This window comes from Pedobacter quisquiliarum, from assembly GCF_014642175.1.
GTDB lineage: Bacteria > Bacteroidota > Bacteroidia > Sphingobacteriales > Sphingobacteriaceae > Pedobacter > Pedobacter quisquiliarum.
In genome coordinates, this window is sequence record NZ_BMIL01000012.1 from 1 (window position 1) to 57,671 (window position 57,671).

At 44.7% G+C, this 57,671-nt stretch carries 47 protein-coding genes (1 of these 47 running past the window's edge); 16 read left to right on the plus strand and 31 right to left on the minus strand.

Annotated elements, in window-relative coordinates:
- The first annotated feature begins 99 nt into the window (after positions 1–99).
- Together IEW69_RS15435 and IEW69_RS15440 are read left to right on the plus strand one after the other, a co-directional pair.
- The gene (locus IEW69_RS15435) at positions 100–1,332 is read left to right on the plus strand and encodes a carboxypeptidase-like regulatory domain-containing protein (protein ID WP_229663651.1); all 1,233 of its coding nucleotides are present in this window, start codon (positions 100–102) and stop codon (positions 1,330–1,332) included.
- A gap of 261 nt (positions 1,333–1,593) precedes the next feature.
- Positions 1,594–2,667, plus strand: a complete 1,074-nt coding sequence (locus IEW69_RS15440) for a PA0069 family radical SAM protein (RefSeq protein WP_188627784.1) — start codon at positions 1,594–1,596, stop codon at positions 2,665–2,667.
- A gap of 254 nt (positions 2,668–2,921) precedes the next feature.
- Here the strand turns inward: IEW69_RS15440 and IEW69_RS15445 are convergent, their stop codons facing one another.
- On the minus strand, positions 2,922–5,456 hold the full coding sequence (locus IEW69_RS15445; RefSeq protein WP_188627785.1) for an ATP-dependent Clp protease ATP-binding subunit: 2,535 nt from the start codon (positions 5,454–5,456) through the stop codon (positions 2,922–2,924).
- A gap of 182 nt (positions 5,457–5,638) precedes the next feature.
- Between IEW69_RS15445 and ettA the strand changes: the two genes are divergently transcribed.
- The gene (gene ettA, locus IEW69_RS15450) at positions 5,639–7,318 is read left to right on the plus strand and encodes an energy-dependent translational throttle protein EttA (protein WP_188627786.1); all 1,680 of its coding nucleotides are present in this window, start codon (positions 5,639–5,641) and stop codon (positions 7,316–7,318) included.
- A 197-nt stretch (positions 7,319–7,515) separates the two neighbouring features.
- Here the strand turns inward: ettA and IEW69_RS15455 are convergent, their stop codons facing one another.
- From IEW69_RS15455 to IEW69_RS15470, 4 genes are all read right to left on the minus strand, one after another.
- The gene (locus tag IEW69_RS15455; RefSeq protein WP_188627787.1) at positions 7,516–10,149 is read right to left on the minus strand and encodes a TonB-dependent receptor; all 2,634 of its coding nucleotides are present in this window, start codon (positions 10,147–10,149) and stop codon (positions 7,516–7,518) included.
- A 70-nt stretch (positions 10,150–10,219) separates the two neighbouring features.
- A complete protein-coding gene (locus IEW69_RS15460) occupies positions 10,220–10,462 on the minus strand; it encodes a DUF1456 family protein (protein ID WP_188627788.1) in 243 nt (80 codons plus the stop codon).
- A gap of 1 nt (position 10,463) precedes the next feature.
- The gene (locus IEW69_RS15465; protein WP_188627789.1) at positions 10,464–11,771 is read right to left on the minus strand and encodes a DEAD/DEAH box helicase; all 1,308 of its coding nucleotides are present in this window, start codon (positions 11,769–11,771) and stop codon (positions 10,464–10,466) included.
- A gap of 45 nt (positions 11,772–11,816) precedes the next feature.
- Complete coding sequence (locus IEW69_RS15470; protein ID WP_188627790.1) at positions 11,817–12,044, minus strand: hypothetical protein; 228 nt, start codon at positions 12,042–12,044, stop codon at positions 11,817–11,819.
- A gap of 107 nt (positions 12,045–12,151) precedes the next feature.
- Between IEW69_RS15470 and IEW69_RS15475 the strand changes: the two genes are divergently transcribed.
- Complete coding sequence (locus IEW69_RS15475) at positions 12,152–13,933, plus strand: glycoside hydrolase family 15 protein (RefSeq protein ID WP_188627791.1); 1,782 nt, start codon at positions 12,152–12,154, stop codon at positions 13,931–13,933.
- Here the strand turns inward: IEW69_RS15475 and IEW69_RS15480 are convergent.
- Entirely contained in the window at positions 13,930–16,107 is a 2,178-nt protein-coding gene (locus tag IEW69_RS15480) for a bifunctional alpha,alpha-trehalose-phosphate synthase (UDP-forming)/trehalose-phosphatase (protein WP_188627792.1), read from the minus strand. The genes IEW69_RS15475 and IEW69_RS15480 overlap by 4 nt on opposite strands.
- Positions 16,108–16,296: 189 nt before the next feature.
- Between IEW69_RS15480 and IEW69_RS15485 the strand changes: the two genes are divergently transcribed.
- Positions 16,297–16,770, plus strand: coding sequence for a ribonuclease H-like YkuK family protein (locus tag IEW69_RS15485; RefSeq protein WP_188627793.1), 474 nt, complete (start codon positions 16,297–16,299; stop codon positions 16,768–16,770).
- A 6-nt stretch (positions 16,771–16,776) separates the two neighbouring features.
- On the opposite strand, the gene IEW69_RS15490 is transcribed toward IEW69_RS15485, so the two are convergent.
- Entirely contained in the window at positions 16,777–18,195 is a 1,419-nt protein-coding gene (locus IEW69_RS15490; RefSeq protein WP_188627794.1) for an ammonium transporter, read from the minus strand.
- 252 nt (positions 18,196–18,447) lie between these two features.
- On the opposite strand from IEW69_RS15490, the gene IEW69_RS15495 reads away from it, so the two are divergent.
- Positions 18,448–18,930: an SRPBCC family protein gene (locus IEW69_RS15495; RefSeq protein WP_188627795.1), complete on the plus strand. Its 483-nt coding sequence runs from the start codon at positions 18,448–18,450 to the stop codon at positions 18,928–18,930.
- Here the strand turns inward: IEW69_RS15495 and mnmL are convergent.
- The gene (gene mnmL / locus IEW69_RS15500; protein ID WP_188627796.1) at positions 18,909–19,865 is read right to left on the minus strand and encodes a tRNA modification radical SAM protein MnmL/YtqA; all 957 of its coding nucleotides are present in this window, start codon (positions 19,863–19,865) and stop codon (positions 18,909–18,911) included. The genes IEW69_RS15495 and mnmL overlap by 22 nt on opposite strands.
- Positions 19,866–19,953: 88 nt before the next feature.
- On the minus strand, positions 19,954–20,454 hold the full coding sequence (locus IEW69_RS15505; protein WP_188627797.1) for a DUF892 family protein: 501 nt from the start codon (positions 20,452–20,454) through the stop codon (positions 19,954–19,956).
- Between the two features lie 333 nt (positions 20,455–20,787).
- Here IEW69_RS15505 and IEW69_RS15510 point away from each other — a divergent pair, with 333 nt between their 5' ends.
- On the plus strand, positions 20,788–21,264 hold the full coding sequence (locus tag IEW69_RS15510) for a hypothetical protein (RefSeq protein WP_188627798.1): 477 nt from the start codon (positions 20,788–20,790) through the stop codon (positions 21,262–21,264).
- 79 nt (positions 21,265–21,343) lie between these two features.
- Here IEW69_RS15510 and IEW69_RS15515 read toward each other — a convergent pair whose 3' ends face one another.
- On the minus strand, positions 21,344–22,765 hold the full coding sequence (locus tag IEW69_RS15515) for an APC family permease (protein ID WP_188627799.1): 1,422 nt from the start codon (positions 22,763–22,765) through the stop codon (positions 21,344–21,346).
- Between the two features lie 160 nt (positions 22,766–22,925).
- Between IEW69_RS15515 and IEW69_RS15520 the strand changes: the two genes are divergently transcribed.
- The 3 genes from IEW69_RS15520 to IEW69_RS15530 all read left to right on the plus strand — a co-directional run bounded on the left by IEW69_RS15520 (position 22,926) and on the right by IEW69_RS15530 (position 27,482).
- Positions 22,926–25,160 carry a sodium-translocating pyrophosphatase gene (locus IEW69_RS15520; protein ID WP_188627800.1) on the plus strand — a complete coding sequence of 745 codons (2,235 nt, stop codon included), beginning with the start codon at positions 22,926–22,928 and terminating at the stop codon, positions 25,158–25,160.
- Positions 25,161–25,304: 144 nt separating this feature from the next.
- The gene (locus IEW69_RS15525; RefSeq protein ID WP_188627801.1) at positions 25,305–26,813 is read left to right on the plus strand and encodes an amino acid permease; all 1,509 of its coding nucleotides are present in this window, start codon (positions 25,305–25,307) and stop codon (positions 26,811–26,813) included.
- A 102-nt stretch (positions 26,814–26,915) separates the two neighbouring features.
- Positions 26,916–27,482 (plus strand): MarC family protein, encoded by a 567-nt coding sequence (locus IEW69_RS15530; protein WP_188627802.1) that lies wholly within the window; start codon positions 26,916–26,918, stop codon positions 27,480–27,482.
- 161 nt (positions 27,483–27,643) lie between these two features.
- Here IEW69_RS15530 and IEW69_RS15535 read toward each other — a convergent pair whose 3' ends face one another.
- The 5 genes from IEW69_RS15535 to IEW69_RS15555 are packed head-to-tail and all read right to left on the minus strand — an operon-like array spanning position 27,644 to position 33,606.
- The gene (locus IEW69_RS15535) at positions 27,644–28,807 is read right to left on the minus strand and encodes an RsmB/NOP family class I SAM-dependent RNA methyltransferase (protein WP_188627803.1); all 1,164 of its coding nucleotides are present in this window, start codon (positions 28,805–28,807) and stop codon (positions 27,644–27,646) included.
- On the minus strand, positions 28,804–30,045 hold the full coding sequence (locus IEW69_RS15540; protein WP_188627804.1) for an ABC transporter substrate-binding protein: 1,242 nt from the start codon (positions 30,043–30,045) through the stop codon (positions 28,804–28,806). Before IEW69_RS15540 ends, IEW69_RS15535 begins: the two co-directional genes overlap by 4 nt.
- Positions 30,002–31,531: a glutamine-hydrolyzing GMP synthase gene (guaA, locus tag IEW69_RS15545; protein WP_188627805.1), complete on the minus strand. Its 1,530-nt coding sequence runs from the start codon at positions 31,529–31,531 to the stop codon at positions 30,002–30,004. Before guaA ends, IEW69_RS15540 begins: the two co-directional genes overlap by 44 nt.
- 8 nt (positions 31,532–31,539) lie before the next feature.
- Entirely contained in the window at positions 31,540–31,959 is a 420-nt protein-coding gene (locus tag IEW69_RS15550; protein WP_188627806.1) for a deoxycytidylate deaminase, read from the minus strand.
- Positions 31,960–31,998: 39 nt separating this feature from the next.
- Positions 31,999–33,606 (minus strand): MFS transporter, encoded by a 1,608-nt coding sequence (locus IEW69_RS15555; protein ID WP_188627807.1) that lies wholly within the window; start codon positions 33,604–33,606, stop codon positions 31,999–32,001.
- 239 nt (positions 33,607–33,845) lie between these two features.
- Here IEW69_RS15555 and IEW69_RS15560 point away from each other — a divergent pair, with 239 nt between their 5' ends.
- The gene (locus IEW69_RS15560; RefSeq protein ID WP_188627808.1) at positions 33,846–34,463 is read left to right on the plus strand and encodes a LysE family translocator; all 618 of its coding nucleotides are present in this window, start codon (positions 33,846–33,848) and stop codon (positions 34,461–34,463) included.
- A 240-nt stretch (positions 34,464–34,703) separates the two neighbouring features.
- Here IEW69_RS15560 and IEW69_RS15565 read toward each other — a convergent pair whose 3' ends face one another.
- From IEW69_RS15565 to ubiE, 14 genes are all read right to left on the minus strand, one after another.
- Positions 34,704–36,605: an amidophosphoribosyltransferase gene (locus tag IEW69_RS15565; protein ID WP_188627809.1), complete on the minus strand. Its 1,902-nt coding sequence runs from the start codon at positions 36,603–36,605 to the stop codon at positions 34,704–34,706.
- 137 nt (positions 36,606–36,742) lie between these two features.
- Complete coding sequence (murI, locus tag IEW69_RS15570; RefSeq protein ID WP_188627810.1) at positions 36,743–37,573, minus strand: glutamate racemase; 831 nt, start codon at positions 37,571–37,573, stop codon at positions 36,743–36,745.
- A gap of 63 nt (positions 37,574–37,636) precedes the next feature.
- Entirely contained in the window at positions 37,637–38,224 is a 588-nt protein-coding gene (locus IEW69_RS15575) for an OmpH/Skp family outer membrane protein (protein WP_188627811.1), read from the minus strand.
- Positions 38,225–38,261: 37 nt separating this feature from the next.
- Positions 38,262–38,792 carry an OmpH/Skp family outer membrane protein gene (locus IEW69_RS15580; RefSeq protein ID WP_188627812.1) on the minus strand — a complete coding sequence of 177 codons (531 nt, stop codon included), beginning with the start codon at positions 38,790–38,792 and terminating at the stop codon, positions 38,262–38,264.
- Positions 38,793–38,849: 57 nt separating this feature from the next.
- Positions 38,850–41,393: an outer membrane protein assembly factor BamA gene (gene bamA / locus IEW69_RS15585; RefSeq protein ID WP_188627813.1), complete on the minus strand. Its 2,544-nt coding sequence runs from the start codon at positions 41,391–41,393 to the stop codon at positions 38,850–38,852.
- A gap of 62 nt (positions 41,394–41,455) precedes the next feature.
- Entirely contained in the window at positions 41,456–42,196 is a 741-nt protein-coding gene (gene uppS / locus IEW69_RS15590) for an undecaprenyl pyrophosphate synthase (protein ID WP_188627814.1), read from the minus strand.
- Positions 42,197–42,329: 133 nt separating this feature from the next.
- Entirely contained in the window at positions 42,330–43,151 is an 822-nt protein-coding gene (gene porG / locus IEW69_RS15595; RefSeq protein WP_188627815.1) for a type IX secretion system protein PorG, read from the minus strand.
- Position 43,152: 1 nt separating this feature from the next.
- Positions 43,153–44,034: an NAD kinase gene (locus IEW69_RS15600; protein WP_188627816.1), complete on the minus strand. Its 882-nt coding sequence runs from the start codon at positions 44,032–44,034 to the stop codon at positions 43,153–43,155.
- An 8-nt stretch (positions 44,035–44,042) separates the two neighbouring features.
- Entirely contained in the window at positions 44,043–44,705 is a 663-nt protein-coding gene (locus tag IEW69_RS15605; protein ID WP_188627817.1) for a CBS domain-containing protein, read from the minus strand.
- Positions 44,706–45,470, minus strand: coding sequence for an alpha/beta fold hydrolase (locus IEW69_RS15610; protein WP_188627818.1), 765 nt, complete (start codon positions 45,468–45,470; stop codon positions 44,706–44,708).
- A gap of 184 nt (positions 45,471–45,654) precedes the next feature.
- On the minus strand, positions 45,655–46,101 hold the full coding sequence (locus tag IEW69_RS15615; RefSeq protein ID WP_188627819.1) for a GatB/YqeY domain-containing protein: 447 nt from the start codon (positions 46,099–46,101) through the stop codon (positions 45,655–45,657).
- A 21-nt stretch (positions 46,102–46,122) separates the two neighbouring features.
- A complete protein-coding gene (locus IEW69_RS15620; protein WP_188627820.1) occupies positions 46,123–46,884 on the minus strand; it encodes an SDR family oxidoreductase in 762 nt (253 codons plus the stop codon).
- Between the two features lie 44 nt (positions 46,885–46,928).
- A complete protein-coding gene (gene porT, locus IEW69_RS15625; RefSeq protein WP_229663653.1) occupies positions 46,929–47,693 on the minus strand; it encodes a type IX secretion/gliding motility protein PorT/SprT in 765 nt (254 codons plus the stop codon).
- Positions 47,690–48,421: a bifunctional demethylmenaquinone methyltransferase/2-methoxy-6-polyprenyl-1,4-benzoquinol methylase UbiE gene (gene ubiE, locus IEW69_RS15630; RefSeq protein WP_188627821.1), complete on the minus strand. Its 732-nt coding sequence runs from the start codon at positions 48,419–48,421 to the stop codon at positions 47,690–47,692. The genes porT and ubiE overlap by 4 nt, the downstream gene beginning before the upstream one ends.
- A gap of 53 nt (positions 48,422–48,474) precedes the next feature.
- On the opposite strand from ubiE, the gene yihA reads away from it, so the two are divergent.
- The 5 genes from yihA to IEW69_RS15655 are packed head-to-tail and all read left to right on the plus strand — an operon-like array spanning position 48,475 to position 54,175.
- Positions 48,475–49,104, plus strand: coding sequence for a ribosome biogenesis GTP-binding protein YihA/YsxC (gene yihA / locus IEW69_RS15635; RefSeq protein ID WP_188627822.1), 630 nt, complete (start codon positions 48,475–48,477; stop codon positions 49,102–49,104).
- Between the two features lie 3 nt (positions 49,105–49,107).
- Positions 49,108–49,974, plus strand: coding sequence for a UbiA-like polyprenyltransferase (locus IEW69_RS15640; RefSeq protein ID WP_188627823.1), 867 nt, complete (start codon positions 49,108–49,110; stop codon positions 49,972–49,974).
- Between the two features lie 3 nt (positions 49,975–49,977).
- Entirely contained in the window at positions 49,978–51,693 is a 1,716-nt protein-coding gene (locus IEW69_RS15645; RefSeq protein ID WP_188627824.1) for a M3 family oligoendopeptidase, read from the plus strand.
- Positions 51,694–51,746: 53 nt separating this feature from the next.
- Complete coding sequence (locus tag IEW69_RS15650) at positions 51,747–53,693, plus strand: amino acid permease (protein ID WP_188627825.1); 1,947 nt, start codon at positions 51,747–51,749, stop codon at positions 53,691–53,693.
- 2 nt (positions 53,694–53,695) lie between these two features.
- Positions 53,696–54,175 carry a hypothetical protein gene (locus IEW69_RS15655; RefSeq protein ID WP_188627826.1) on the plus strand — a complete coding sequence of 160 codons (480 nt, stop codon included), beginning with the start codon at positions 53,696–53,698 and terminating at the stop codon, positions 54,173–54,175.
- 35 nt (positions 54,176–54,210) lie between these two features.
- Here the strand turns inward: IEW69_RS15655 and IEW69_RS15660 are convergent, their stop codons facing one another.
- Complete coding sequence (locus IEW69_RS15660) at positions 54,211–55,263, minus strand: TlpA family protein disulfide reductase (RefSeq protein WP_188627827.1); 1,053 nt, start codon at positions 55,261–55,263, stop codon at positions 54,211–54,213.
- Between the two features lie 470 nt (positions 55,264–55,733).
- Positions 55,734–57,671 carry the 3' portion of a KUP/HAK/KT family potassium transporter gene (locus IEW69_RS15665; RefSeq protein WP_188627828.1) on the minus strand. Its footprint extends 15 nt past the window's final position, so 1,938 of the gene's 1,953 nt are visible here — the last part of the coding sequence; the start codon falls outside the window, past its right edge; it ends in the stop codon at positions 55,734–55,736.

A 57,671-nucleotide genomic window follows, 5' to 3' on the forward strand; every position in this document is an offset into this window, starting at 1 on the left:
CTTCTTTGAAATACAAAAATACTTTTTTGTCTTAAATGTTTGGAATTTAAAACAGTACCTTTTTTATTGCCTTTAAAACTAATATATTAGTTGATAGATATGATGATGAGACACCTTACCCTTTGCTTTATTTTCCTGCTGCTTTCTAGTGGCCTTTATGCGCAGAACCTAGCCATCACTGGTGTGGTGAAAGATAAAAAAGGTGTTGAATTACCGGGTGCTGGTGTTTACCTGAGTAATTATAAGAATGCAACATCCACGAATGCGGAGGGCAAGTTTACGCTTGGGAACCTGAAGCCCGGTAATTACGATGTATTGGTGCAGATGATTGGCTACCTCCCCTACACAAAGAATGTGGTTCTGTCGGATAAATCGACAAGTATTCAGGTGATCTTACAGGAGAATCCGATTCAGCTGGATGAAGTGGTGATTCGCACTGATCCCAATCGGGAGAAATATTTGCAGGTATTTAAGGAGTTTTTCATCGGCAAGACGCCAAATGCAGAAAAGTGCAAGATCTTAAATCCTGCGGTTCTGCGCGTGGATTACGATAAAGAGCGAAAGATCTTGACGGTTAAATCTGACGACTTCCTGATCATAGAGAATAAAGCCCTGGGATATAAGCTCCGCTATATGCTACAGTTCTTCGAGTACAATTATAACACGCGCATTGTTTATTACAGTGGCTTGCCAAACTTTGAAGAGATGAAGGGTAGTAAGGGCACACGCAATCGTTGGGTTCAAAAACGCGAGACCGCGTATTATGGATCCACGCAGCACTTTTTCAAATCGCTGTATGCGGGTACAAGCAAGGGAGAAGGATTTATGCTGCACAAGCTGATTAAGATTCCAAATAGCCAGCGTCCTTCTGATGCTATAATTAATGCTGAGATTACGAAACTGACAAAGAACAGGAATGTAGTTATACGCATCAATACGCCTACAAACGACTCGCTCCGTTACTGGATGAAGATTCGGGAGATGCCCAAGGAAATTAGCACCCTTAATCGACAGGAGATACTGCTCGACACCTTAGTGAAGCAGCAATACCGTGACCTTAAGACTTTAAGGTTTAAAGATCAGCTCTACGTGATTTATACGAAGGAACGGGAAAGTACAGCGTATAGTAATATGTCTGGTCATGCGGTAAGCAGACCTCTGGATATCCCCAACTATCAGATTTCAATCGTGAACATGTTGCAATCTCCAGTTCACTTCTATGAACATGGGGGTGTGTACGAACCTAAATCGCTGCTGTTTGAAGGGTTCTGGGCCTTTGAGAAGATCGCAGACATGGTTCCAATGGACTATGTACCCTTGCCTAAGAAGTAACACGCTACTCTACTGCGTATTGTTCATTAGGCATTTGATAAAATTGCAGACATGGTTCTCATGGACTATATACCAGGGCCTAGGAAGTAACTTCCTGATTTAATGCGTATTGTTCATTAGGCATTTGAAAGAATTGCAGAATGTTACCAATGGAAAATGTACCCTTACCTAGGAAGTAATTCCTTGATCTTCTGCATATTATTCTTATACTTTTATTTCTATGCCTTTGTTAGTTGCTAAATATATTAGTATTTTTACAACATGGACTTACAGGGAGACAAATCTTCAATTTATTTTAAAGGTCGCGGTGCGCAGCTAAATCCGCATAATCGCTTCTTGAAAAATGATTATGTAAAGGAACATGCGGAAGGCATTGATGATTGGGAAGAATCGGATCAAAAAACATCGTTCATCTTTGGAGAGTCTAAGTCAGTTGTAAACAAAGTGGACAGTCCTGATGTGGGTATGGCTTACTCCCTCAATCCGTACCAAGGATGTGAACATGGCTGTACATACTGTTATGCACGAAACAGTCATGAATACTGGGGCTTTAGCGCCGGACTGGAATTCGAAAGGAAGATCATCGTGAAAAAGGATGCGCCGCAGCTCTTCCGAAAGTTCCTGGAGAAGAAAGGCTGGGCTGCAGAAATCATCTCCCTTTCAGGTAATACGGACTGTTATCAACCCGCTGAACGGAAGTTTAAGCTCACCCGACAGCTGCTGGAAATTGCACGCGAGTACAAACAGCCCATTGGCATGATTACCAAAAATGCACTGGTACTGCGCGACCTAGACATTCTCAAGGAGATGGCTCAGGAGAAGCTCTGCATGGTGTATGTATCTATAAACAGCCTCAATGAAGACCTGCGACTAAAGATGGAACCAAGAACAGCGACTGCTGTGCAACGGCTGAAAGTAGTAGAGCAGCTCAGTGCTGCCGGCATCCCGGTTGGCGTTATGGTTGCACCACTCATACCTGGTCTAAGTGACCACGAAGTTCCTGCAATTTTAAAAGCGGTAGCCGAGCGTGGCGCTGTAAAGGCGGGATATACCGTTGTACGGCTAAACGGCGCAATCGGCGGGATATTTAAGGACTGGCTCGAGAAGAACTACCCAGATCGTTTTGACAAGGTATGGCACATGATCCAGTCTTGCCATGGCGGTCAGGTTAATGATAGTCGCTTTGGTGAACGCATGAAAGGGAAAGGGAATATTGCGCAGCTGATTAGCGATACATTCAAACTGCACTGCAGGCTGAATAAGCTAAACTTAGCACCTATAGAACTTGATTCAAGTAAGTTCCTGGTACCGAAGGCACAACTCAATCTTTTTTAAAAGCTGTCTTATTGCCCGCAAGTATAGTTTTTAAAAGACCGTTGCGTTTTTTAAACTGAGCCTGGTAAAGTATTTTGCCTCACCCAAGGGCATGATTGTTAAAGAACGTTGGTCTTCTCAAGTGAAGGAATATTCGAGACCTTTCCACTTCCTTAACTCCTATGATTATCAACCGTGTAACCTGATATTAATATCTATGCGTAAAAAAAGCCCGTTGATCAATGACCAACGGGCTTTTTACTTATTCTGAAAGGTTATGCACCTTCTTCTTTTTTCTTTTTCTTACCTGGGCTTCTGTTCTCTACGGTAATTTGATCACTTTCTTTGTTGTAATCAATCTCCAGAACATCACCTTCACTTACATCTCCTTTTAGGATTTCCTCAGCAATTGGATCTTCAAGGTACTTCTGAATCGCACGTTTTAGTGGACGTGCACCGAAGTTGATGTCAAACCCTTTGTCAGCGATGAAATCTTTAGCAGCGTCAGTAAGCTTGATTTCATAACCAAGATTATGAACTCTGCCGAACAGTGATTTGAGTTCAATGTCAATGATTTTGAAGATCTCTTCTTTACCTAAAGTATTGAAGACAACCACATCATCAACACGGTTAAGGAACTCCGGTGCGAAAGCACGTTTTAACGCGTTCTCGATAACACCTCTGGAGTGCGCATCAACCTGACTCGTCTTAGCGGAAGTAGAGAAACCAACACCTTGACCGAAATCTTTCAACTGGCGTGCACCAATGTTCGACGTCATGATGATGATGGTATTTCTAAAGTCCACTTTGCGACCTAAACTATCGGTCAGCTGTCCTTCGTCCAGTACCTGTAAAAGGATATTGAATACGTCAGGGTGAGCTTTTTCAATCTCATCAAGTAAGATTACAGCGTACGGTTTACGGCGAACTTTCTCCGTTAACTGACCACCTTCTTCGTATCCAACGTATCCCGGAGGCGCACCCACCAAACGTGACACTGCGAATTTCTCCATGTATTCACTCATGTCGATCTGAATCAGTGAATCATCACTATCGAACATAAAGCGTGCAAGCTCTTTCGCCAGCTCCGTTTTACCCACCCCAGTTGGACCAAGGAAGATGAATGAACCGATTGGCTTTTTAGGGTCTTTCAATCCTGCTCTTGTACGTTGGATGGCTTTTGTCAATTTCTTGATTGCATCATCCTGACCGATAATCTTATTAGCAACCGTATCATACATGTTCAACAGTTTCTGACTGTCCGTCTGTCCAACACGTTGTAAAGGAATACCAGTCATCATGGAAACAACTTCAGCAACATTATCCTCACTTACGGTATAACGTTTAGTCTTCGTTTCTGTTTCCCACTCGGATTTTGCACGGTCAAGTTCTTCCAGAAGATTCTTTTCAGTGTCCCTCAGTTTTGCGGCTTCCTCGTATTTCTGGCTTTTTACCACCTTGTTCTTTTCAACCTTGATGTCTTCTATCTTGGTTTCGATCTCAATGATCTTTTCCGGAACATGGATATTGGTTAAATGCACTCTTGAGCCCGCTTCATCCAATGCGTCGATGGCTTTATCTGGTAAAAAGCGATCTGTAATGTATCTTGATGTTAGCGCCACACAAGCGTTAATCGCTTCATCGGTATAAGTCACACCGTGGTGATCCTCATACTTTTCTTTAATACGATTAAGAATCTCGATGGTTTCATCAGGAGATGCTGGTTCGATCATGACCTTCTGGAAACGACGATCTAGTGCACCATCTTTCTCAATGTATTGACGGTACTCATCTAGTGTAGTGGCACCGATACATTGAATTTCTCCCCTTGCCAATGCTGGTTTAAACATGTTCGAAGCATCTAAAGAGCCCGAAGCACCACCTGCACCAACAATGGTGTGGATTTCATCAATAAACAGGATCACATCCGTAGATTTCTCCAATTCATTCATAACTGCTTTCATTCGCTCCTCAAACTGCCCACGGTATTTTGTACCCGCAACAAGAGAGGCAAGATCAAGCGTTACTACGCGTTTGTTAAACAACACCCTTGAAACCTTACGCTGAACAATACGCAATGCTAGTCCTTCTGCGATGGCAGACTTACCCACACCGGGTTCACCGATAAGGATTGGGTTATTCTTTTTTCTACGTGAAAGAATCTGAGATACGCGTTCGATCTCTTTTTCCCTGCCCACAATCGGGTCAAGGCGACCTTCCTCTGCAGCTTTAGTCAAGTCCCTGCCGAAATTATCGAGCACAGGAGTTTTAGATTTAATGTCAGAAACTTTCTTCGGGCCGCTGAAGCTCTCCTCTTCACGATAATCATCGTCACTGCCTGCAGAGGCACTGTTCTGAATATCATCTCTGAAGTTGTTTTTGTTTACTTCAACTTCCTGCTTGAAAATCTCATAGTTGATGCTGAATTGCAATAAGATCTGTGAGGCAATGTTATCATCATCGCGAAGAATTGACAATAACAAGTGCTCAGTACCTATCAGGTCGCTCTTAAATATCTTAGCTTCTAAATAAGTGATCTTTAAAACTTTCTCAGCTTGTTTCGTAAGTGGGATGTTTCCCAGATTTACCGTTACACTTGAAGTACCTCTTACGGCATCTTCAATGGCACGTCGTAACTTTGAAGTATCTACTCCAAGTGACCTTAGAACCTTAATGGCCATACCATCGCCTTCGCGAATCAGGCCTAATAATAGATGTTCTGCGCCTATGTAATCGTGACCAAGTCTCAGGGCTTCTTCCCTGCTAAATGAAATCACATCTTTAACTTGTGGTGAAAACTTAGCTTCCATATCTACCTTTCTTTACCGGAATGCTCTAAACTATAAATTATGTTTAAATAAGCGAGACCATTTTTTTTAATTTATCAACAATTACGCCATCCCCCCTAATTATAATATGACCGGTGCCGTAATTTCACAAAACGCTGCGTATTTTGACTTTATTGCCGATATTTGTAATCCAATATGCAATTATGTCAGACGAAAAAATAATATTCTCGATGGCCGGGGTAAATAAGATTTACCCTCCACAGAAACAAGTATTAAAAAATATATACCTGTCCTTTTTTTATGGTGCTAAAATAGGCGTTATCGGTCTAAATGGTTCAGGAAAGTCATCGCTACTGAAAATTATAGCTGGGCTTGACAAATCTTATCAGGGTGAGGTTGTTTTCTCTCCGGGTTACTCTGTCGGATACCTTGCTCAGGAGCCAATCCTAGACAACGAAAAGACTGTGCGTGAGATTGTTGAGGAAGGTGTGTCTGAAATCACCGCCATCCTGAAAGAATACGAAGAGATCAATGAGAAGTTCGGCCTGCCGGAAGTTTATGAGAATCCAGATGAGATGGAGAAACTCATGAACAAGCAAGGTGAACTTCAGGATAAAATCGATGCGACCAATGCCTGGGAGCTGGACAACAAACTGGAGCGCGCGATGGATGCTCTACGTTGCCCTGATCCAGAAACCAAGATCGGTGTACTGTCGGGTGGGGAACGCAGAAGGGTTGCCATGTGCCGCCTGCTCCTTCAGGAGCCAGATGTCTTGCTTCTTGATGAGCCTACCAACCACCTTGATGCGGAAAGTATCGACTGGTTAGAGCAATTCCTGAAAGATTACAAAGGAACCGTTATTGCCGTAACCCACGACAGATACTTCCTGGATAACGTTGCCGGATGGATCCTTGAACTTGACCGTGGAGAAGGTATTCCATGGAAAGGCAATTATTCTTCATGGCTAGACCAGAAAGCGAAACGCCTTTCACAGGAAGAAAAAACGGAGAGTAAACGTCAGAAAACCCTTGAGCGTGAGCTTGAATGGGTACGCATGGCGCCAAAAGCCAGACATGCAAAGTCCAAAGCGAGGCTTTCCAATTACGAGAAACTTGCTTCAGAGGATTCGAGGGAGCGTGAAGACAAACTGGAGCTCTTCATCCCTGCTGGTCCACGTCTGGGTAATGTAGTCATCGAAGCCAACAACGTAACCAAAGCTTATGGTGATAAAATCCTGTTTGAAAACCTCAGCTTCTCGCTACCTCCAGCAGGCATCGTAGGGATTATTGGTCCAAACGGCGCTGGTAAAACCACCCTGTTCCGCTTAATCACCCAACAAGAAACCCCAGACACTGGCGACTTCAGAGTAGGTGAAACCGTAGAGCTTGGTTATGTAGATCAGAACCACAATGACCTGGAACCCGAAAAAACTGTTTACGAGAACATCACAGACGGGCTGGATAACATCCAACTTGGCAACAAAGCTGTAAATGGCCGTGCCTATGTGTCTAAGTTCAACTTCAATGGTGGTGATCAGCAGAAAAAAGTAGGCGTATTATCCGGTGGTGAAAGAAACCGTGTGCACCTGGCCATTACGCTGAAGAAAGGCGCTAACGTGCTCCTGCTCGATGAGCCAACCAACGATATCGACGTAAACACTTTGCGTGCATTGGAAGAAGCACTGGAAAACTTCGGCGGCTGCGCCGTGGTTATTAGTCACGACCGTTGGTTCCTGGATCGTATCTGTACACACATCCTTGCTTTTGAAGGCAATTCGCAGGTTTACTTCTTCGAAGGTAACTACAGCGATTACGAAGAAAATCGCAAGAAACGCCTTGGCGATGTCACTCCGCACCGCCTTAAATACAAAAAACTAGCTTAATAAAGCTGCTAATATTAGCACTTAAGGTCGCTTACACTTCCCTAATCAAGTTGCTAACACTAGCCCTTAAGCCTGCTAACATTTAGATTACCAAGGCTACTAATACTAGCTTCTAGCGATGCTAACGTTAGATTACCAAGGCTACTAACGCAACCTTATTAAAGCTACTAACACTAACCTTAATCAAGCTGCTAACATCAACCTCCAAACTGCTGGAGGTTGATGTTTATACTCACCTGCAAATACCGCGTGTTCTGATTATTCTTGCTATCAATAATCGAGTTGTCAGACACATTACGGATAAAATAATTCCCCTGATTCAAGATGTCATAAGCCTGAATCTTAAACGTACCCCGCTCCCGCTTCAAGAAAGGTTTCTCCAGACTCATATTCACAATCGTCGGATTACTCGATGCAATGGCATAGCCGATATTAATGCGTTTCAAAGCATCAAAGCCAAGAATGATCCTGCGCGGCAAGGTCGTCTTCATGCTCAGGTTAAACTCATAAACTTGTATGTTCTTCAGGTTGCTATAGCCTAAAGAGTACCTATTACTGTTGTAATTATAGCTGGCATCCGCCGTAACAGATAATGCCTTTTTACTCATCCGCAGCAAAACCGCCTGCGAGAGGCTAAAGTTCTTGTTTTCATTAAGCACGTTGTTGGAATAAGAAACCGTGTTTCCGAAACCAACTGTACCCCGAACTTCCAGGTTGACCACATTATCCACAAAGGGCTGCGACCAGGAGTAGATTCCATCAACGTTATAAGCGCCATTCGCATTCAAAAACGTCGTTTCCTGTTTCAAGCCATTCAAGGTATCACGCCGCAGGAACACATTACTCACCACTTGATTCTGCACGACCTCACCGTTAACAGCAAACATAATCACCCTCCCGGTTTGCAGGTTACTGTTCTGGAAAGACAAACTGGCGGTTTGGTTGAACGTAGACTTCAAATTGGGGTTACCGATGATCACATTTTGCAAGTTGCGGGTATTGGGCACAGGCTGCAATTGCGCCAGATTTGGCGCCGCACTCGTTCCATTATACAGGAAAGTCAAACTGGTACGATCAGAAACGTTGTAACTCACATTTGCCACTGGCGTAATGTTGAAACCCACATGCCTGATGTTCCCGAATGGCCGTTTATTGTACACGGTGAGTACATTCGGCTGGGCACTTATCCCAAAGTTGTAACTCAAATCCTCTGCGCCATACCTGAAGTTCACACCGAACAAATGCGAACCGAACCTGGAAGTATAATCTGTACTCAGCGTATCTACAATGCGCCTGCGGCCCTGTGCATTGTTCACCCGGGTCACCAGCGTATTAGCATTATCCTCCAATTCATAAGTATACACAAAATCCAGGTTCTTACTCACCAACGAGTCCTCATCATTAGACAGGGGCTCTGAAAAACGGATCGTTCCAGCCAGGCTCCTCAGCCTGTTTTTAGTATCCATTAACCTGTTCAGCAAGGAATCCTTTGCAAAAAGTCCTGTTTGCGGATTATAATACCTTATCCGGTTATCCATGTCATCATCCAGCTGCGATATGCCGTTCTTGGCAGAAATCCCAATAGATAGCGTTCGCCCCGGCTTGGTCATGCGGTGCGACAAAGCGAGATTTCCATTCAACTCTGGTGTGTATTGGCTACTGAAAGTATTGTTGAATAAATCCTGCTTTATAACCCCGGTCTGTGCCGACAGTGCACGATAGGCTGTATTGCTGTTTAGAAAGTTCCCTGTAACCGCCGCCTGTAAATAGGTCTGTTTGCCAATAGACTGCAGGTTCCAGCTCAAGTTATGCCGGCCTGTATTCGTATTGCGGTTATAGTCGTTTATGGTATAAAGTGAACCCGAAGGGTTTAGGGTTTCCGTATAATCCAGCTGGTGATTATCGTTCTTGTTGTTGTCGTAAACATAGGCAAGACTCCCGGTAACAGACTCACTCAGCTTGTCGCGATAGTTCATCCCCGCAGAAATGTTACGGTTTATCCCTGCCGGATTGTTGGTACTGTTTATATTCCCCTTAATACCCACCTGCTTTTTCTCACGCCATAGGTTCCCATTGGTTTGCAAGCCATAACGCTCACTGGTCCCAGCATAAAGCGCCGTGTTCCCGAAATTCCCCTTCCCACGCCCTGGCTTGGTCACCAGGTTTAACATCTTCTGCGACTCACCAGATTTATTCCCCGTGAACGAAGATTCATCACCATAATCATTAATGATCTGCACTTTCGCAATGATATCAGCAGGAAGTTGTGTAATGAAATCTTTGACGTTGTTGGTGAAGAAGTCCTCCCCATTCACCCGCAGCTTCGTCGTCGGCTGCCCCATGGAGATCAGCCGCCCGTCGCGATCAAACCGCAGCCCAGGCAATTGCCGGAGCAGTTCGTCAACGCGATCGTTTTCCCGGACCTGAAAAGCCGCAGCATTATACTCCACCGTATCTTTAAGCACCCTAACGGGGATGACCTGGGTCGTAATTACGACTTCCTTCAGCGTGTTTTTATCTCTTTGCAGGAAATAGGGGACGTTGGTATGCTTCTGCCCGGATTTAAAATCGAGTCGTATGTCGAGCGAATTGAAACCAAGACTCCTGATGCTAAGCAACGCAGTTGCCGCTACGATCCCGGAAATGCTGAATTTGCCCCGGAAATCAGTAACTGCCTGCAATGTATCCTTGCCTGAGACAATCCGGACCGAAGCACCTGGCAAGACCCTGTTTGCAGAATCTTTAACCGTGCCACTTACCTTATTCGTAGCTTGAGCAATCGCATAACCAGAGCAAAAAAGATTGAACAAAAGGAATAGTAATATGCGCATAACAGCTCCTTGCTATGCGAACATAGTGAAAATTGATAAATATGACTAATTATATAAGGCATTAAATGCCTTATGCCTGGTCTTCATTTTTCGGTGCTCTGGGGCCGCGTTTATAGATAATCAATCCATTCAGGAAGTTCCTCAGGATCTGATCTCCACAGGGTTTGAAGTTTGGATGGTCGGTACTCCTGAAAAAAGAACCAAGCTCACTCTTCGTAATTTTAAAATTTACAAGTTCCATGATCTTGATGATCTCGTCGTTATTAAGCTCCAGCGCCACACGCAGCTTTTTAAATATATCGTTATTGCTCATATTACATTGCTATCTCTATTTTCACCTTCTTGTTCTTGATGCGCTCATTGGATAAAGCGGCCAGTACCTTATGACTCATCTTCCGCTTCACCGCCACATAGCTGCTCTGATCTTTAACTTCAATCAAGCCAACATCCTCTTTCTGCAGTCCACCTTTTTTCAGCAGCAAACCTACGATATCAATTTTATTCACCTTATCCTTTTTCCCGGCTGCGATGTAAAGCGTCTGCCATTCACTATCTTTTGGCGGCTTCAAACCCTTGTCTTTTAAAACTTCGGTCTCAATGTCACCAGATAAGAATGGATATTTCTCATCATCCGCCATAATCAGGTATGCCGTGCCTTTGGCATTCATCCTCGCGGTCCGGCCGTTACGGTGTAAAAAGGCATCTTCGGTATAAGGGAGTTGGTAGTGTACAATGTACTGCACTTCAGGAATGTCCAGACCTCTGGAGGCTAGGTCAGTGGTAATAAGCAGCTTGATGCTGCCATTACGAAACTTCAGCAGCGCACGTTCGCGCTCGTCCTGCTCCATACCACCATGAAAGATGTCATGCGCAAGATCTTTGTCAATCAATAAATCACTTATGCGATCCACTGTCTCCCGGTGGTTGCAGAAAATCAGCGTACGTTCGTCACCAATCCTGCAGATCAGTTTAAACAAAGTATTCAGTTTCTCTTCTGCGGTGGTCATCACCTTCTTCAGTTTCAAGTCTGGCGTAACTGCAGCACTGTTCAGGAAGTCGATCTCTGCGGCATTACGTACACCGGCAAAGTCTGGTATAACGTCCATCTTGGTTGCAGAGGTTAAAAAGCGTTGCTTAAGTGAACGCAGTTGCCCGATGATGTATGACATGTCGTCCTGAAAACCAAATTCCAGGGCTTTATCAAACTCATCCAGCACCAAAGCAGTGATGGTCGATTCGTCGAAGTTTTCATGTTTAAGGTGGTAGGCAATTCGCCCGGGCGTGCCTATAAGCACCGCTGGTGCTTGTGCCAGGTTGTTCCGCTCAATCTTCACCGCATGACCGCCGTAACAGCAGTTCACCTTAAAGCCTGTCCCCATGGCCTTGAACACCTGCTCAATTTGCAGGGCCAGCTCCCGGGATGGCACAAGGATCAACGCCTGAACGCCTTTAACCTCAGGATTAAGCAGCTGAAATACCGGCAATAAAAAGCCCAGCGTTTTTCCGGAGCCCGTAGGCGCTAGCAGGATGATGTCTTTGCCTTTTGCAGCAGCTGCAGTCGCAGCAACTTGCATCTGGTTTAAGGCGGTGATATTTAGATTCTCAAGAACTTTTTCTACCATAAGTTCCAAAGGTAACAAATCTGTCGGTAAGCACCGACCGGCACCTTAAAACTTAAGGTAGCGCTTTTTGAAGCGGCGCAAGGTTCTGTTAACCCTGGCGTCCATATGCATCAGCATGTCCCCTCTTTTTCTTACCAATGCGCTTACATAAGTATTCGCCTTTTGGATTGGCGTATAAAGATGGTCATCCAATAATTCAAGATATTTTTCATTTGATCTGCTTGCTTGTAGCAAATAGAATTCGTTCATCAAATCTGTGTTAATCGTGTTCATTGGAATGCTTTTTATTGATGCAACCATTTACAACTATAGCATAAACAACAATTCACATAATAAGTTGTTCTTAATATTGACAAACAAAATAAACTAACACGAATTAAATGGATAGACACACCTATCAAACGGGTATCATAGGCAACTGTGCTTACCTGGCGCACATCAACAAAAACACGAATGTAGACTGGCTTTGCTGGCCACGATTTGACAGCTCTTTTGTATTCGGAGGCTTACTGGACGACGAAAAAGGCGGAGAGTTTTCCATCCGCCCGGCAGGTGAATATACCTCCAGACAGTTTTATCTGGAAAACACCAATATTCTTTGCACAGAAATCACCAACCCTGAAGGCACTTACCGCATTACCGACTTCGCGCCGCGTTTTCGTCAATATGAACGCTATTATAAACCTTTAATGTTCATCAGAAAAGTGGAGGTTATCAGTGGCAACCCACGCGTAAAAGTAAAATGCAGACCTGTCTACAACTATGGTGAAGACAAATTTAGCCGCAGCCGCGGAAGCAATCATATCCTTTATGAATCTGGCAATGAAACCTTACAGTTAAGCACCAACATCTCTTTAAGTTATATCGAAGATGAACGCTATTTCGCGCTTAATGAACCCAAATATTTAATCACCACCTTCGGCTACAAGCTTGAGGCACCAATAGACAGTACTGCAGAACGCTTCCTATTAAGCACGAAGCAATACTGGCGTACCTGGATTAAACATTCTTCTATCGCGGGCTTCCAACAGCCAGTGGTCATCCGCTCTGCGCTCGTTTTGAAGATCCACCAATACGAAGACACTGGCGCCATCATCGCGGCGAGTACAACCAGTCTTCCGGAACATCCGGGAAGCGTGAGAAACTGGGATTACCGCTATTGCTGGATGCGCGACACGTACTACGTGATCACTGCGCTAAACCACATCGGCCATTTCGAAGAAATGGAGCGCTATTTTAATTACATCACGGACATTTCTTTCCGCAATGATGAACGTTACCAGCCACTTTTCGGCATCGCCGGAGAACGCAAGCTTACCGAACGCATTCTGGACCACATCAAAGGCTACCAGGGTAACCAACCGGTAAGGATCGGTAATCAAGCGTTCGAGCACATCCAGAATGACATATATGGCCAGGTGCTGATATCTATGCTACCGCTTTACCATGATAACCGTTTCATCTTTGATGAACGTCATGGCTCTGCGCAGTGGCTGGACTATCTGCTGAAGAAGATTGAACGTACCATTGACGAAAAAGATGCCGGCATCTGGGAGTTCCGTAACATTGCCAATCACCATTGCTACACGAACTTATTCCAGTGGGCAGGTGCGAATGCTGCTTTGAAGATGGCAACAACCATCAACGACGAGAAGAGTAAGGAACGTGCCCAAATCTTAATTGATAAAGCAGCTAAATATATTGAAGATTGTTATGATCCCATACGTAAAGTGTACACGCACGGCGTTGGCAGCCCACACCTGGATGCGAGCACACTGCAACTTATCCTGATGAACTACCTGGATCCGCAATCGCAAAAAGCAAAAGATCACCTGCTTGCTGTTGAAGCGGAGCTGAAAGCACCAAACGGTCTTTTCTACCGCTACAAACATGCCGATGATTTTGGAAAACCGAAATCGACCTTTTTGATTTGTGCATTCTGGTATGTGGAAGCATTAGCTTGTGTTGGCCGCATAGATGATGCCATCAGGGAGTTTGAATCCCTGATGCAATATGGCAATCACCTTGATCTATTTAGTGAGGATATTGATGAGCATGACGGTAGTCAGTGGGGCAACTTCCCACAGGCTTATAGCCATGTAGGTTTGATGAATGCTGCCCACCGAATCGCCATCAAATTAGATAGACCAGTTTTTCTTTAACTGATCAGACTTGTTAACAGGGACCTGACTTCGGTCGGGTTCCTTAAATAATACCGTGCAGCGGAAATGTTACTGCCAACCTTTATGGTATAGGCTTCCTCCGGAATGGCTTTAAAGATATCCTCGTCTGTATGGTCATCGCCTAATGCGATAATGAAGTCCGGATGGTTATCATGCATCCAGTTTAAAGCTGCCTTACCTTTATTAACCTCAATATTTTTAAATTCAAGCACCTTATTTCCAGGCATCAACTGCAATCCATTATCCGCAACCATGATGCGCAAATGATTGATGATTTCCTGCGCTCGCAGCTCCCCAAGACCTTCTTCCACTTTGCGATAGTGCCACACCAGCGAATAACTTTTCTCTTCAATGAAAGATCCCGGCGTACGATCGGTATAAGTTTCCAGTACTGCACGGATATCAAGCTTCCACTTGTCGGTTAATAGTGGCAGGCTTTTCCACTCGCTGCCCGATTTTTTTTGCCATGCACCATGTTCGGCAATCATATCCAGTTTCAGGTGCCCAAACCAATCTTCGAGCGTCTGGTGTCTTCTTCCGCTGATGATAATCACTTTGTTGCCTGGTACGTTGGAAAGGCCAGTAAGCAATTGTAACAGTTCTTCATCTGGGGAGGCTTTGTCAATATCTCCTTTAAAGCCAACCAGGGTTCCATCATAATCCAGGAACAGGTAGCGCTCGCCAGCGTTTGTATATGCAGTTTTAATTCCTTCACGTATAGATGCCGACGCGTATTTAGTAAGCAAGGCTGCTTGCATTTCTTTCACCTCGTTCAGTTTATCCATAAAATTCTTTACCCAAAGATGTATGTTAAATTTCTTCACAATAGCCCGCATGCTCTTCATGCGGTGCTCCTGCTCCTGCTCGCTCATGTTAAGCGCCTGCAACAGATTGCGCATGATTTCGCCAATGTTGTTCGGGTTCACAATCAGCGCATCGTTCAATTCCTTAGAAGCACCTGCCATTTCACTCAGGATTAACACCCCCCGATTGTCGGTCTTGGATGCAACAAACTCCTTGCTCACCAGGTTCATACCGTCGCGCATCGGTGTAACCAGGCAAACGTCTGCGGTTCTATACAATGCGGATAAAAACTCAATCGGAAAAGACCGATAAAAATAGTGCACGGGCGCCCAGTTCAGCGTTCTGAACTTTGCATTGATGTTGCCAACCAGCTGATCAATCTGCTCCCGCAGCTCTTTATACTGCGGCACGGTGTCTCTCGAAGGCACTACAATCATGTACAATTCTACCTTTTCAATATATTGGGGATGAAGATGCAGGAACAGTTCGAAGGCCTGCAAGCGCGGGATAATCCCCTTGCTATAGTCCAGGCGGTCGATGGAAAGGATCATTCTCGAACCCTGTTTAGATTCTTTGAAAGACTGTATGTGTGCACTAACCCGTTCGTTATCAGCTAAACGCTCAAATTTATCGTCATCAATCCCCATAGGGAATGCTTCCACTACAATCTGCCGTTCGTTGTAGGTGATGACGTTGTTGGCGTATTTGGAGGTGGACAGCTTGCTTGCTGCACTTAGAAAGTGTCGCACATCATCGAAGGTGTGGAAGCCCAGCAAATCTGCGCCGAACATGCCGGCAAGTAGTTCTTCTCGCCACGGAATCAGGCGAAAGATTTCATAAGATGGAAATGGAATATGCTGGAAGAATCCAATCGTAACATGTGCCTGTCGCGCGCGTACAAGACCCGGCAACAATAATAATTGATAGTCATGGACCCATACCGTGTCACCCTCATGCAAATGCGCTTCAACAGCATCTGCAAATTTGGTATTTACAGTCTGATAAAAATCCCAGTAACTCTGCTCATAGTTGGCATAGGTGGTCATGTAGTGGAACACCGGCCATAGCACTTCATTGGAGAAGCCTTCGTAGTATTGATAAATCTCTTCATTGCTGAGGAATACCGGAATCAAATTCAACTCTGCGAGTTTCTCGGTAACTTCCTGCTGCCGGTCTTCCGGAACTTCCAGTCCCGGCCAGCCAATCCAAACGTTATCGCCCGTCTTGTATATGGAGCCTAAACCTGTTGCCAGGCCCCCTTCACTAGGACTTAGTTCATAAACCCCATCCTTTTCTACAATTTTCACAGGAAGACGGTTGGAAACAATAATGGTTTTATTCTTTGTCATATGTACTATTACTACCCTTATGAAAGGCTATTGTTTTGAGTTTTTCGAGATTTCACAAAGCACAAACCTTACATTTTCTAGTCTTTAATTCCCGTAACCGCCTGATATTAAGGAATTAAGTAGTGGATTTAACATCTATTTAATCGCGAAACACCTATCTTAGGGTAGCGACATTCTAAATCTACTCCAATGAACTGGAAAAAATTCAGCGGCGAGCTTATCCACAAGCCGATACTAAAAGAAATTGAACAGGCTATTATCCGGGAAACCGAAAACGGGTACAAACTAAAGATCTGTATTGGTACAGATTCACAGGTAAAGGGACCCATCACAAACTTCGCGACCGTCATCGTTTTGCTGCGTGCGCATCATGGCGGATTCATGTACATTCATCAGGAAAAGTCTACCCATAGGATGGGTATTAAGGAGCGCATGCTCGCGGAGGTGCAGAAATCCATCGAAACCGCTTATTCCATTTGCGACTTACTGGACCTCTATGATGTCGGACTGGAGGTTCATGCCGACATCAATACCAGTCCATCTTTCAAATCAAACAAGGCGCTTAATGAAGCGATGGGTTACATTTTGAGTATGGGCTTTATCTTTAAAGCGAAGCCCGAAGCTTTTGCAAGTTCTACCTGCGCAGATAAAATGGTACACTAGTTCCAGCTAGGCTGGAACTTTATGCAAGGTATCTATCTTATGCAGCGTATCTACTTCGATAATGGTTTCAACCGGGCTATTTTCCACGAAGAGCGTGCCCTGGTAGTATTTTTCATTATGCTGCGAGGCATCTAACCCTTCTTCTTCTTCGGCAGAGCTCACGCGGATTGGCTGAATCAGGTTCACCAGCTTGAATATACCGTAAGACATCACAAAGCTGAAGGTTACTACAATCGCGACACCTTTAAGCTGGGTAAGAAAGAACGTCGCATCTCCATAAAAGAGACCGTCAAAGCCAGCAGGATTGATCTGTTTACTCGCAAACACCCCGGTTAAGATCATACCAACAATACCACCTACTCCATGGCAAGGGAATACGTCCAATGTATCATCCAGGCTGGTACGGGATTTCCACATCACAGCCAGGTTGGATATGATCGCTGCAACCACACCAATGAAAATACTTACCGGAATGGCCACAAATCCTGCACTCGGCGTGATGGCCACCAAGCCAACAACGGCACCGATGCAGAAGCCAAGTACGGAAGGCTTTTTACCACGCAACACATCGAAAAACATCCAGGAAAGGCCTGCGGCACCTGCAGCCATATTGGTGGTTGCGAAAGCACTTACTGCTAGCGCTCCAGAGCCGAAGGCAGAACCACCATTGAAGCCAAACCATCCGAACCAAAGCAATCCAGTGCCTATTAATACATAAGGGATATTTGCTGGTGGTATTTCCTTGTTCTCGATATGGGATTTACGACGCTTCAATACCAGCGCACCAGCAAGTGCCGCCATCCCTGCAGAAATGTGTACGACCGTCCCGCCAGCAAAATCCAGGACACCCATTTTTAACAAGAATCCTTCCGGATGCCAGGTCCAATGTGCCAGTGGAGAATACACAAAAACCGAGAAGAGTACAATAAAGAGAATATAAGAAGTAAAACGAATCCGCTCTGCTACTGCACCTACAACTAATCCTGGGGTAATGATGGCAAACATCAACTGGAATACCGCGAATAAGGTCAGCGGAATGGTTGGTGCTGCTGCCCATGGCGCCCCAGAATTTACATTCTGAAAAAATGCGAAGGTGGCTGGATTACCGATGATGCCGTTAATGCTCTCTCCAAATGCAAGACTGAAACTAACCACTACCCACATCACCGTAATGACGCCCGCGGCAACCACACTCTTAATCATCGTAGAAAGCACATTTTTACGATGTACCATACCTCCATAGAAGAAAGCAAGGCCAGGTGTCATTAAAAACACTAGTGCTGCTGAAATTAAAATCCATGCAATGTCGGCCGAATTATACGTTCCTTCATCAAAATTCGGCATTACCGGAAAGTAGAGGCATAAAATACCAATTAGCAGCAACAAAACGAATGGAAGGCTTTGTCTTAGGGTTAAATTTTTCATATTATCCATTTTAAAACAGGCGAATTATTAACAAACACCAACAATAGTAGAAATATTGAGGTCTATATTTCAAAAATACAGTCTTTAATCTTAAAATCTCAAAGTTATTTTCACAAAAAACACCATCATAGACGCAACACTTACAAAAAGATAATATTTACACGCCTTGATAATCTAAATTTTGCATTTAACAGCAGCAATTTTGCTCAAAAACACAAATAAACATGTAGCAAAAAAGATTGTTATGGGAATATGAAATCATATCACCTGGAATTTAGCCAGAAAATGCCGATCAGCCTCTCAGAGGCATGGGCATTCTTCTCTTCACCCTTAAATTTAGCGAAGATTACCCCTAAAGAGATGGCCTTTACCGTCACTTCGAATACCACCGAAACCACCAGAATGTATCCTGGCATGATCATAACCTACAAGGTTTCGCCTGTATTGGGGATTAAAATAGACTGGATGACGGAAATCACCCAGGTGCAACATGAAAAATACTTTATTGACGAGCAACGATTTGGCCCATATAAGTTCTGGCACCACCAGCATCACTTTCAGGAGATACCAGGTGGTGTGCTGATGAATGACATCCTGACCTATGGTATGCCTTTCGGCGTGTTCGGTCAAATGGCAAATGGCATATTTGTAGCAGACAAGCTACAGCAGATCTTCAGTTACCGGAAAGAAAAAGTGGAGGCGCTGTTTGGAACCTACAGTACGCCTACTTCATAGGCGGAGCCCTGAACTACCCCTCTGCGCTCAATTTCTTTGTCGATATAGGTCTGAATAGCAGATTTGTTCAGGCCCCAGTTTGGCGCAATTAAAAGGTCCCAATCGGAAATCCCGAACAATCGTTGGATGACGATATCCGGCCTTAACAAAGGAATCAGCTTGCACAGCAAATCGGTATATTCTTCAAGGCTGAAGAGTTTAAATGGATTCTTCTTGTATTTAGCCCCCATAATGGAACCTTCTACAATATGTAGGTGGTGAAACTTAACGAACTTGATCTGCGGAAAACGGTTAATCTCATCGATATACTTCAGCATCATCTCTTCAGTTTCCCAAGGGAAGCCGAAAATGGTGTGCACACAAAGATCCAGGGGTGAATTTTCGAGCAGCTTTACCGCTTCTACAAATTCCCCGTGACTGCAGCCGCGGTTGATTTGATTAAGCGTTTCGTCGTAAATAGATTCCATGCCCATTTCCAGATCCACGTCAAAACGATCTGCATAACTTTCCAGTAGGGCGATCTTTTCCGCGTCTATACAATCCGGACGTGTACCGACTGAAAAGCCTACCACATCTTCCGGGTTGATGGAAAGCGCCTCATCATACATCATCTTGAGATAATGCGTAGGCGCATAGGTATTTGTATTGGGTTGAAAATAAACGATGAACTTATCCGCTTTGTAAAAGCCTTTCCCGCGCTCCATACCTTGCTCCAGTTGTTCGCGTATGGTGGGCAGTTTGCGGGAAAGTTCCGGCGTAAAGGAGTCCACGTTACAATACGTACAACCCCCATAACCTTTAGAACCGTCACGATTCGGGCAGGTAAACCCACCGTCTACAATAACCTTAAACACGCGCTGTCCCTTGTACTTCGCCTTTAAATGTGTACCGTAGTTGTTATAACCTTTTATGCCTGAATCTAATGGAGTTCCCAAATCGCTATATATTTGCTGCAAAAATACAGCTTTTTTGCGGGGATTGGAATTCCGTGGCTTTCCTTACCATTTATTTACATTCAATCGGTTAATCTGCTTTGGCTGCCGCCGGGTTGATGATGTTGCTCGCAATCTGCGATAAATAAGCTGCCGTGTCATTTTCCTCCTTCAGGCATTGTTCCAAAAGCACGTTCGCCTGTTCCAGCTTCAGCTCTTTGCTAACTTCAAAAAGCACGGTATAGCTCGCGATTTTATAATGCTCAACATGTTGTGCCGCATAGATGATCGCTGCATCGCGCATCGGCGTTCCAGCTTCATTCTTCACAATCAGATCCCTTGCTTTTTCGACCAGCGCAGAAACAATGTTACATTCCTGCTTGGTGGCCTTCACTTTTAGGGACTTCATAATTGTCTCTAATCGGTTTACATGGGCCTCCGCCTCTGTAGATGGAGAATTAAGCGCCGTACGTAACTCCTCGGTGTATGCTGCAATGGAGAGTGCCACGAAACTCTTTATAAACTTCTTCTCAGCATGATACAGATCCACCAATCGGGTAATAAAAAAATCCATTAATCCTGTCTGTTCCATAATAAGCTTCAATTTACCACAATAACAAGCTTTGCTAATTTAGGTTTTGGGTGGAAATTTCAAACGATGAAGCACAAGATAAAGAATGATACCTGCAGCCGACCAGCAACAAAGCCCAGGTATGATCTCATACAGCTTTCATCCAGCTTTCGTTCGCCTTTCCTTCGGCTGGAGGCGAAGCATAGGCGAACGAAAGGCGAACAATAGGCGAACAAAAGGCGATTGATGTGATAAGCATTTGTCGCTCTACCATGCAGCTGCGTCGCGGCACCTGCAGCCTAATTTTACCTGCTGCTGTATATGGTTTACGTTTTATTTATGGATATTAGGCCTATGAAACAACTCTTTATAGCCTTTATATGTTGCCTGTTTGTTAACCAGGCCAGCGCACAGCTACAGCCGCAAGTACTTCCCAACGCGGTATTCTATAAGAAAGATGGGAAGACATTCTCGACCGTGCAGATCCCAACCACGAAAAAAGCATTTATCATGTTCTTCGATGCAACCTGTGATCACTGCCAGCAAGTAGCCAGGCAGCTGTCTAAACAAAGCGGCAGATTAGCAAATTCAAACATCTACCTGGTTTCCATGGATGAGTTCCGCTCTATTGATTACTTCATGACCAACTTCGCGAAACCGCTGATGACCATGAAAAATGTAACCGTGCTGCAGGATAAGCATTCGATCTTTATCCCGACTTTCAAGCCAGATAAATACCCTTCCATGTACCTTTACAACACCAGCAAGCGCTTGCTTAAGTTTTCAAGCAATGACAAAGAGGTTCCGAAATTTCTGGAATTGATGAACTAACCACATTTTTAAGCATAAAAAAAGGCCAGCAGCTGTCCCGGTATTTTCCGGAAAGCTGCTGGCCTTTTTTATGAATGCGCTACTCAGCCGTTTCTTTCGGCTTACTCAGGTAATACACTGGAATCCCGGCAAGCATGATTACAACGCCCCAGCCACAAGTACTGGTTTTTGTGATCAGCAACGATATGCAGATTGCTGCAGCGACAATGATGTACAGAAATGGCAGTACCGGGTAGCCGAAAGCACGGTAAGGACGTACGGCATCAGGCATTTTACGACGAAGGATGAAAATACCGTAGATGGTCAGGATGTAAAAGATAATTACAATGATCATTACGTAATCCAGCAGATCGCCGTACTTTCCGGTAAGACAAAGCGCCGATGCCCAAATGCACTGAAACCATAGTGCCCATGCTGGTACGCTGGACTTGTTCAATAAAGCGGCCTTCTTGAAGAATAAACCATCTTTGGCCATGGTGTAATACACACGTGCACCAGCCATGATTAAGCCATTATTACATGCAAATGTGGAGATCATGATCATGACCGCAATAATCAATGTACCCGTGTTGCCAAAGATGTTTTGCGCAGCAACAACGGCCACACGATCTGATTTGGCAAAAGCGATGTCATGCAATGGCATTACGGATAAATACATGAGGTTGGCCAGAATATAGATTACAGACACGATGAAGGTCCCAAGGAACAGGCTTAAACCCACATTCTTTTCAGGGTTTCGGATTTCTGCAGCAATGAAAGTAACGCCATTCCAGGCATCACTTGAAAATAGTGATCCGACCATCGCCGCAGATACTGCAGCAAGTAAAGCAGAGCCAGCAATTGGCATCCAGCTGTCTGTAGCCGCGTTGTAGTTGGCCGGGCTCCAGGCATCCGCCCAGTTCGCGTTCCAGACTTCGGCCTTTGCGCCAAGCGTAAAACCAAAGATGATCAGGCCGAACAGAGATACAATTTTGATCACGGTCAGGAAAGTCTGCAACAACTTGCCATTTTTAACGCCCTTACTGTTGATATAGGTGAGCACAATGATGGTGAAGATGGACATCAGCTGCGCTGCATTGATGTTGAAGTCGCCGAAGCTAAACAAGATGTTCTCATCGCTTAACGGCTCAAAAAGGTAGGCTGCAAACTTGGAGAAGGCCACACCGACTGCGGCGATGGTGCCGGTTTGGATGACCGCAAAGAAACTCCAGCCGTAAAGAAAAGCGATAAGTTTGTTGTAGGCTTCTTTAAGGTAAACGTACTGGCCACCAGCCTTTGGAAACATGGCGCTCAGCTCGCCATAACTTACGGCTGCTATTACGGTTACCAGTCCTGTAAGCACCCAGATCAGGGTCAACCATCCGGCGGAGCCGACCTGGCGTCCAATGTCGGCACTGACGATAAATATTCCGGATCCAATCATGGAGCCGACCACCAGCATGGTGCCGTCCAGCAAGCCCAGTTCGCGTTTGAAGTGCTGATCCTCTGTTTCTTTTTCCATTGAGATTTATAAATAGTTTGGTTGCCGGCGAATATATTTAAAAAATCCAATATTAAAACAGGCGTACTCATTGCCAGCCAATTATAAATTTGGTAAAGTGCTAAACTATTTTATTTTTGTATAGGCTTGCCTTGCTAACCAATTAAACCAAATATATCGTATGGAGTTTCTACAAAACAACCTGATCTACATGATTCCGGGTTTCGGGCTCATTGGAATCCTTTTTATGGCGGTACAAAGTGCGTGGGTGAGTAAGCAAGATGCAGGCGACAAAAACATGCTGGAACTATCCGGGCATATTGCCGACGGGGCAATGGCCTTTTTAAAAGCAGAATGGAAGGTCCTCTCCTATTTTGTGATCATTGCCGGAGCGCTGCTCGCCTGGTCTGGCACCATGGAAGGCACAGCTGAAAATCCGATTCATTCAAGTCCCATTATCGCCATTGCCTTCCTTTTGGGCGCAGTGTTCTCTGCTTTCGCAGGATACATCGGGATGCGGATTGCGACAAAAGCAAACGTGCGCACCACACAGGCCGCAAGAACGAGTCTGGCGCAAGCACTAAAAGTTTCCTTTACCGGTGGCACAGTTATGGGCTTCGGCGTGGCGGGCCTCGCCATCTTTGGCTTGGGCGGTCTTTTCATCGTGCTCTATTATACATTCGTTAATCCTGCTGCCGCAGCAACAGGTCCGGAAATGAAAAAGACCATTGAGGTACTTGCCGGTTTCTCGCTGGGTGCGGAAAGCATCGCCCTTTTTGCCAGAGTGGGCGGCGGTATATATACCAAAGCGGCAGATGTTGGTGCCGATCTGGTCGGCAAAGTTGAAGCCGGCATCCCGGAAGATGACGTGCGGAACCCGGCAACTATTGCGGACAACGTAGGTGATAACGTCGGTGACGTGGCTGGCATGGGTGCGGATTTATTCGGTTCGTATGTTGCAACAATTCTGGCGACCATGGTATTGGGTCAGGAGATTAGCTCGGAAGATAATTTCGGCGGTATGGCGCCAATACTCCTGCCGATGTTCATTGCCGGACTGGGCTTAATATTCTCTATCGTCGGTTCCTGGTTCGTAAAAATCTCCAAAGAAACGGATAGTGTACAAAATGCGTTGAACCTTGGCAACTGGTTGTCGATAATTCTAACCGCGGTCGCTTCTTACTTTGCGGTGCACTGGCTGCTACCGGAAAGCATGGAGATCCGTGGGTTTTCATTCCCGGCAGCAAACGTGTTTTATGCCATTTTAGTGGGCCTTGTTGTTGGAACGCTCATGAGTTTAATAACAGAGTACTATACGGCCATGGGTAAACGTCCGGTAAATTCGATTATTCAGCAGTCCTCAACCGGCCACGCCACCAATATTATTGGCGGCCTTTCGGTTGGCATGGAGTCTACGGTATTGCCCATCCTGGTACTTGCTGCCGGTATATACGGCTCCTACCACTTTGCGGGTTTCTATGGTGTTGCCATTGCCGCTGCAGGTATGATGGCGACGACGGCCATGCAACTTGCGATCGATGCCTTCGGACCGATTGCCGATAATGCTGGTGGTATTGCGGAAATGAGCGGTTGTCCGAAGGAAGTTCGGGAGCGCACTGATAACCTGGATGCCGTGGGGAATACCACCGCTGCGACAGGGAAAGGATTTGCGATTGCCTCCGCAGCCTTGACTTCGTTAGCGCTCTTTGCGGCTTTCGCTGGCATATCCGGCATCACCACCATTGATATCTATAAGGCGGATGTACTTGCCGGCTTGTTTGTGGGCGGTATGATTCCATTTATATTCTCCGCATTGTGCATCTCCGCCGTTGGCCGCGCCGCGATGGCGATGGTGCAGGAAGTGCGCCGGCAGTTCCGGGAGATTCCTGGCATCATGGAATACAAAGCAAAACCCGAGTACGATAAATGTGTGGCCATTTCTACGCAGGCTTCTATTCGGGAGATGATGCTGCCCGGTGCTATTGCCTTGATCGTGCCGCTACTGGTTGGTTTCTTATTCGGCCCGGAAGTCCTGGGCGGACTGCTCGCCGGGGTGACGGTTGCCGGGGTGTTGATGGGCATCTTCCAGTCTAACGCAGGTGGCGCCTGGGACAATGCGAAGAAGTCCTTTGAAAAGGGCGTCATGATCCAGGGGAAAATGGAGTACAAAGGTTCTGATGCACATAAGGCGTCGGTTACCGGGGATACTGTAGGTGATCCGTTCAAAGATACCTCCGGCCCGTCGATGAACATCCTGATAAAACTGATGTCCATTGTCTCTTTGATTATTGCACCACATATCGCGGTTGGGCCAGCACCGCAATCTAGTGTTAATCTGAAAGTTAAAACCGAAAAAGTCGTTAAATCAAAGCTGACACTGAACCAGCTTCAGCGGAACCTGAAAAGGAATTTATGAAGCGGTTAAAATTGTTACCAGAGAAGGGATTTTCATTGAAAATCCCTTTTTATTATTAAATAATTTTTAATTAGGTTTGGAACCATATTAAAAAAAATAAAACAAATTCTAATTTATCGAAACACACTAACTAAACTTTAATTTATGTTATTTAAAAAATCGATAGACTCTTTAATTCAGGAGTCTACTGAGAGTGGCGAAGGTACACTGAAACGTACGCTCGGGGTGGGAAACCTGATTGCGTTGGGTATTGGTGCGATCATCGGTGCTGGACTTTTTGTTAGAACTGCTGCAGCGGCGGCAGAACACTCAGGTCCGGCGGTTACGCTTTCTTTCATCCTGGCTGCAATTGGTTGTGCGCTTGCCGGATTATGTTATGCAGAGTTTGCATCCATGATCCCTATTGCAGGTAGTGCTTACACCTATTCTTATGCAACCATGGGTGAAGTTGTTGCCTGGGTAATTGGCTGGGATCTGGTACTGGAATATGCCGTTGGTGCGGCTACAGTAGCGATTGCCTGGTCTGAATACCTCAATAAGCTCCTGGAAACCTTCGGGGTCTCCATTCCCTACGCTTATTGTCACTCGCCTTTCCAAACCTCAGTAGATGGCATACAGGGTATCATTAACATCCCTGCTTTATTCGTTGTTGTACTCTTAACCTTCGTGTTGATCCGCGGAACCCAGGAGTCTGCCACCTTAAACGGAATTATCGTTATCCTTAAAGTCGCTATCGTAATTGCATTTATCGCCATCGGTTGGGGTTATATGAACCCGGTTAATCACACACCATATATTCCTGTTAATGCTGGTGAGATTGCTTATTCCAACGGAGAGAAGAGTTTCGGAGAATTCTTTACGCAGGACTTTGGTAATTTTGGTATCTCTGGTATCATCGCTGGTGCTGGTGTTGTTTTCTTTGCTTTCATCGGTTTCGATGCGGTTTCCACTGCAGCACAGGAAGCTAGAAACCCGAGCAGAGATATGCCAATTGGTATCTTGGTTTCCTTAGCGGTTTGTACCGCTTTATATATCTTATTTGGACACGTATTAACTGGTGTTGCCAACTATTCAGAGTTTGAAAATGCTGGTAAAGAGGCTTCCGTTGCTTATGCGATTGAGAATTATATGCATGGCTATCACTGGCTGTCTGTGTTGATCACAGTAGCAATCCTTGCTGGTTTCTCTTCCGTAATCCTTGTAATGCTTTTAGGTCAGTCACGTGTATTCTTCTCGATGTCTAAAGACGGACTTGTACCAAAGGTATTCTCTGCAGTACACCCTAAGTTCCAGACGCCGTACAAGTCTAACCTGATTTTCCTTGTTTTTGTAGGTTTATTCGCTGCATTTGTTCCAGGAGACGTGGTTGGTGATATGACCAGTATTGGTACTTTATTCGCCTTTACACTGGTATGTATCGGTGTATTGGTATTGCGTAAGGTGGATCCGGATCGTGTAAGACCATTCAAAACGCCTTTCATGCCAGTTGTCCCGATCTTAGGTGCTGGTGTGTGTATCCTGATGATGGTTGGTTTAGGTGCCCACAACTGGGAGCGTCTACTAATCTGGATGGCACTAGGTTTTGCAATCTATTACGGTTACAGCCGCAGGCATTCGGTTGTAAGAAGAAAACATAGAGAAGGTCAAAAATAAGATCTCTAGATATTCTTAAAACAAAAGCGGCTGTCCAAAAGATAGCCGCTTTTGTTTTATATTGATTTAATAGAATTACATTTGCCTTAAAAAAATGAACTGATGGAATTTAACGTTAGCCAGATCCTGACCACCTCTATGGTACTTTTTGCCGTGATTGATATCCTTGGATCCATTCCGATCATCATTGAACTGCGCAGAAAAGCGGGTCATATCGAATCAGAGAAGGCAACTGTGGTTGCAACTGTGCTTATGATTATCTTCCTTTTTGCAGGTGAAAGCTTGCTTAAAGTTATAGGACTTGATGTCGCTTCCTTTGCCATTGCGGGTTCATTGGTGATCTTTGCCCTGGCCATGGAGATGGTGCTTGGGTTAACCTTATTCAAGGAGGAAGCGCATGAGACGGTGTCGATCGTGCCCCTGGCATTTCCAATCATTGCTGGTGCGGGTACCATGACCACCCTGCTTTCCTTAAAAACAGAATACACCAGTCAGAATATCCTCGTGGGCATAATCGTCAACATGCTGTTTGTTTACTTTGTGCTAAAGAACACCAACAGGCTTGAGAAACTTTTGGGTAAAACGGGCTTAAACATCCTTCGTAAAGCCTTCGGGATCATCTTACTCGCTATTGCAATCAAATTATTCAGAAACAATACGGGCCTGTAAACAATATTTAGTAAATTGTTGTTAAGCAGAAAAGCGGAACAATGAACAGCTTCGAAGAATATACCGTCATCATTGGCTTGCTGGCCATCTTGTTTGAAGGGCTAAGGCATCTGAAGTACAGGCTGCGCGCGTGGTTTCAGACGCATGCTAATTAAGGTAAGTTAGGGTTTAATCAGCCTTGCTACAAACATCGTATCTGCCTTCTCGTTGTAACCCTTTATCACTTCCATAGCTTCTAGTGTCAATCCATGTGCTTGCTGCAGGTGTTCTACCACCGCTTCATTTTCGGCATGAAAAACCGAGCAGGTGATGTAAATTAAAGGTTGTCCTGGTTTCAGGTATTTGAGTACGTTGGCAGCAATCGCTTTTTGTAGGCCCTGAAACTGCTTCACCTTCCTTTCATTGAAATAATAAAGCATTTCTGGTGTTCTGCCCCATGTACCGGATCCGGAACACGGTGCGTCGAGTATAATGCCGTCAAATTCATAATGGTGCAGATGCTGCTCATTGTCGACCAGCAAATCCAGTACTTTCTTCTGATACTTATGCAATCCTGCCTCCTGGAAGCGCTCGTCCAGGTTCATCAGACTGTGCTCCCGTACATCGCTAACCAGCAGTTGTACTTTAGGCTCCAACTCATGCAGCAGCAACGATTTCCCGCCGGATGCTGCACAGCAGTCCCACCAGTATTCATAAGGTTTAGGCTGAAAGTAATTGCCCGTACGCTGTGAGGAAAGATCCTGAACCTGATAATGCCCTGTACTTGGCAGGATCTGCCCCAGCTTCGTGCCATTTGGTAAGGAAAGGATGTTTTCAGAAAGCGCTTTTACGTGTACGCCGGCTTCTGAAAGGGTATGGTGGATCTCATCGGCATGCTTCGCCTTTACGCGTATGAAAAGATCAGGTTGTGTGAAGAAAGATTCCAGGAACTGTTGTTCATCTATACCGTTGGAGCGTGCTTCCTGAAAAGGAAAAACGTCCTCAAGCACAAATTCCGGATAGGCATCTTTCACCAGGACCAGCTTCGCGGCAACGGGTAAACTTACCTGTTCATTCCATGCCGGCTGCAAGCTTTGCAGGACCAGGCTGCTGGTTGAATTACAGAGAAAGTCACCCACGGTAAGACGCTCCTGCAGGCTGCGCGCAGGCATTGCCTTGCCGATTCTGAAGGAGCTGTACAGGTACCTGGATGCCCAACGACGATCTGAAGAACCCATCTGCTTATTTGCCTTGAAATAGGTGACAAGGAAACGGTGCAACGGCAATGCGCCATCGTATTCTTTCAGGATTTTCTCGAACGTTCTGATCTGATGCTCTACTTTCATTCAATGGTATTTAGGGCGAAGTTCTTGTATTGAAGCAACATGAGGCTGGTGTTGATGTAGCCAAACTGCTCATCATGTACGAAATGGAAGCTATTGTGTAAGCCCCTGTAGTTGTGCTTGGTAATTTGCTTCAGGAAATCCGGACCTGATCTTGCAATCAATCCGCCGAAGAAAAGGCCGATATCGTAGCCTTTAAACGCGTATTCGCTGGGTTCGAACTGGTAGCTTGCCCGGTATTTTTTCACAAAACTGATGACCGCGGGACGGCGGTAGTCCACCTTATAAGAACTGCTGACAATCGTATTCAAGGCCTGCAGCTTTTCTGCCGGATAGGTTTGTTTGGTCCAGTTCGGATGTCCGTACAAGCTTACGTTTAAGCCTGCACGCTGCATTTTAAGCAACTTGTCGATACTTGCGGTAACGAAGTTCTTGTTGGAGGAGCTAAGCAGGATAACGTACCTTTTGTTTTTCTGCAGTTTCATTTCCATGGAAAACACCGAAGCATACTCCTGGAAGCTGAAATTCTTGTTCTTCATCGTGCCGAAGTACGTCCTTACAGGTGCCGCAAAAACCTCATCATCACTGCTTTTTGGATTGATCAGTACCACGACGTTCTGCTCAGAATTGTAGTTCTTGCTGATGTGGTCACCGATCTTCTTTACATGCAATGTGATATTATTAACCACGGAAATCAGGTTCGGGTTGTTGAACTCCTGAGGCATAGAAGCCGCTAAGGGAGAAACAATTGGAAGTTTGTTCGCTAGCGTGTACTTGCTGATGTACTTTTGTCCATCCGGGTAAACCGGGCCAACAAGCAGATTGCTTTTGGCAAGCTCCGGAGATTTCAGGAACGTCTCAATTTGCGCGTTGTAATCACGGGTGTCTAAAACATTAACTTTGAAATTGATGCCCGAAGATGCTGCGGAATCAATGCCCAGCATAAAGCCCTGGTAGAATTCGATTGCGAGTGCAGCCTTTTCTACTTCAGCCTTTGTAGGTGCTTTAACATTGATCTGGTTGAGTTTGAAAGGAAGCAACATAGAGATTGTTGCTTCCTTAAATTTCTTGTCTTCGGGGGCCGCCACTACTTGCTCCTGCTCCTTTTCTGGTTTTGCAGGCGCTGGCGTTGACTTGGGCTGTATCTTAGGAGAACAGGCAGAAATCAGCAGTCCGAATACAAAGACTAGCCATAATTTATTCCCACTCAATCGTTGCTGGTGGTTTGGAGCTGATATCATATACAACGCGATTAATTCCTTTTACTTTATTGATGATTTCATTAGAAATTTTAGCGAGTACAGGGTAAGGTAAATGACACCAATCTGCAGTCATGCCATCAACAGACTCTACAGCCCGCAGACAGATCACGTTTTCGTAGGTACGCTCATCGCCCATGACACCCACAGATTGCACTGGCAAGAATATCGCACCCGCCTGCCATACTTGATCGTATAACCCGGCTTCTCTCAAATTGTTTATATAAATCGCATCGGCTTCCTGCAGAATGGCCACCTTTTCAGCGGTTACATCACCAAGAATACGGATGGCTAAACCTGGTCCAGGGAAAGGGTGACGGCCCAGGATCACATCGTCTATACCAAGGGTTTTACCAACGCGTCTAACTTCATCCTTAAACAAGGTATTTAGTGGCTCTACAACCTTTAATTTCATGTATGCAGGCAAACCACCCACGTTATGGTGCGACTTGATCGTCGCTGATGGTCCTTTTACAGAAACGGACTCAATTACATCGGGATAAATGGTACCCTGACCAAGCCATTTCACGTTTTGCACTTCATGTGCAGCATCGTCAAATACTTCAATGAAGACGCGGCCAATGGCTTTACGTTTCATTTCTGGATCTTTCAGGCCAGCAAGCTGACTTAAGAAACGGTCTTTAGCATCAATACCTTTGATGTTTAAGCCCATATGTTTGTACTGTTCTAAAACAGCTTCGTATTCGTCTTTTCTTAGTAAACCATTGTCTACAAAGATACAGTGCAGGTTTGTGCCAATCGCTTTGTGCAGCAATACTGCCGCTACGCTGGAGTCAACACCGCCAGAAAGTCCAAGCACTACTTTATCATCTCCAAGCTGTGCCTTTAGGTTCGCAATGGTAGATTCCACGAAAGCATCTGGTGTCCACTCCTGTTTACATCCGCAGATGTCTACCAGGAAGTTTTCAAGCAATTGCTTGCCATCTGTACTGTGGGTAACTTCCGGGTGAAACTGGATGGCATAGGTTTCAGAACCTTTAACCTGGTAAGCGGCTACGCGAACACTGTCTGTGCTGGCGATGATCTCAAAATTATCAGGCACCTCTGTGATGGTATCACCGTGTGACATCCATACCTGAGAGGTTTCACTAATGTTTTTAAATAGCTTACTGCTTTGGGAAACATAGCCAAGATTGGCTCTGCCATATTCTCTTGTGGAGGATGGTTGCACATCACCGCCGGAATGTAAAGCGATGTATTGTGCCCCGTAACAAACTGCCAGAACAGGATACTTCTGCATGAAGCGTTCTAGTTCGATCTGAGGTGCGTCGTCTTGTCTTACGGAATAAGGACTACCGGAAAAGATGATACCTTTTACGTCAGCAGTTGTTTCAGGAATGTTGTTAAAGGGATGAATTTCACAGTAAACGTTTAGCTCGCGAACTCTTCTTGCAATTAATTGTGTGTACTGGGATCCAAAATCGAGAATTATGATTTTTTCTAGCATGGCCAAAGTTAGTATTTTATAACCTCAACGCCGAATCTTTTTAAGAAATCCACGCCTTCATCGCTGTCCAGGCCTTTATATTCGGCATAGGAGTTTTTGAAAATAACGTGCTTGATTCCTGATGTTAGAATGAGTCTTGCACATGCAATGCAAGGGGAAAGGGTGCAGTATAAAGTTGCCCCTTCCAGATTGGCGCCGTTTTTTGTGGCAAAGAGGATTGCGTTCTGCTCTGCATGAAGTGCCAGTAAGCAACTTCCACGGGAGTCTTTTTCACAGCCCGTTTCCGGCCATTCTTCGTCGCAGTTGTGTGTGCCCGCAGGCGGGCCGTTATACCCGATGGAGATGATGCGGGTATCTTTAGCGAGTACAGCACCTACTTGTGCCCGCACACAATGTGAACGGGCAGCAAGATCGGTTGCTAAATTCATGTATATGTCGGTGAAACCAGGTCTTGAACCCATATGGTCTTAGTGTCCTCCTTCTGCCGCGATTTCTTCCACGTTGATGCCTTGATTCTTCAAAACAGCACTTACTCGCCATGCGAAGAAAATCAGGTATGCAAAGCCTATTAATGGAACAATATACGAAGCGTGGATGCCTTCCGCATCTGCCAGTGTACCTTGGATCGGTGGAATAATCGCACCACCTAAGATCATCATGATCAAAAATGACGAACCCTGGCTGGTGTATTTGCCCAAACCGGTGATTGAAAGTGCGAAAATAGATGGCCACATGATAGAGCAGCAAAGACCACCACTGATGAAAGCAAAAATTGCAATCGGACCAGTGGTCACTAAACCGGTAATCATCGCGATCACACCCAGCACGCTAAAAATGGCAAGGGTCTTGGCTGGTTTCTCCTGCCCGATAAAGAATGCAATGATCATGATGGCAACAGAAATCGCGTAAACATAAAGGTTGTCTACTTCAGTTCCAGTTGCATGGGTTACCAATAAGATTACACCAAAAGCGATGAAAGGAACAATAACGGTCAAGATCGTTTTAGTTGATTTGGTAAAGTTAAATGCACTTACTGCACCTGTCCAACGGCCAATCATCATACTTCCCCAGTAAAGCGAGATGTATTGTTTGATGTCAGATTCTTCGAGCCCACCAAATTCTGGTAGGTTTAATAAAGTACCCAGGTTACTTTGAATGGTTACTTCCACCCCTACGTAGATAAAGATGGCGAGCATGCCCAGGATCAACTGTGGATAGCGCATTGCACCCCAATCTTCGGGATGATCTTTCTTGGTTAAATAAGCGTACAATAAAGATCCTACGATGATGACCAATGAAGAGTAAACAAAAATGGACTCGCTGATCTGTGTCATACGTGCTAAAGGACTTGCAGCAAGGATCATGAAGAAACCAAGAATCATAACAACGATAGGACCGTTAGATTTTGGACTGGTCTCAATTTTATCGGAGTTGGTTACTTCCGGAAGCTTTGTGAAAGCGTAGAATACGGCAACAGCAAGGAATAACCCAGCTAGAATATAATACAGGTTGTTAATCGAGGTAATGTCTACTGCTTTTGGCACCGCGTCGCTCGCGGAGCCGAACAGCACAATGCTCACGATTACCGGGCCCATCAGACCACCAAAGTTGTTTACCCCGCCTGCAAGATTTAGGCGGTGTGTACCACTTTCTTCAGGACCTAATGCAACAACAAAGGGGTTTGCGGCAGTTTGTTGCAATGAAAATCCAATTGCAATAACGAAAAAGGCGATCAGGATAAAGGCGAAGGAGCCTGAATGCACCGCCGGAACCATCAATAAGGCACCACCTGCAGACATGACCAGTCCGACAATAATCCCTTTCTTATAACCTATTTTGTTTAATATATCCACCTTACTGGCCTGAGATGCGAAATAAAGGATCAGTGAACCGATGAAGTATCCACCGTAAAAAGTATAGTCAATTAATTGAGATTCGAATTGGGTCAGATTGAAATGCGTTTTACAGAAAGGAATGAAAACCCCGTTCGACGCAGCTACGAAACCCCAGAAAAAGAAAACGGTGATGATGCTGTATAGCGCCGTTCCATAATTTTTTTGTTCGTCTTGTTTCATGTTATGGTTAGTGATATGTTTTGTGCGATAAACATAAATAAAAAATTTGTGCAACTGGTTGCAATGCCTGTACAATCTTTGAATGTATCCTAAAAGATAGATGTATTGAGAAATATTTCACGCTTTCTGCGTTTGTATAAAGGCGGTCGGGAGGCCGCTGCGGGAGAAAGCTTAAAGCCAGCTCGGCTTTTTTTGCGTAAATTCGCATATTAGCATATTATACACACACACGAAAATTAATGTTTGAAGCAATATTACAAGGGATGGCTGCGGGCGTTTTGTTTTCTTTTTTGACAGGGCCTGTCTTCTTTTCCATGATTAAAACCAGCATTGAAAAAGGTTTTAAAGCTGGTTTTTCTTTAGCCATTGGCGTTGTGTTGAGCGACATCATCTTCATCACGGCGACCATCTTCAGCGCACAATTCGTTGTCTACAACTCAAAATACAATCAGTACATCGGTATCGTAGGTGGATTATTTCTGCTGGGCGTGGGGTTATACTACGTCATCAACAAGGTAAAGGTGAATTATGATCTGGCAGCAACGGAGAATATCAAGCGCAGCGGCTATATTCTTAAGGGATTTCTGATGTGCCTGCTTTCGCCAACCACCCTAATGTTCTGGATCATGGTTGGCGGTATTGTTTCCGTACAACTCCATTTTGAAACAGCCGAGAAGATCGGCTTTTTTGTTATGGCTATGTGTACGCAACTCACCGTGGATGCGGTGAAGACTTTTTATGCTGCTAAACTGCGGTACAAGATTAAAGAGCAGTCCATACAGAACCTGAACCGGTTCGCCGGTGCGGTGATCATCATCTTCGCGCTGCGCCTGTTTTATGAGGTTTATAAGCAGTAATATATTGTCCATAAAACTTAATTGGAAAGGGCATAAAGACGAATTTCATACGTCTAAAAAACTTATTGCCTACGCCAATAAACCAAATTGCATTAGCAAAAGAACTTAATCTAATTAGCATAAGAACCTATCGCATTAGCAACACAACTTAATTGCATAAGCAAAAGAACTTACTTGCATAAGCAAAGAAAAAGCGGCCCCGTCATGAACAGGGTCGCTTTTTCTTTGAATAATATAAATTTAGTATGCTCGTTTGTTACTGCCTTCTTTCCAGTTTACAAAAGCCTTGTTGACAACTTTGTTGCCCCCTGGCGTTGGGTAATTTCCAGAGAAGTACCAATCTCCGGTATGTTCCGGACATGCCACATGCAGGTTATCTAAAGTCTGGTAAATAACCTCTACCTCTGCGTTGATGCCTTCTGGTGTAATGATTTTGGTAATCTGAGCAGAGATCTCTTCCTGCTTAAACGGACGGTAGATCTCCTTTACGTGGTTCACGATTTCCTCTTTCGGCAACAACAACGATGCCTTACACTTTTCATAAACCTCATCAATGATGTGCTCCATGCCGCGTGCTTTTAGCAGTTGGATCGCTGCTTCAAAAGCAACAAACTCACCCATTTTCGACATGTCGATACCATAACAATCCGGATAACGGATCTGAGGTGCTGAAGAAACAATAATGATCTTCACCGGGTGTAACCTGTCGATGATCTTGATGATGCTTTGCTTAAGTGTTGTACCACGCACAATAGAATCATCAATGGCAACAAGTGTATCTGTATGGTTCTTGATTACGCCATAAGTGGTGTCATAAACGTGGGCAACCATGTCATTACGATCCGCATCCTGCGTGATGAAGGTTCTTAACTTCACATCTTTGATGGCCAGCTTCTCCACCCGTGGGCTCATGGATAGCAATTCATCAAGGTCCGCATCGTTGATCTCGCCTTGCTTTCCAAGGAGCGTATCTTTCTGCACCTTCCGGATGTGTTTATGCAATCCTTCAACCATACCGTAGAAGGAAACTTCTGCCGTGTTTGGAATAAAGGAGAATACCGTATTTTTAAAGTCGTGATTAACGGAGTTTAATATCTGTGGACATAGTAATTCACCAAGACGTTTACGCTCTTTATAGATATCTGCATCGCTGCCTCTGGAGAAGTAGATGCGTTCAAAAGAACATGCTCTTTTTTCTAAAGGTTCGCGAATCATTTCTTCCGTAACTTTTCCGCTCTTTTTAACGATCAGCGCATGACCAGGTTTGATCTCCTTCACGTCGCGGAAAGGAATATTGAAAGCCGTCTGAATTGCCGGGCGCTCTGAAGCGGCCACTACAATTTCATCATCCGCGTAGTAGAAAGCCGGTCTAATACCTGCCGGATCTCTTAATATGAAAGCATCACCATTACCAACAATACCGGAAATAGCATAACCACCGTCCCATGTTTTAGCAGAACGACGCAGAATGTTCGCGATGTTCAGGCCTTCGGAGATGCGGTGTGTGATGGCGACGTTGTCCAGACCCTCTTTTTTATAAGCATCAAAAAGGTCTTGGTTTTCATCATCCAGGAAGTGTCCGATTTTCTCAAGAACCGTTACGGTATCTGCCTGCTCTTTTGGATGCTGACCAAGCTCGTATAACTGCTCCAATAGTTCATCAACATTCGTCATGTTGAAGTTACCGGCAATGACCAGGTTTCTGGTCATCCAGTTGTTCTGGCGTAGGAAAGGGTGACAATTTTCAATGCTGTTCTGGCCGTGGGTACCATAGCGTAAGTGGCCAAGCAGTACTTCTCCGATGAAACTTACATTGGCTTTAAGCCATTCCGCATCTTTCATCAGTTCCGGCGTTTCATTCTGGATGGTCACAAACTTGTTCTGCACATAACCGAAGATATCGGCAACAGCATTCTGTGCCATTGATCTGTATCTGCTGATGTAGCGGTGGCCCGGCTTTACATCAAGTTTGATGGTTGCAATACCTGCCCCATCCTGCCCCCTGTTGTGTTGTTTCTCCATTAAAAGGTACAGCTTGTTCAACCCGTAAAGGGCTGTTCCGTACTTTTCCTGATAATAAGATAGGGGCTTTAGCAGACGAATAAAAGCAATTCCGCACTCGTGTTTGATCTGGTCGCTCATTAGGTGTTGTTTGAGCCGCAAATTTACCGCTAATAACCATTAGAACCTAACAAGAATTTCTCCTTTCGGTATGTTCATCGTAAAAATTAGCTGAATATTTTAACACCGCCTGCGGCAAGAAACATGATTCGGGAATGCTACAACGCTGGGCAGCTCACCGCTGTCGACTTTATGGACGAGCCGAAGAACAACGAACCCAGCGTGTTAAACACCTCCGGATCACCAGTGGTCACGAAAGTCTGACCTCCTCCGTGGCGAAGTTCCGTTTCAATCTCCGGGTGCCGTGAAAGATAATCTTTCAGGCTTTGCGCTACAATGTCCCCTTGACTTAGCAGTTTAATCCCCTCCGGGAGATAAGCTTCCAGCTTGGGCACGATCAGCGGATAGTGCGTGCAGGCGAGTAGAATGCAGTCGATGTTTTCCGCTTTGGCTAAAAGCCTTTCCAGGTAAATCTTCACGAAGTAATCAGCACCTGCATTCAGGTGTTCATTATTCTCAATCAAGGGTACCCACATTGGACAACTCTGCTGTACGACTTCTATTTCAGGGTAAAGCTTGTTGATTTCAATCTGATAGGAGGCAGATTTCACCGTCCCCCTTGTGCCGAAAACACCGACCTTATTGGATGTGGTGTACTGGTTGATAACCTCCGCCGTAGGGCGAATTACGCCAAGCACGCGCTTACCTGGATATTTCTTCGGAAGAATATTTTGCTGAATGGACCGAAGTGCTTTTGCCGACGCGGTATTGCAGGCCAGGATCACCAGACTGCAACCTTGTGCAAACAACCACTCCACACAGTCCAGCGTATAGCGGTAAACCGTTTCATAAGAATGATCACCATAAGGCGCTCTGGCATTATCTCCAAAATAGATGTAATCGTATGCTGGGAGTTCCGGAATAATGGACTTAAAGACGGTGAGGCCACCATATCCGGAATCAAAAATACCAATAGAATTCTTTCTCATCAGGGCAAAAAAAAGCGGAATCAAGCCTGGGCTTGATTCCGCAATTTACATTAATTTTTAAGATTATTTCTTAGCAGGCGCAGCAGCTGGAGCTGGTGTTGCAGATGCAGAGATACCTAACTTCGCTTTTACAGCATCCGTGATGTCATCACCACCGTCGAAGTAAACAACGTTGTTACCATCTTGTTGTGCAGCAACATCAAGTACGTAAGCCAATCCTTTTTCTTTAGCTACGGTTTTGATCGCGTTGCTTAGTTTTCTAAGGATAGGTTCAGTTAACTCACCTTGCTTTTGAGCCAATTCTTGCTGCGCTTTTACTGAAGCATCTTTGATACGGGTATCAAGATCTTTAAGCTCAGTGTCCATCGCTTGTAACTCTTTACCTACAGCTTCTTTATTTGCTTCACTCAAAGTTTTTTGTTTAGCAAGCGCTGCCTGATATTTTGTTTGAAACTCAGCCTGCATTTTCTCAATCTCAGCTGATTTAGTTTTATTCAGATTTTCTAAGGTTGTCTGTGTTGTTTTTGCCTCAGGCATTACCATTAAAATAGTCTGTGAATTCAGGTGTGCAACCTTTTGTTGTGCATTCGCAATGTTAGCAGTGAATACCAAACCTGCTGCTACAAAGAATACATTAATTAACTTTCTCATTTTATTCTTGTTTGTGATTTTATATTTGATTTTGTGTTTACTTAACTATTGTGCCGGGCTTGTAACCTAATCTGGTGATGATGTCATTGCTCACATCATAGTTTGCTCCAGAATAAATCATCATTGTTGCGGCGCTGCTTTTATCGAAGATTACATCCAGAAGCTTTCCTTTTGCGTAATCTGCTATGATGTTAGACACCTTTTCTTGAATAGGTTTAAGCAGCTTTACACGAGATTGGAAAAGATCCCCATCTGGGCCGAATTTAGAACGCTGAAATTCCTTTGCAGCTTTCTCTTTTTCAATGATGTCATTCTCCCTGCGCTTACGCATATCGTCAGTAAGTAATACCTGATCTGCCTGGTACGCTTTGTACATTTTGTCCAACTCTGCAAACTGACTGTCGGCTTGCTTCTGCCACTGCTGAGCAAGCACGTCAAGTTGGTTCTGTGCTGACTTATATTCCGGCATGTGCTTAAGGATGTATTCAGAATCTACATAAGCGAACTTTTGTGCAAAAGCACCGATTCCGGCAAATAGCAAGAAGCTTAATAAAAGATACTTTTTCATTTGTTAATGTTTAATGTTTCCTGATGAACCCACCGTACACTGATGGCTTCAAATCAATTAGTTAAATCCCCCTAGTTGTTGTGCGATACTAAAGTGGAACTGGCCTTTGTTAGCATCTGGGATACCAGGTATCTTATCAAATCCATAACCATAATCAATGCCAAGTAATCCAAATATCGGTAAAAATATTTTCGCACCCACACCCACGGATCTTCTGATGTTAAAAGGATTGAAGTCGCTGAAGTTATCCCAGGTATTACCACCCTCTGCAAACGTTACCAGGAAGGCTGTCGCCGATTGTGAAGCAATAACAGGATACCTTAGTTCTAATACGTATTTATTGAAGATCGGGCTACCGGATTGTCTTGCCGTATTCTGATTCGCACCAACCGGGATAACCGAGTTGTTTGAATAACCACGCATTGCGATTAGCTCAGAACCTTGTAAGAAGTCAAATCCCTGCATACCGTCACCACCTAACTTGAAACGCTCAAATGGTGATTGACCAACCGCTGAATTGTATGAACCTAAGAAACCAAATTGTGCTTGTGCTTTCAATACCAATTTACCGGTTATACGTTGGAACCACTGCGATTCGAACTTCCACTTGTGATATTCGGTGAACTTATAACGCTCTTTATCAGATGCTGTTGCATAGTTCGTATTATTTAATAACGAATATGGTGGCGTCGCCTGAATACTGAATCTGAAGTAAGAACCTCCTGTCGGGAAAATTGGGGAATCCCTTGAATCCCTGCTCAGCTCTTGTGTAAGGTTAAAGTTGTATGAAGTACCGGTTGCAAACAAGAAACCACTGTAGTTCTCCAGAATGTACTGCTGTGCATTGATGGAGTGTGATAGCTGGAAGTAGTTATCCGGCCAGTTCAATCTTCTACCCAAACTCACGGTTACACCGTTCATACGGATACTTTGATTTTCATTCAGGCTCATTCTGTACTTCTGTGATGAAGTAAATGCACTTAATCCGAAACTCACCGGTTTCTTTCCACCCAACCAAGGCTCAGAGAACGAGAAGCTGTACGATTGGTAGTATGAACCGTTGGTCTGACCTCTAAGACTCAACTTCTGACCATCACCTTTTGGAAGTGGTCTGTAAGCACTACCATTAAAGATATTTCTTAGCGAGAAGTTGTTGAACGTAAGACCCAGGGTACCGATTACACGGCCACCACCGAAACCACCTGAAAGCTCAATCTGATCTGAAGGTTTTTCTTCTACGGTGTACTCGATGTCTACTGTACCATCTGCCGGATTTGGCTTCGGTGTAGGCACCGTTTTCGACTCGTCGAAGTTGCCCAACTGACCAATCTCCCTTACGGTACGGATCAGCTGCTCTTTCGAGAACTTCTCTCCCGGTTTCGTACGGATCTCACGTAATACTACGCGATCGTTTGTAATGGTATTTCCTTTTACGGTGATTTTGTTGTTGGTGTACTGCGGACCTTCATAGATGCGCATCTCCAAATCTACGGTATCGCTGTAAATTTTAGTTTGAACAGGATCTACGTTGAAAGTCAGATATCCATCATTCAGGTAAATGCTGGAAACATCATCGCTGTTCCCGTCACCTCTTAATTTCTTCTCCAGTTTCAATTCACTGAATACATCGCCTTTCTCAATACCTAAAACTTTCTCCAGGTACTCGGTGCTGTATTTTGCGTTACCAGCCCAGTTAATGTTACCAAAGTAATACTTGTTACCTTCGAAAACTTCAATATCAATGGCTACGGCTTTATCGCTGTATTGATATACGCTATCTCTTATGATTACCGCATCGCGGAAACCTTTGTCCTGCATCTTTTCAACCAGGGCAAGTTTATCCTCTTCGTATTTTTCCTTGTTAAACTTTCCAGAACCAAAGATCTTGTAAAATGCTTGCTGGTGTGTCTTCTTCAGAAACTTACGCAACTTCGCATCCGAGAACTCCTTGTTTCCAGTGAAGTTGATCTTACGGACCTTCACCTTACGGCCACGGTCAATATCAACTTGTAAGATCTGGCTATTCTCTGCATTCGGATCGTCTTTCGTTTCAAACTTTACATCCGTAAAGAAGTAACCTTTATCAGAAAGGTACTTTTTGATGGTTGCAGAAGTGCTGTTGTAAAGGTTCTCGTTAATGATGGATTTACCAGACTTCGCATTTAAGCGCTCCAGGATGTCGGTGTTCTGAGATTTACTGATGCCTTTAAGCTCGAAAGAACTTAATCTCGGACGTTCTACCACTTGAATATCAAAGAAAACACTGTCATCTTCAATTTTGGTGATATTAATTTCGATATCATCAAACAAACCATTTGCCCAAAGCGTTTTTATGGCGTTAGAAGTCGCATCACCAGGCAAGGTTACGCGCTCACCTTTGATCAATTTAGATAAGGTGATGATAACATCTTTATCCAGATATTTTGTACCACTTAATGTAGTTCCGCCGATGATGTATTCTCTTGGATTGAAATAATCAAGATCAGTACCGGAGACTTTTAAGGATGGTGTGGCTTGCTGAGCGGCAGGTGGACGTGTGATCTGTGCTACTGCCGGAAACCCACACAATAGCAGTAATATAAGTTGGTATATTCTTTTCATTTATTTCTAAAAAACGATGCTAAGTTAATTTAAACACATGTTAAAAAGTGTTAAAAGTAAAATTAGTTCAGTTGCTCACTAATCTTCCCGAAGCGTCTTTCACGCTTCTGATAATCAACAATAGCTTCATAAAGATCCTCCGAGCGGAAGTCCGGCCAAAGGGTGTCAGTAAAATATAATTCTGTGTAAGCCATCTGCCAAAGGAGGAAATTACTGATTCGGTGCTCCCCGCTGGTGCGGATCATCAATTCCGGATCAGGAATGTTGGTGGTGGTAAGTTGGGCGGCAAAGGCTTCTTCATTGATCTGATTTACACTGATCAGGCCGTCTTTAACTTGTTGGGCAAGCTTGCGGGCGGCATCTGTAATTTCCCATTTCGCACTGTAACTCAGCGCAAGCGTAAGGGTACAGCTGGTATTATTTTCCGTCTTCTGCATCGCACTATTCAGGTCGTCAATACAACGTTGAGGTAGTGAAGCGATGTTGCCGATGGCATTAAGTTTTATGTTATTCTTGGTCAGGGTTTCTGTCTCCTGATTGATGGTCGAAATCAGCAGCTCCATAAGGAAATTCACTTCCTCAATGGGACGGTTCCAGTTTTCCGTTGAGAATGCATACAGGGTCAGGTGTTTCACGCCGATTTCCACACAGCCCTCCATGATGTCTTTAACAGATAAGACACCACTCTCGTGCCCTACGCCACGAAATTTCCCCTGATTTTTGGCCCAGCGTCCATTTCCATCCATAATGATGGCAATATGTTCCGGTAACCTGGATAAGTCAATTTGTTCTTTAAATCCCATTAATTTATATACGAAAACGCCGAAGCCCTGAACTGATTTTGGAACTGCAAAGGTATAAGATATGCCTTTACGTTCCAAATTGTTAATGTCAAGTTCTGCACCGATAAAACCTTAGCAGACAATATGATAGTTTTTAATGTTTTAAGAAGTTAAAACAGTCCTCTGTAAATGAAAAAGACAGCCCTATCGTGCCGAACATGTAGCTGTCTCGACTTCTGCCATCCCCACGTTGGGTGTCTTTAGCCCCAATCTGGTTGGGCGACGGGTCTGCAATCACGTTGAAGGAATGCTCGTACTCATTTAGCAAAGGCTTGTCAGCCGAAGTAGCGAATTTTGTAGCATAAAACCCGCTCACATCATCCAGGTAATCTGTCAGCGGCGTACGGAAGCCAAGTTCCGCAAGTACACTGAAGCTGGTGTTTTTAATTCTGGCTTTAACACCACCACCATATATAGCAGATAAGGTGTAGGTACGATAGCGTTGTGACTGCCCTTCAGATTGCCACTTGTAGGTTCTGTAAAACTGATCGTACGTTGCCGTTGGCTTAAACACCAGGCCGCCCGCACCACCAAATACATAAGGACTAAAGTTGCGTCTTCCACCACCGCTGAAATAATCCAGAAAATTGAAATCCAGCTGAATGCTGATTTCATCCAGTGGCGTCTTGAAGTTGATGTTCCTTGCTCTCGCTTCTGCAAGGTTGGATTTGGCATCGTCACCAGAGATGGTACCATGCATATAATGCAGACCTAATCCCCAATTTGGGTCAAAGTTATATTTCACGAATGCGCCTGCTGCAAGACCACTAAATTTAACAGGATTGTTCAGGTTTAACTCGCCCATGTATGCAGCTCCGCCTACCTTCGCTCCTACTTCCCACACCTGTGCTTGTAAGCTTAGGCTGGTAAAGAGTAGTGTAATCCCTAAACTTATAATCTTTTTTGTAAACTTCATATTAATAATTACGGGTGTCTATGCCCCAGAGCAACTTATTTCTTAAGGTCGTTAAGTAAGTTTCACCATTAAGCCTTACCAAATTGACGTGGAATGAAGCCTTTGATAGTTTGATCTTAACAGAACGGTCTACTGTCTCCGTCCTCGAATCACAAGACACCAGAAACTTGGCGCTTCTTGCCTCTACTTTGAAAGTCAAAGTTGCATCATCAGGAACAATAAGCGGTCGCACGTTCAGGTTATGGGGAGCTATAGGTGTAATAACAAAATTTTGTGAACTGGGTAAAATAATCGGTCCACCGCAACTCAGGGAGTAAGCTGTAGACCCGGTTGGTGTAGCAATAAGTAAGCCATCTGCCCAGTAAGAGTTGATAAACTCATCGTTCATGTAAGCATGGATGATCATCATCGCAGAGTCGTCCCTGCGGTGAATGGTCACATCATTAAGCGCAAAGTTCTCATCTCCAAAGAGATTGTACTTTGACGCCAGGCTTAACACACTCCGTTTATCAAGCGTATAATTTTTGTTAATTAATGCCGCAATCGCGGTGCGGACCTCATTTTTATTGATGCTTGCGAGGAATCCCAACCGTCCAAAGTTGATTCCAATCACCGGAATGCCCGAATCCCGCACCAGTGCCAGGGTATCCAGCAAGGTACCATCACCACCAAGGCTAATCAGCAAATCAGCCTTTTCAATCAGCTCTGCATTGTCTTTAAAAGTGGTAAAATCCGCACATAGCGTACATTTCTCTTTTATAAAGGCATGGTATTCCTGATAAATAACCGCTTTTATTTTGTAGAACTCGAGGGCATCAAAAACCTCCTGTACATAGGGTAAAACCGTGTCATTAAATGCTCTTCCGTAAATTGCAATTCTCATGGAGGATTTTAAACGTTTAAATAGTTCATCAAAGAGTTGAAACGATCTTCCGAACCGTTATCAATCTTTGTGTTGTTGTAAACCGCCTTCACCTCATAGTCGTAACGTTCAAAGGAGGCGGTTATGCCCGACAGTTCCGTCTTGTTGATCTTAAGGGTTACTTCGAGTTTTGTAGAGTCGGGGAATGCCCGCACGAAGGAAGAGAGCACCTGTGCATTGTCGGCTTCTACAACCTGTGACATGTGCGCTAATGAATTGTTGCGGTTACTGATTTCAAGCACAATTGTTCCACCGGGTTCCTGCAATGAAAACAGTTCGCCGGTATATTTAATCAGATCCCGTTCAGTGATGGTACCCAGAAAGCCATTTGCGGCATCAAGTACAGGCAAAATGCAAAGCTGCAACTGCCCCATCAACCGCAGCACATCATAAATGTGTGTATCATGATAAACAAAGGGATTCAGAAGTGCCAGTGGCTGGTCCGCAATGCGGATCTCCGGATCACGGATCTCGAGCAGTTCTTCCTCGGTAACCACACCGAGGTACTGCGTATCATTCACAATCGGCATCTGATAAACCTTGAACTCATTCATCCTTGCCAATCCCCGCTGAATATTGTCGGCCGGGCTTAGTGGTACAATTACGTTAGATATGAGTTCTGCAGCTACCATTTACTTCAGTAATATTCGGTTCAAAAATTTACCCAGGTATTCATTGAATACCTCCGGGCGCTCCATCATTGGCGCATGCCCACATTTATCTACCCAGTTTAACTCCGAGTTGGGGAGCAGCTCATGAAACTCATGCGCAACTTCCGGCGGTGTCACCTTATCCTGCATACCCCAAATAAGAGATACGGGAATGGTGATCTTCGGGATCTCTTTAGACATATTATGACGAATGGCGGACTTCGCCAGCGCCAGAATTCTGATCACGCGTGAACGGTCGTTTACCGACTTGAATACTTCATCAACCAATTCCTTGGTCGCCGTAGCGGGATCATAAAAAGTATAAGCAACTTTCTCCTTGATGTATTCGTAGCTCTCGCGTCTCGGAAAAGATCCCCCGAACGCATTTTCATATAAACCGGAGCTACCGGTTAAAACCAATGCTTTTACATAGGCTTGGTGTGCAACCGTGAAGGATAGTCCGACGTGGCCACCCAGTGAGTTACCGATCAGGACAACCTGATTCAGCTTTTTATATTTAATGAATTTGAAAACGTATTTCGAAAGGCTCTTCACCCCCAATGTTAGTAGCGGGAGTTCATAGATCGGGAGAATGGGAACAAGAATATGATAACGATCTTTGAAAGAATCAATGGTTGCCTCCCAATTGCTCAACTCACCCATCAATCCATGAAGTAATACCAGGGTTTCGCCTTTTCCTGCTTCTATATATTTAAACCCGTTGTCTTCTATTACTTCGTATTTCATCTTTTGTATTAGTTTTCCACGCATTGAACCACAAGCGGCCCATAAATGTATCTTATAGTTTAAACAGTTCTTCAAACAAATACCTGCCGCGATAAAGATATGTCACTAAGTTAACAGACATATGCTACAATACGGCATCAAAGTCACATTTTTGTCCAATCACGTGTTTAATTGCGAGCACAATTTATGCCAATTGCGATTTAACGGTTTCCGCAATTAATTTGCCGTCTGCCTTACCTGCAAGTTCTTTATTTGCCAGGCCCATCACTTTTCCCATATCTTTTACAGAGCTGGCGCCACTTTCCGAAATCAAACGTGCAATAACAGCTTCTACTTCCGCTTTATCCATCTGTTTAGGCAGAAAGTTGCCAATCACCTCAATCTCTTCATCTTCAATCTTCGCCAGGTCTTCCCTGCCTTGCGCTTTATAAATGTCTGATGATTCTCTTCTTTGTTTAATCAGCTTCTGGATAATCTTTACTTCAGCATCTTCGGTAATCTCTTCTGCAGAACCCTTCTCGGTCTTTGCAAGTAGTAGAGCTGCTTTTATAGCACGTAAACCCCTAAGTTGTGCCTGATCTTTAGCAAGCATTGCTTTTTTGATCTCCTGATCAATAGTATTGGAAAGCATATTGTTCTATATTAATGTAGATTATTTTTTATGCGTCAATGATGCCGATGCTTGTGCAGTCGGCATGATCAGCATGTCATTTATGTTTACGTGTGCCGGCCGGCTGGCCACAAACCAGATCGCATCTGCAATGTCCTGCGCCATTAACGGCTCAAGTCCTGCGTACACGCCTTTGGCACGTTCCTCGTCACCTTTAAAGCGCACCAGCGAGAATTCCGTTTCCACCATCCCTGGATTTATCGCCGTTACTTTGATGCCATGTGGCAGCAGATCCATGCGCATGCCTTTATTCAAAGCATCAACGGCATGTTTGGTCGCACAATACACATTGCCATTCGGATAAACCTCTTTTCCGGCAATGGAGCCAATGTTCACGATGTGCCCGGCTTTGTGCTGGATCATCCAGTTGGAAACAACTTTAGTCACATACAGCAAACCTTTAACATTGGTGTCAATCATGGTATCCCAGTCATCGGTATCACCTTTATCAATGGGGTCCAGGCCCTGACTAAGTCCGGCATTGTTAATTAAAACATCTACCTTTTTCCAGGCTGCTGGCAGCGACTCCAGCTGCGTGGTGATGACCGCTTTATCGCGCACATCTGCCACCAGTGTTTGTACAGACACCTGATGTTGTTCCTCAAGTTCTTTGGAAATTTCCTCAAGCAAAGCTTGTCTTCTGGCAACCAGCACCAGATCAAAACCCTGGGCGGCGAACAATCGTGCACAAGCCGCGCCGATGCCCGAAGTAGCGCCTGTGATCAATGCTATCTTTGAATTCATATGTTTTATTGTTTCACAAAGCTAGAATTATTTCCAGCTAGCGGTTATTCAAAAAACAAACTAAATGTCACATGACGTAACATCAACTTATTCAGCGGTGCTGAATATGGGTTATTGTTGTCGTGCTCAAGGATGCTGTTAAATGTGGAGGAATATTTAAGTTCTGGCGACATTTTGAAGTGCTCAAAATAAAGGTCCATACCCAATCCGCCTTCATAGGAAAGGAAGTTCTTTTTGTTTTGCAGCAGCATTTCCAAAGGCGTCTTCCCTTCGTTGCTCCGCTTTTTGGCAGAGGTGATGTCCATAGAATACTTCAACCCGCCAATCATGTAGGCACGGAAGTTTCCTCTACGGTCCGACTTCAGCTTAAAGCTAAGCGGCACATCAATCATGGTCGTTTCTATGACTTGCTTCACAGCCGCACGCGCAGGTGCATCTGCTACGGATTCGTCCCTCATAAACTGGTAGTTCAGGATCCGGTCATTGAAAACCAAAGTTGGTGTTAAACGAAGATCGGTATGCTTGCTGATACGCTTGTTTACCACGAAACCAAGTCCATAGCCTACCTTGTTCTCCGCATTGATGTATCGGAAACCATTATGCAGGGGTGCCCCTGGAGGATTTTGTGTAAGGTCGTAGTACGGATCGCGCCAGTCCCGCGTTTTTAATGTCTTGTATTCCGAGGAGAGTACTTGAAAAGTAAATCCGAAGTTAAAGTCTTTTTCGTCAACACCACCGCCCCAGTTTTGCGCTTTTGCACTCATCATTGTACCAAAGCATGCAAACAGGAGTATTAAGGTTTTTCTCATTTTATACCAGTATAGATTGAACTTATACCAAACGTTAAAGTAATCTGTTTAGTTTGACTGAAGCCAACCCTTTCCATGAGTTGTGTAAATGCGGCACCATCCGGAAAAGCCGCAACAGACTCAGGGAGATATTGATACGCACGTGCATCTTTGGAGAACACCTTTCCAAAAAATGGTGTAATATGTTTGAAGTAGAAGTTATAAAGCTGCTTCACCGGAAAACCCTGCGGTTTTGAAAACTCCAGAATTACGATCTTGCCACCCGGCTTCAACACCCGCCGCATATCGGCAAGTCCTTTTTCCAGGTTTTCATAATTCCTTACGCCATAGGCTACGGTAATCGCATCAAACTGATTATCCTCAAAAGGCAACATCTCCGAGTCGCCAAGTCTTACCGAGAATACATGATCCAGCTTGCGTTCCTTTATCTTGCGTTTAGCCACCTCCAACATACCTGCGGAGATGTCAACACCGGTAACTTGTGTTGGCTTAAGAATCTTGATGGCTTCAAATGCAAAATCCCCAGTACCGGTTGCCACATCCAGAATGGACTTAGGCTGCTGTGCCTTCAGCTGTCGGATGGCCTTCTTCCGCCATAGAATGTCAATGCCAAGCGACATGAAGTGGTTAAGGAAATCGTAGGTACCGGAAATGTTATTGAACATGGTCGCTACCTGTTCCTTTTTGGTAACCGTCTCACTGTTGTACGGAGTTATTTTTTCATTCATGGTGATTGGCAAAGATAAGTAATTGTTGAAAACTAATTTTCTACCTTTGTGAAATGATTATAAAATCAGCAACATTCGTTTGCAGCAATACCAAGGTATCGGCATTGCCCATCGCAAATATGCCTGAGTATGCCTTTATCGGGCGCTCCAATGTAGGCAAATCATCCCTGATCAACATGCTTGTCAATCAGCACGGATTAGCCAAAACTTCCCAGAAACCCGGAAAAACCCAGCTTATCAACCACTTCCTGATAAATGAAAAGTGGTATATCGTCGATCTTCCCGGATATGGCTACGCCAAAGTATCCAAGTCCAGCAGAGAGGCCTGGGAAAAGTTTATACGCAACTACATCACCAAACGGGAAAGTCTGCAATGCATCTTCGTATTGATCGACAGCCGTCTGGAACCACAAAAGATTGATATTGAATTCTGCTGCTGGCTTGGCGAAATCCAGGTGCCCTTTGCGCTTGTATTTACCAAAGCCGATAAACAGTCTGCGCCAAAAACAGACGCAAATGTAGCCTTGTTCAAGAAACAGCTATCCGGTTGGTTCGAGGAGATTCCACCTTATTTCGTAACATCGGCCGAAAAAAGCCAGGGTAAAGAAGCTTTGCTTCAGTTCATTGAAGAAGTTAACCAAGACTTCGTCATGCCTGTGCTAACGCCAAAAGAAGATTTATAGCAGATGAAGAAATTCTTTTCGCTGGTGTTGTTTGCCCACTCCATCTTCGCATTACCATTTGCGATGATTGGTTTCTTCCTTGGCGTAACCACCACAACACAACCATTCAACTGGTTCCTGCTGCTGCTGGTACTGCTGTGTATGGTGTTCGCAAGGAATGCCGCCATGGCATTTAACCGCTACCTGGACCGCGACATCGATGCGAAGAATCCGAGAACTGTGATGCGCGACATCCCTGCAGGAAGGGTATCGGCAAATGAGGCGCTGATCTTTGTTGTGGTAAATTGCCTGCTTTTTATCGCTGCAACCGCATTCATCAACAAGTTGTGTTTATACCTTTCGCCAGTCGCGTTGTTTGTCGTACTCTTTTACAGCTACACCAAACGCTTTACCGCTTTATGCCATCTGGTGCTTGGCCTGGGACTATCCTTGGCACCTATCGGAGCTTACATCGCCGTTACCGGAAAGTTTGATATCGTACCTGTGCTTTACTCCTTTGCTGTGTTGTTCTGGGTAAGTGGTTTCGACATCATTTATGCCCTGCAGGATGAAGATTTTGATCGCGCCGAGCGCTTACATTCCATACCCGCAGCATTGGGTATCAAGAACGCTTTGCGTCTGTCTGTCTTTCTGCATGTACTCTCTGCAGTATGCGTTATCCTGCCCATCTTCTTTTCGCAGTTTAGTTTTGTTTATTATATCGGCGTCGCCTTCTTTTGCTTCATGCTAACCTACCAGCACTTACTGGTAAAGCCTACGGACATCAGCAAGGTAGACCGTGCATTTGCCACCACAAATGGCTATGCTTCCGTTGTTTTCGCATTATGCTTTCTGCTTGATGCGTTTTTAAGAACCAATTATAACTTTTAAACCATGATCGATTTAATTATACCGAAGAAAACCAGAACCTATATTCCACAAGAACTCGAAATTAAATGGGAAAATTTAAGTCCCATCTTCGAAGAATTAAAGAACCGCCCTTTGCCAACTGTTGCTGATTTAGAGCAATGGCTGAAAGATAAAAGTGAGCTGGAAGCTGCACTGGAGGAAGACTTTGCCTGGCGGTATATTAAAATGACATGCGACACCAACAATGAAGCGCTGGTTCAATCCTTCCAGTACTTCGCTACGGAAATTGAACCGAAAATTGCACCGATAAACAATGAACTAAACATCAAACTCGTAAATCATGAGCTGGTTGATGAACTGGATCAGGACAAGTATTTCGTGTACCTGCGTGCAATAAAAAAAGCGTTGGAAATCTACCGTGAGGAGAACATTCCATTGTTCACCAAACTTCAGGTATCACAACAAAAATATCAAGCCATCAGTGGTGCGATGAGTGTTGTAATCAACGATCAGGAATATACCCTGGAACAAGCAGCAACCTTCCTGAAGGATGTGAACCGCGGGGTTCGTCAGCAAGCATGGGAGGCCATTCAACAACGCAGACTGGTAAATAAAGACGAGCTGAACGTGCTTTTTGATGAGCTGATCACTTTACGTCACGAGGTGAGCCTGAATGCGGGCTTTGAGAATTACAGAGATTATATGTTCCAGGCTCTGGGGCGTTTCGACTACACCCCTAAAGACTGCTACAAGTTTGCAGAAGCCATTGAAAAAGAGGTGGTACCAATCCTTAAAGAACAGGCAGATAAACGTGCTGAAGATTTGGGTATATCGCCACTTAAACCATGGGATATGGACGTGAGCACGAGTGGTAAACCTGCTTTAAAGCCTTTTACCAGCGGCGAAGAGCTTGTGAATAAAACCATCAGCTGCTTTGAGCGCATCGATCCGAAACTCGGACAGATGCTTGCAACGATGAAAGCAAACAAGCTGTTCGACGTGGAAAGTCGCAAGGGCAAAGCACCAGGCGGTTACAACTATCCACTTGCAGAAACCGGCGCGCCTTTCATCTTCATGAACTCTGCAAATACCTTGCGCGACCTGACCACGATGGTTCACGAAGGCGGACATGCGGTCCATACGTTTTTAACGGCCGACCTGGAGTTGAACGACTTCAAACATTGCCCTTCAGAAGTTGCGGAACTGGCTTCCATGAGCATGGAGCTGATTACGATGGACCAATGGGACGTTTACTTCGACAAAGAAGAGGACCTCATCCGTGCGAAACGTGAACAGCTGATAGACGTATTGAAAACCCTTCCCTGGGTAGCGGTGATCGACCAGTTCCAACATTGGATCTACACCAATCCTGGGCACAATGCTGCAGAACGTGAAACTGCTTTCAAGCAAATCTACAGCAGATTTGGCGCAGGCTTTACCGACTGGGAAGGGCTTGACGCTTCATACGGAAACCTGTGGCAAAAGCAGTTGCACCTGTTCGAAGTGCCTTTCTACTACATCGAATATGCAATAGCACAACTTGGTGCCATTGCCATCTATAAGAATTACAAAGAAGATCCGGCGAAAGCGTTGAAGCAGTATCTTGATGCACTGGCACTTGGTTATACCAAACCAATGAACGAGATTTATGCAACTGCGGGCATTAAATTCGATTTCAGCGTGGACTATGTTGCAGAGCTTGCCAGCTTCATTAAAAATGAATTGGCCAAGTTGGGTTAGTAATACCACAATTTATTTAAGTTTGAACTCATAAACTACACCCATACTGAAATATGCTTGAGCAATTACTCAGAAAGAAATCCATTACTAAAATCTTAGAAGATGCAGAAAAGGGCTATGGAGAACATGGCACTTCACTTCATAAAACGCTTGGCGTTAGAGACCTTACTGCATTTGGTATAGCAGCGATCATCGGCGCAGGGATTTTTAGTACAATCGGGAAAGCCAGTGCTGATGGCGGTCCTGCGGTAATCTTTCTATTCATCTTTACAGCTATTGCGTGTAGTTTCGCCGCTTTTGCCTATGCCGAGTTTGCCTCTATGGTGCCGGTTTCAGGTAGCGCTTATACCTACTCCTACGTGGCTTTCGGTGAGCTCGTGGCCTGGATCATCGGCTGGTCCCTCATCATGGAATACGCCGTAGGGAACATTACCGTAGCCATATCCTGGTCCGACTACTTCACGGGGCTGCTCTCCTCCATACACATACCAGCGCTAAACATCACCGGCATACACCTGCCGGACTGGATGACGATGGACTACCTTACCGCTTCCAACGCACACAAACACGCGGAAGCACTGGTGAAAGCCGGTAAAGATTATTCCAACCTGGACGATGCAACAAGGATCGCCAACAACGCCTGGATCACTGCACCAAGAATCGGTGATTTCCATATCGTAGCGGATTTGCCTGCACTGGGTATTATTATTTTCATCACCTGGCTGGTATACCGCGGCATGAAGGAGTCCAGAAACGCAAGTAATGCCATGGTGGTTATCAAACTGGCCGTTATCCTGCTTGTGCTTTCCGTAGGGGTGTTTTATGTTGATGTTCGTAACTGGGATCCATTTGCACCCAATGGTGTTAGCGGAATTCTAAAGGGCGTATCAGCAGTATTCTTCGCCTACATTGGTTTCGATGCAATATCCACTACAGCAGAGGAGTGTAAAAACCCGCAGCGCGATCTTCCAAGAGGTATGATGTGGGCCATCATCATCTGTACCTTGCTTTATGTTGCTATTGCTTTGGTGCTTACGGGCATCGTGAACTATAGCCTGCTTGCCGTGGGCGATCCCCTGGCCTTTGTTTTTGATCAGATTGATCTGAAGCTGATGAGTGGTATTATTGCTGTAAGTGCCGTTTTTGCGATGGCCAGTGTTTTACTTGTTTTCCAAATGGGACAACCAAGAATCTGGATGAGCATGAGCCGTGATGGTTTATTGCCGAAAGCTTTTTCAAGGATACACCCTAAATACCAGACCCCCTCTTTCGCAACGATCGTTGTGGGATTCGTGGTTGCTGTACCGTCACTATTCATGAACCTGACCATCGTTACGGACCTTTGTTCCATCGGCACACTGTTCGCCTTCGTTTTGGTGTGTGCGGGTGTATTGGTGCTGCAGGACAAAAAAGATATTCAACGTAAGTTTAAAATTCCTTACGCAAACAGTAAGTACGTGATACCGCCGGCAATTATTGCAGCACTGATATTGTGTTTCACTGTTTTCCGTACGGAAAGCATGGCCTTCCTCACCAATAAAGCACAACTCTACACGCCTGTAAGCTTCGTGACTTCGCTGGACGCCGTTGAACTTAAGGCAGTGCAGGAGCAGATTGTTCAGGACGAGCTAAAAGCCAACCTGATTGAGAAGAATGTGGACACAGAAGCCTACTTGAACAGATTGAACAATGCGCAGTACCAGGATTTTGTGGATCGCGCAAATGTAGATCAGGAAAAGAAATACGAATATGGCTGGAGCTTATTCAAACATAAAATCCCAATGTGGATCTTTTTTATGATGTGCTGCGCCATTACCTATTTCTGCATAAAAAAGAACCTTTCTTTAATCCCGGTTTTAGGCCTGATGTCGTGTTTATACATGATGTGTGAGTTGGGTATCTCCAACTGGATCGGCTTCGGTATCTGGCTTATTATTGGGCTTGTGGTTTATTTCTGCTATGGATATAAACACAGCAAGCTGAACAAGGACGTTGGCTAGAAATGCATTCCATAAAAGCCCTCTGTTCCATCCTACTATTTGTATGCGTTTTTATATCTTCACCCAAGCTATATGCACAAAATGTCGCCGCTACATTGCCGCCGGGCTACTACTTAACTGCCTCAGAAGGCGTTGAGATGTATGACCAAACCACTAAGAAAGCAGTGTACCTGGATACCTTAAGACACATCCCCTTCAAGCATATCGTGTCTACAGATGTCAGCAAGATGATTGGCTCAAAAGAATTGCGCTATGTATTGTCAATCTCACTGGATGCAATTGGAACGGAGGCCCTCTCCAGGTTTTCACCAAATTTGGATAGGACAACCAGTCTTGCGCTGCTTGTAAATGGCAGAATTCTATTTATGGGCAGGATAGTTAGCCGTATAAAGTCTGGCAAGCTTTCTTACGCCTCAAGACTTCTTAGCAAAAATGACCTTGAAGCTCTCAAACTGGAGATAGATAAAGCGCTGAGGCATTAATGTCGTTTAATCCTCTTCAGGTAGTTACGTAACCATTATTTGTTGAGGTTCGCTTCAATGACCTTGATGTATTCTTCAATGTGCGCCGGACTGTAACCCGAAAATCGACCTAAGGATTTACCTTCTTTATTGGTGAAAACAACAAGTGGAATAGACTCAAAGGCATATTCAGCTTTAATCGCATCCTTCTCCTTTTGGTTCAGGATGTATTGATCCCAGCTCATTTGCTCTTGCGATAGCGCCGTATTCCAGTTTGATCGATTGTCATCCAGGGAGATACTTGCCATGTAAAAGCCTTTATCTTTAAACGTCTGGTGTATCTGTTTAAGCTGTGGAATCTCCAGCCGGCATGGACCACACCAACTCGCCCAGAACACCAACATGTTGACATCTGCAAATCTATTGATGTTATGTTTTATAATCCCCAGACTAGATTCCAGCGCTAAGGGCCTGCTACTTTCTCCAACGTCAAGCATACTTGCGATGTGGTCTTTTAGCCTGCCCGCAAGTTTGGATTGTTGCACATCTTCATCAAAGTAATCTAATAGCGCAACCAGCTCTGCTTTTGAGTACTGTAATTTGGATTTGAACACATTGCCAAGAAGATAATAGGAAAACGAATGATCATCGATGACGTCCTTCAATGCTTCAAATCGCTTCTGCCGCGCTCCACCTGTTTTTGGAATGTAGCCTAGATTTTTATATTCATATTTTTGGAACAATGCTTCTTCCCGACCTGCATCGATTTTCACCTGTATCGGGCTGTTTAGGCTTTGTCCGGCACCAGATTTCTTATCCTCTTGATATTCGAGCCTTGTAAGTCCATAGTCGAGCATAAAGGCGTCATTTGCATGATTTTGCCCGTCTTCATCTATTTGAATCTGATTGAGCACAAAAAAGCTTTGCTTTCTTCCATTCGAATCTAAATACATTACTATCGCTTTAAACGGTTCGAATCCAATCTGCTTGTAATTCAAAGTGAATTTTCCATCCTTGCAAACAGCGGAGTCTAATAAGTCTTCCCACTTACCCGCTTCCGCCAGGTAAACCATCCTGACCCGCTGATCAAAGCCTTCACCTTGTATCACGACCGATGTTTTATCAACGCTTTTACACGAGGTGAAAAACCAAGAACAACAAAACAGTAAGAGCAAAACCTTCTTCATTAATTTAGAATTCTAAGGACCTAAGTTAGAGACTTAAGGCCAGTATTTCTTGCGAGTTGAAGATTTAAAGGTGTATAATCAGCTTAGGGTTAATAAAACATCGTGTATAACTAGTTCAGAATTAATACACACAAGTACAGCGATATACTGACAAGACACGGACAAGACAACTTTAGGTCAAACGCACATCAAACCCACACCTAACGCACACCTAACCCACAACTGGCGCACATCAAGTGTGCGTTTCCTGTGCGTTTGTTCTTTATCTGATCAGCGTTAGCGCTGACGCACAACTATGTTCATCCAGAAAAATCTGGTGCCTTCCTTATAGCACAAAAAAAAGCCGCTTCCTGTTTCAAACAAGAAGCGGCTATCCCAATGTATATTAAAACTTACACTGGCAGTCTGTTCAGCTCTATATCGTCTGTAGACACAAAGATCAGTGGAACCTTTTCCACATCAACATAACTGGAGTCCAGACCGAAACTTCGTTCTTCGGAAAGACTCAGACGTTTCAACAGGAAGTAATACATCATGATGCTGCGCTCATACAAGTTCAGCGTTGTGAACCTGGATAGATGTTTCTCCAGCAAAATGAAACGGAAATCCCCCGCAATCCGGTGTTTCTTCAAGGATGCATACTGACTGGTAATATCGACCTCGCCATTGGCAACCAGATCCTCTACCACCTTACGGAATAGAATATTTATACGCTGCTCCACCCGGAAGCCCAGTTTGAAGTCAATGCGGATCAGTTTACCCGGAATCAGGAACTCCACCTTGTATTCACGTGTAAATGGTTCATCCACCACATCTACGTGCACCAACCAGTAGATATCTGCCCGTTTTGGCTCTTTCTGCAGGATGGAATATATGATCTTGGATTCGATTTCGGTTTTGAAGTTTGCACTGGTCAGATACACCAATTGAGATGAATATTTTGCAATTGTCGTGTCTTCACTGAGTTCGCTGATCAGTTCGAAATAGTCGTCTATACCAACATATTTGACAAATCTGTTTTTGATCTTTCTTGCGACATACCAGCCCCACATGATGCTGAACAATGCGGCACCGATCAACAGGGTTACAAATCCGCCATGCAGGAACTTGGTCATGTTACCCACAAGGAAGGACAGTTCAAGCGCACCATAAATCACCAGGAAGATCAGGATGATGTACATCGGCACCTTCTTCGACTTCATGTAATAGGCGATCAGAATCGTTGTGGCCAGGAAAGTTAAGTTGATGGCCAGACCGTAAGCCCCCTCCATGTTGATGGACTTCTCAAAGATGAGTACGACGGCAATACAGCCTGCACATAATAGCCAGTTGATCGAAGGCACATAAATCTGCCCTTTGTGATTGCTTGGGTAAGAAATCAGGACCTTTGGCCAAAGGTTCAATCGTACGGCTTCGGAGATGAGTGTGAAAGATCCCGTAATCATCGCCTGACTGGCGATAATCGCCGCTAATGTTGCCAGGGCAACCATAAACAGCAGGAACTGCGGCGGTACGATCTCGTAAAAAGGATTAATGTTAGCGTTGTAGTCCGGGTGTTTTAGCAACCAGACACCTTGTCCCAGGTAGTTGATGATTAAAGTCAGCTTCACGAACACCCAGCTCACCTGAATGTTCTTTTTACCGCAGTGGCCAAGATCTGAATATAAGGCCTCAGCTCCCGTGGTACATAAAAACACACCACCGAGGATCACTAGGGCCATAGGGTTCGTAGCCAGTAAATGGCCTGCGTAATAAGGGTTTAATGCCTTCAGGATGCTGAAATCCTGAACAACGTACAGCATACCAAGCACACCAAGGGTAGCGAACCATAACAGCATGATTGGCCCGAACATTTTGCCCACCAGGCTGGTACCGTACTGCTGGATGATGAAAAGGCCCGTGATAATGGCGATTACGATTGGGATGACCTGCACCGCGGGGAACTTAAACTGTAGTCCCTCTATGGCGGTGGTAACTGTGATACTGGGCGTAATGATTCCATCTGCAAGCAGCGCACAACCGCCGAGTATGGCAGGCACCACGAGCCATTTGGCTTTCTTACGCACAAGTGAGTAGAGCGATAGAATCCCACCCTCCCCTTTGTTATCCGCTCGAAGCGTAATGGCGACGTACTTGATGGTCGTTTGTAAGGTTAGGGTCCAGATAATACAAGATAGGGCGCCCAGCACGATCATGGGACTGATTGGCTGTCCTGATTCACTTACTGTATTAAAGATGGCTCGTAAAGTATAGAGAGGGGAAGTTCCGATATCCCCGTACACAATTCCCAGACTGATTAATAGACCGGCTCCGGAGAGCTTTTGAATATT

Coding starts and splice junctions, on each gene's coding strand:
- IEW69_RS15490 (WP_188627794.1), bottom strand. CDS start 18,195: ATGAAAAATTTAACCCTAAGACAAAGCCTTCCATTCGTTTTGTTGCTG.
- porG (WP_188627815.1), bottom strand. CDS start 43,151: ATGAAGTTTACAAAAAAGATTATAAGTTTAGGGATTACACTACTCTTT.
- IEW69_RS15610 (WP_188627818.1), bottom strand. CDS start 45,470: ATGAAATACGAAGTAATAGAAGACAACGGGTTTAAATATATAGAAGCA.
- IEW69_RS15470 (WP_188627790.1), bottom strand. CDS start 12,044: ATGAACACGATTAACACAGATTTGATGAACGAATTCTATTTGCTACAA.
- IEW69_RS15600 (WP_188627816.1), bottom strand. CDS start 44,034: ATGAGAATTGCAATTTACGGAAGAGCATTTAATGACACGGTTTTACCC.
- IEW69_RS15615 (WP_188627819.1), bottom strand. CDS start 46,101: ATGCTTTCCAATACTATTGATCAGGAGATCAAAAAAGCAATGCTTGCT.
- guaA (WP_188627805.1), bottom strand. CDS start 31,531: ATGCTAGAAAAAATCATAATTCTCGATTTTGGATCCCAGTACACACAA.
- IEW69_RS15505 (WP_188627797.1), bottom strand. CDS start 20,454: ATGGAACAGACAGGATTAATGGATTTTTTTATTACCCGATTGGTGGAT.
- uppS (WP_188627814.1), bottom strand. CDS start 42,196: ATGGGATTTAAAGAACAAATTGACTTATCCAGGTTACCGGAACATATT.
- ettA (WP_188627786.1), top strand. CDS start 5,639: ATGTCAGACGAAAAAATAATATTCTCGATGGCCGGGGTAAATAAGATT.
- IEW69_RS15465 (WP_188627789.1), bottom strand. CDS start 11,771: ATGGTAGAAAAAGTTCTTGAGAATCTAAATATCACCGCCTTAAACCAG.
- IEW69_RS15510 (WP_188627798.1), top strand. CDS start 20,788: ATGAAACAACTCTTTATAGCCTTTATATGTTGCCTGTTTGTTAACCAG.
- IEW69_RS15515 (WP_188627799.1), bottom strand. CDS start 22,765: ATGGAAAAAGAAACAGAGGATCAGCACTTCAAACGCGAACTGGGCTTG.
- IEW69_RS15645 (WP_188627824.1), top strand. CDS start 49,978: ATGATCGATTTAATTATACCGAAGAAAACCAGAACCTATATTCCACAA.
- IEW69_RS15555 (WP_188627807.1), bottom strand. CDS start 33,606: ATGAAACAAGACGAACAAAAAAATTATGGAACGGCGCTATACAGCATC.
- IEW69_RS15525 (WP_188627801.1), top strand. CDS start 25,305: ATGTTATTTAAAAAATCGATAGACTCTTTAATTCAGGAGTCTACTGAG.
- IEW69_RS15535 (WP_188627803.1), bottom strand. CDS start 28,807: ATGAAAGTAGAGCATCAGATCAGAACGTTCGAGAAAATCCTGAAAGAA.
- IEW69_RS15485 (WP_188627793.1), top strand. CDS start 16,297: ATGAACTGGAAAAAATTCAGCGGCGAGCTTATCCACAAGCCGATACTA.
- porT (WP_229663653.1), bottom strand. CDS start 47,693: ATGAGAAAAACCTTAATACTCCTGTTTGCATGCTTTGGTACAATGATG.
- murI (WP_188627810.1), bottom strand. CDS start 37,573: ATGAGAAAGAATTCTATTGGTATTTTTGATTCCGGATATGGTGGCCTC.
- ubiE (WP_188627821.1), bottom strand. CDS start 48,421: ATGAATGAAAAAATAACTCCGTACAACAGTGAGACGGTTACCAAAAAG.
- IEW69_RS15520 (WP_188627800.1), top strand. CDS start 22,926: ATGGAGTTTCTACAAAACAACCTGATCTACATGATTCCGGGTTTCGGG.
- IEW69_RS15605 (WP_188627817.1), bottom strand. CDS start 44,705: ATGGTAGCTGCAGAACTCATATCTAACGTAATTGTACCACTAAGCCCG.
- IEW69_RS15655 (WP_188627826.1), top strand. CDS start 53,696: ATGCATTCCATAAAAGCCCTCTGTTCCATCCTACTATTTGTATGCGTT.
- IEW69_RS15580 (WP_188627812.1), bottom strand. CDS start 38,792: ATGAAAAAGTATCTTTTATTAAGCTTCTTGCTATTTGCCGGAATCGGT.
- IEW69_RS15445 (WP_188627785.1), bottom strand. CDS start 5,456: ATGGAAGCTAAGTTTTCACCACAAGTTAAAGATGTGATTTCATTTAGC.
- bamA (WP_188627813.1), bottom strand. CDS start 41,393: ATGAAAAGAATATACCAACTTATATTACTGCTATTGTGTGGGTTTCCG.
- IEW69_RS15480 (WP_188627792.1), bottom strand. CDS start 16,107: ATGACAAAGAATAAAACCATTATTGTTTCCAACCGTCTTCCTGTGAAA.
- yihA (WP_188627822.1), top strand. CDS start 48,475: ATGATTATAAAATCAGCAACATTCGTTTGCAGCAATACCAAGGTATCG.
- IEW69_RS15455 (WP_188627787.1), bottom strand. CDS start 10,149: ATGCGCATATTACTATTCCTTTTGTTCAATCTTTTTTGCTCTGGTTAT.
- IEW69_RS15475 (WP_188627791.1), top strand. CDS start 12,152: ATGGATAGACACACCTATCAAACGGGTATCATAGGCAACTGTGCTTAC.
- IEW69_RS15440 (WP_188627784.1), top strand. CDS start 1,594: ATGGACTTACAGGGAGACAAATCTTCAATTTATTTTAAAGGTCGCGGT.
- IEW69_RS15495 (WP_188627795.1), top strand. CDS start 18,448: ATGAAATCATATCACCTGGAATTTAGCCAGAAAATGCCGATCAGCCTC.
- IEW69_RS15575 (WP_188627811.1), bottom strand. CDS start 38,224: ATGAGAAAGTTAATTAATGTATTCTTTGTAGCAGCAGGTTTGGTATTC.
- IEW69_RS15530 (WP_188627802.1), top strand. CDS start 26,916: ATGGAATTTAACGTTAGCCAGATCCTGACCACCTCTATGGTACTTTTT.
- IEW69_RS15460 (WP_188627788.1), bottom strand. CDS start 10,462: ATGAGCAATAACGATATATTTAAAAAGCTGCGTGTGGCGCTGGAGCTT.
- IEW69_RS15560 (WP_188627808.1), top strand. CDS start 33,846: ATGTTTGAAGCAATATTACAAGGGATGGCTGCGGGCGTTTTGTTTTCT.
- IEW69_RS15435 (WP_229663651.1), top strand. CDS start 100: ATGATGATGAGACACCTTACCCTTTGCTTTATTTTCCTGCTGCTTTCT.
- IEW69_RS15620 (WP_188627820.1), bottom strand. CDS start 46,884: ATGAATTCAAAGATAGCATTGATCACAGGCGCTACTTCGGGCATCGGC.
- IEW69_RS15540 (WP_188627804.1), bottom strand. CDS start 30,045: ATGATATCAGCTCCAAACCACCAGCAACGATTGAGTGGGAATAAATTA.
- IEW69_RS15640 (WP_188627823.1), top strand. CDS start 49,108: ATGAAGAAATTCTTTTCGCTGGTGTTGTTTGCCCACTCCATCTTCGCA.
- IEW69_RS15565 (WP_188627809.1), bottom strand. CDS start 36,605: ATGAGCGACCAGATCAAACACGAGTGCGGAATTGCTTTTATTCGTCTG.
- IEW69_RS15550 (WP_188627806.1), bottom strand. CDS start 31,959: ATGAATTTAGCAACCGATCTTGCTGCCCGTTCACATTGTGTGCGGGCA.
- IEW69_RS15650 (WP_188627825.1), top strand. CDS start 51,747: ATGCTTGAGCAATTACTCAGAAAGAAATCCATTACTAAAATCTTAGAA.